We start from the raw sequence: 56708 nt of genomic DNA, 5'->3' as shown, positions 1-56708 counted from the left end.
CCCGCCGAGTTCTTTGACGAGCAGCCGGTGACCTTTAAGGCTTCCTGGAAGCAGCGCATGCGCTGGACCAAGGGGTTCTATCAGGTCTTCTTTACCTACGGTTTGGGGCTGTTCAAGTCGTTTACGCTCTTTCGACGCTTCGCCGCGTACGACTTCTTTGTAACGGTGGGGCCGGGGACCATCTTTACCATGCTCTCTACTGTGGCTAACCTTGCGTTTCTCGTTGTGGGAAGCCTGAGCCATGGGTTCCTTGCGACCGCAGCCGAGCTGGACAGCTGCCTTGTGTCGCTCATCACCATGCTTGCCACGAGCTACCTCACGTTCTTTATCGGCGGGCTCATCGTGGTCATCGTTGAGAGAAAGCATTTCCATTGCCCTGTGCGCTGGCGTTTTGTGGCGAACCTCTTTACCTATCCGCTGTTCATGCTTACGTACATCCCCATCAACGTGGTCGCGCTTTTCCGTAAGGTCGATTGGGTGCCCACCCCGCACAACGTCGCCGTCACGCTCGACGACGTCGTCAAGGAGCCCACGGCGTAGCGCGCTTAACATTCGAGTAGGGGGTCAGTATCAAAACTTCGCATCAAGGTAAGGATTGAATCGCACTCTCCTGAGTAGATGATGCAACGACCCTTGCAAAACTGCTGGTAGAGAGGTTGAGTAAAATCGGGCTACCTGAGAAACCCCGATTCCATCCTTACCTTGACGCGAAGTGTTTTTGTTAAGTGGTTCCCGAACGGTTTCCAGACCGTAGAGCAAGGTCATGAGCTCGAAAGAATTGCGGTGGGTTCGTGACGTTCGCGGCAATCAAGAGCGCGTGGATAACGCCTTGCGGATAACGCGCTGCGTCAAATGGGGGTTATAGGACAAAAAGTGTGTATGGGCTAGTCCCAGTCCATGCGGTATGGCTCGGAGCGATGCAGCTCTGACCACACTATGGCATCTCCCCACTGAGGAATGGTTCCTTGTAGCTTGTCCTGCTGATTGAGTCTCTCGTATATAGCTCTGATAGAGCCGTCCGTCGGCATGGCACGCAGGATCTCCGCTGCAGGCAGGGGGCTCGGGCCGTGCATATAGCACCACCAGAAGATCGCCTTGAGCCTGCGTTCGATAGAAAGTCCCCTATGGTCCCTGAGCATGGCTCTGAGCTGCGCGTTGGTGCCGCCTTCGATACGGTTGTTGGTGGCCGGGAGAGGGGCGAGGTGCTCTAGGCGGGGATCAAGGTAGGTGAACAGCGTCCCGGCGTTGATGAGCCGGGCGAGAGACCTCCGCGCCTTGACGAGGCGTTCATGCGCGAGGACGCACCTTCCCTCTTCCGTCTTCGTTCTCTCCGATAGGAAGTCGTCCCACCCCTCGGACCACGCAAGGAATGCCTCCGCCCACCCCTGCGCCTCTTTAAGGGTGGTGATGCCGAGCAGCGCTTTGGCAAGGCCGTACAGCTCTGCGCCCGTCTGCGTGCGGGGCTTCGAGGTGGTGTAGCGCTTGACCCGGGAGAATGCGTGGAAGATGCAGCGTTGATGGTGCGCACGGGGCCATGTCTTTCTGAGCGCCTTCGGAAAGCCGTCGCCCCCGTCCGAGACGACCACCTCGGGGGCGGCTATGCGCTGCATCAAGGCCGACCAGCCGCGGCTGTTCTCCGCACGGCAAAGGTGCCGTCCCAGTACGTGGCGCTCATCCGAGGCGATGAGCACGACGGCCTTTCTTCCGAGGTGTATGCCGTCAACGTAGATGACGCTTCGCGGCTCCTCTATCTTGGGCGGCATGGGCCATATATCCCAGAAGGGCGCGCACTTCCTTCTGAAGGTCCTGCCGGCCCCCGTCATATCTGATTGACGTTTGCGGGACAAAAGCCACGCCAGGAAGGTTCTAAGGTCCTTGGCAGAGGTGTCGCTCTTCCTCACCGAGCTCGAGCCGCAGCACCTACATCTGAAGCGAGTCCTGCCAGCTTTCGTTTTCCCGTTCTTAACCATATTGGAGCCGCAAACAGGGCAGCGGGGATTTCCCATGGCAACCTCGCAGATAGGCCAACTTCACTGTTAGAAACAACATGGTCTACTTGCGAGGATATGAAATTCTATACACACCTTTTGTCCAGGCAAAAAGTTGGGACGATGCAACTCGAAGAGGCAACTTATAGGTATCTACCTGCAGTGATACAGGAATCCCATACACACTTTTTGTCCTATAAGCCTCAAATGGTGCTCTTTAAGGAAAAAACCCGCCGGAGGCGGGTCAGGAAATCAATGGCTCCCCGGGTAGGACTCGAACCTACAACAGCGCGGTTAACAGCCGCGTGCTCTACCATTGAGCTACCGAGGAATTGGTGGCTGCTCGCAAGCAACAAGGATTAGTATACAGAACTCGTGGCGGATGGCAAGGGAATTTTTTAAAAAATTGGCGTGTGTTAGAATGCATCTCGCATATACGAACCCCAAGCAAGAGGAGCCGTCCGTGGCCAACACAAACGAGGGCACCTACTCCACGCATGCGCGCAGCGATTTTGAGAAGGACATCTTCGTCCTCAAGCAGCTCGTTACCAAGGATTTTAAGATCAAGTACCGCCGGAGTTTCCTCGGCGTTGCCTGGAGCGTGCTCAACCCGCTTCTCATGATGGTCGTCATGAGCGTGGTGTTCTCGACGCTCCTCGGCTCCAACATCGAGCATTTCCCGCTCTACCTCATTCTCGGCAACATCACCTACTCGCTCATGAGCGATTCCACGAGCAAGGCCGTCACCTCCATTCTCGAGGCGGCGCCGCTCCTCAAGAAGGTCAAGATCGACCGCTTTGTGTTCCCCGTGCAGAAGGTGCTCTTCGCGCTCGTCAACTTCGCCTTCTCGCTCATCGCTGTAGCCTTCGTCATGCTGTGGTTCCGCGTCGTGCCCACCTGGCACCTCATCTGGCTTCCCGTGTGCCTCGGCCTCCTCATGGTCTTCTGCATCGGCATCGGCCTCATACTCTCCGCCGCCACCGTGTTCTTCCGCGACGTCATCCATCTGTGGAGCGTCGTCCTCACCGCCTGGAACTACCTGACGCCGGTGTTCTGGGACTTCCAGATGCTCCTCGACCGCGGCGCGCCCGCGTGGACCATCGGTATCGTTAAGATGAACCCCATGTACGGGTTCGTCACCTTCATGCGCGATATCGTGCTCTGGCAGCAGAACCCCTCGCTCGAGATCCTGGCCCTCTGCGCTGTTTGGTCCGTCGTCATGCTCGCCATCGGCATCTTCGTGTTCCGCAAGACCGAGCACAAGTTCATCCTCTACATCTAAGGACGCATCATGGCTACCCCCACCGGTATCTACCGCCAGTACAACGAGCCTGCTTCGGCAGGGGAGTACGCTATCGAGGTCGACGACGTCACCATGATCTTCAACATGGCGTCCGAGCAGCTCAACAACCTCAAGGAGTACTTCATCAAGCTCATGCGCCACGAGCTGTTCTTCAGCGAGTTCCGCGCCCTCAAGAACATCTCGTTCAAGGTTCAGCGCGGCGATGTGGTGGGCTTGGTGGGCACCAACGGCTCCGGCAAGTCCACGATGCTCAAGATCATCGCGGGCGTGCTCGAGCCGAGTGAGGGCATCTGCACGGTGCGCGGCAACATCGCACCGCTCATCGAGCTCGGCGCCGGCTTCGATATGGAGCTCACCGCGCGTGAGAACATTTACCTCAACGGCTCGCTTCTGGGGTATCGCCGTGAGTTCATCGACGAGAAGTTCGACGAGATCGTCGACTTCGCCGAGCTGCGCGAGTTCGTCGACATGCCCCTCAAGAACTACTCCAGCGGTATGGTCGCGCGCATCGCCTTCGCCATCGCCACCATCACCGAACCGGATATCCTCATCGTGGACGAGACCCTCTCGGTGGGCGATGTGTTCTTCCAGCAGAAGTGCGAGGACCGCATCAAGCATTTCATCGAGTCCGGCGACGTGACCGTTCTGTTCGTGAGCCATTCCATCGAGCAGGTCGAGCGCATCTGCCGCCGTGCCGTATGGATCGAAAAGGGCGACCTGCGTATGGACGGACCGGTCGAAGAGGTCTGCCAGGCGTACCGCAACCAGTTCTCGTAGGGTGCCGCCGTGGACGTATCGGTCATCATTCCCGTCTACAACGTCGAGGAGTATCTCGACCAGTGCCTCCTGAGCGTCGAGGATAACGACGAGGTGGCGCTTGAGATCATCTGCGTGAACGACGGGTCGACCGACGGCTCGCTCGCCATCATGCGCGACCATGCGGCGCGCGACGGGCGGGTGCGCATCATCGACAAGGAGAACGAGGGGTACGGGGCCTCGGTCAACCGGGGCATCGCCGCGTCGAGGGGCACCTATGTGGCCATCATGGAGCCCGATGATTTCGCGAAACCCCACATGTACGACCGTCTCTTTGCCTTTGCGTCCTCCTTTGGCGAGCTTCCCGACGTGGTGAAGTCGGCGTACTGGCGCATCCAGGATCCGGATACGCCGGAGGAGCTCTTCTGCCGCAACACGTTCTACCGTCGCGTCAAACCGCCGCGGCAGCCCTTCACCCTGCGCGAGGCGCCCGTGCTCATCCAATACCATCCGAGTATCTGGACGGCGCTCTACCTCCGTTCCTTCTTGGACGAGTTCGGCATCCGCCTGCGCGAGGTGCCCGGCGCTGGATGGGTCGACAATCCCTTCATGATCGACACGCTCGCCCGCGCGCGCAGCATCGTGTATACCGACGACTGCTACTATTGCTATCGCGACCGCCGACCCGGCGCCTCCACCTGCGGAGACACCTCGCTTTTGGGTATCGAGCGCTGGAACGACATGCGCGACATCCTCGATAGCCTGGGGGAGACAGACCCCGGGATCGAGGCGGCGCTCGACCGTATGGGCATGCGGCATGTGGGTCTCGCTATCGGGTACGGGCATCTGGGGGAGCCCGGTGTGCGCGAGAAGGTCGTCGCCACCCTGCGCCGCATGGACCCCGATATCATCGCGGGTATGGACAACCTTTCCGCCGGGGCAAAGAAGCGCTACTTCGAGCTGACGGGCTATGAGGTGCGACCCTATAGCGGGCTTGCGTACTACGGGTACCTGTTGAGAGAGTTTCTCTACACCGCGCGCGTCATGGGCGTGCGCTACGCCCTCTCGCGCATGGGGGTTCTGAAGGGGCGCAAGGGCGCTGCGTAGCCCGAGCCCGGGCTTGTGGTCGCCTCGCTATGGAGACGGACATTCGCGGTTTGGCGGTTACAGAAACGTGTATAATCTAGCTTGCCTTTAAGCGTGTACGAGATACCGCAAGGAAACATAGCACCCCGTTTGCTCGGGGCGTATCTTGCCGATGTCTTGCCGCGCGTGGGCAGGACATTTTTTGTGCCCCGTTTTCGGGGCCGGCAGGAGAAAGGAGGGGCCCGTGGCTGAAACACCCAAGGCGATCATCATGGACGAGATCGCCATCAGCCGCGCCATGACCCGCATCGCCCACGAGATCCTCGAGAGAAACGAGGGGTGCGACAACCTCGCGCTCGTGGGCATCGTCACGCGCGGCGACCTTCTGGCCAAGGAGCTCTGCGACCGCATCGAGGAGATCGAGGGGGTTCGCTTGCCGCTCGGGAGCCTCGACATCAGCTTCTACCGCGACGATTTCGGGGTGAGCATCGCCCCCGAGGTCCACGCCTCGCGCATCCCCTTCGACGTCGACGGAAAGCGCATCGTGCTCGTGGACGACGTCCTGTACACGGGCCGCACCATCCGCGCCGCCCTCGACGCGCTCATGGACATGGGTCGTCCCAGCCGCATAGAACTCGCCGTGCTCGTGGACCGCGGGCATCGCGAGCTCCCCATCTGCCCCGACTTCGTGGGAAAGAACGTGCCGTCTTCGCACGAGGAGAACGTTCGCCTGTACCTGAAGGATGTGGACGGGCGCTCGAGCGTCGAGATCACCGACGTCTCACAGGGCTCCCGTGCCGGCTCCGCACCGCTCGGAGGTGATGCGCGATGAGCTTCAACCACAAGCACCTCATCGATATCACGGAATATTCCGATACCGATATCATGACGATCCTCGAGACCGCCAAGGCGTTCTCCGCGGTGAACGAGCGCGCCATCAAGAAGGTTCCCACGCTTAAGGGCAAGACCATCGTGAACATGTTCAACGAGCCCTCGACGCGCACGCGTTCCTCGTTTGAGCTGGCCGAGAAGCGCCTGTCGGCCGATAGCCTGAACTTCGGCGGGTCGTCGACCTCCACGGTTAAGGGCGAGAGCCTCATCGACACCGTCATGACGCTCAACTCCTACAAGATCGACCTCGTTGTCGTGCGCGACAAGCACGAGGGCGCGCCCTACATCGTGACCCAGCACACCCCCGCCTCCGTTATCGATGCGGGCGATGGCAAGCACGGTCACCCCACGCAGGCGCTGCTCGACCTCTATACGATCTGGGAGCGCTTCGGCCACCTTGCCGGCCTCAAGGTCGGTATCGTGGGCGATATCTCGCATTCGCGCGTATGCGGCTCGCTCATCCCCGCGCTCAAGATCGTCGGCGCCGAGGTGACGCTGGTCGCACCCGGAACGCTCATCCCCGCGAACCCCGAGGTGCTGGGCGCCGACCGCGTGTCCTTCGACCTGGACGACGTGCTCCCCGAGCTCGACGTCGTCTACATGCTCCGCATCCAGCGCGAGCGCCTCGAGGGGGCGCCGTTCCCGAGCCTGCGCGAGTACCATATGCTCTTCGGCCTCACCGAAGCGCGCGAGCGCCTCATGAAGCCGGAGGCGATCGTCTGCCACCCCGGCCCCATCAACCGCGGCGTGGAGCTCGATTCCTATATGGCCGACCATCCTGAGCGCTCCGTCATCTTGGACCAGGTCTACGCCGGCATCTGCGTGCGTATGGCCGCGCTCTATCTGTTGCTGGGAGGTGCCGATAATGGCCTTGCTTCTTAAGGGTGCCCACGTCGTCGACCCCGTCGCGGGCATCGACGGCGTTCTGGACGTTCTCATCGAGGGCGATCGCATCGCGCGCGTGGGGGAGGCACTTCAGGCTGACGCCGAGGTGCGCGACCTCACGGGCAAATACCTCGTTCCCGGCCTCGTGGACATGCATGTGCATCTCCGCGAGCCCGGATTCGAGCACAAGGGCACGATCGAGTCCGAGACCCGGGCGGCGGCCAAGGGCGGCATGACCGGCGTGTGCTCCATGCCCAACACCAACCCGGTCACCGACAACGGCACGGTTGTCGAATACGTGCGGGCCTGCGCCGAGCGCGCGGGGCACTGCCGCGTGTTCCCCTCCGGCGCCATGACGAAGGGCCTCAAGGGCGAGATCATCTCAGAGATGGGCGATATGGTCGCCCACGGCGCCGTCGCCTTCACCGACGACGGCCGCGGGGTGCAGAGCGCCGGGATGCTCCGCCGCTGCATGGACTACGGCAAGATGTTCGGCAAGGTCTTCATGAGCCACTGCCAGGACGAGGAGCTCGTCGGGGACGGCCAGATCAACGAGGGTCCCGTCTCCACGAGGCTCGGTCTTGCCGGCTGGCCCGCGGAGGGCGAGGAGCTTCAGGTCGTGCGCGACATCCAGATCGCGCGCCTCACGGGTGCCAAGCTCCATATCCAGCACATCTCCACCGCGCGCGGCATCGCGGCGGTCCGCGCCGCCAAGGCCGAGGGCCTGCCCGTCACGTGCGAGGCGGCGCCGCACCACCTGTTCCTCACCGACGAGGCCATCGACGGAACCTACGACACGCGGCTCAAGGTGAACCCGCCGCTGCGCACGGCCGAGGACGCCGCCGCAGTGCGTGCCGGCGTGGCCGACGGTACCGTCGACGCCATCGTGACCGACCATGCGCCCCATGCCGATTGGGAGAAGGCGCGCGAGTTCGAGTACGCGCCCTTCGGCATGACGGGCATCGAGTGCTCCCTCGCGCTCGTCATCACGAATCTCGTCAAGCCGGGTGTCATCGACTACGCGCGCATGGTGGAGCTCATGAGCGTCAACCCGCGCAGGATCCTCGGCGTCGACCCGGTGAGCATCGCGGCGGGTTCGCTTGCCGACATCACGGTCTTCGACCCCGATATCGCCTGGACCGTGGGCGAGGACGGCTATGCGTCGAAGGCGCGTAACTGCGGTTTCGACGGTGTCTCCGTCACCGGTCGCGCAACCGACGTCTACGTCGGCGGTGTCGCCACGCTCGTGGACGGCGCGGTTCAGTAACGCATGTGCGGGCCGGGCGCGCGGGTGCCCGGCCCGGTATCGAGAGAGGGGAGCGGTATGCCCACACCTTCACCCGCTCGCGTGCACGATGTCACCATCGTGTCAAACGAGCCCATCGCGCGGGACGTCTTCGCCCTGCGCATCCTTGCGCCGGCGCTCGCCGCCGCGCTCGTCCCCGGACAGTTTGTCAACATCGCGGTGCCCGGCAACGCCATGAGCCTTTTGCGCATCCCGCTGTCCTTCGCGGAGGTGGATGCGGAGGCCGGAACGATCGATATCTGGTATGCCGTTGTGGGGGAGGGTACCGAGCGCCTTTCTCGTATGGAGCCCGGCGCCACCACCACGGTGCTCGGCCCCGGCGGTCACGGCTGGACCATCCCCGAGGGCTGCCGCCGCGCCCTGCTCATCGCAGGCGGCATCGGCGTGCCCCCCATCCTCTGCCTTGCGCGCGAGCTCGCGCGTCGTAACATCCCCTATACGGTCTGCATCGGTGCCGCATCGGCCGACCGCCTTGTGGGCGAGGCCGAGTTCGAGGCGGCCGGGTCGCCGGTCATCTCCATCGCGACCGATGACGGGTCCGCCGGATACCACGGCTTTTGCACCGCCGCTGCCGAGCAGGTGCTTGAGACCGAGGGCGACGACTTCGATTACGTTGCCACCTGCGGTCCCGAGCCCATGATGGCAAAGGTCGCCGCCGCCGCAGAGCGCGCCGGCGTTGCGTGCGAGGCGTCCCTCGAGCGCATGATGAGCTGCGGCTTTGGTGCCTGCGCCACCTGCGCGGTCGAGACCAAAAGCGGTATGAAGGGCGCCTGCATGTGCGGTCCCGTCTTCGATGCTAAGGAGGTCGTCTGGTGAGCAGCGTGTCCATGGCCGTCGATTTCGCCGGCATAAAGCTTAAGAACCCCATCAACACCGCCTCCGGTACCTTTGGGTTTGGCTGGCAGTTCCAGAATTTCTTCGACGTCTCTCGCCTCGGTGCCATCACCACCAAAGGGTGCGCCGCCGAGCCGTGGCCGGGCAACCCTAAGCCCCGCATGACCGAGGTCCGTGGCGGCATGATGAACTCCGTCGGCCTCCAGAACCCCGGCGTGCGCGGTATGGTCGCCGAGTCTGGTGAGTTCCTCGCCGATCTCGCATCCAAGGGCACGGCCGTGATCTGCCAGGTGGCAGGTCATTCTACGGCCGAGTACGTCGCCGCCCTCGAGCTCTTTGAGGAGCTCTGCCCCTGGGCTGCGGCGTTCGAGCTTAACGTGAGCTGCCCCAACATCGACCAGGGCGGCGCTGCTGCCGGCTCCACCCCCGAGGGTGCGGCCGAGGTCATGCGTGCCTGCCGTCCCATCACCAAGCGTCCACTCCTCGTCAAGATGGCGCCCGTGCGCCTGCCCGAGATCGCGCGCGCCCTCGAGGCGGAGGGCGCCGACGGCCTCACGGTCATCAACTCCATCCCGGGTATGGCGATCGACGTGCACACCCGGCGCTCGAAGCTCTCCAAGCCCACCGGCGGGCTCTCCGGTCCGCTTCTGCATCCCATCGCGGTGCGCATGGTGTGGGAGGTCTGCCAGGCGGTCGATATCCCCGTGTGCGGCGTCGGTGGCGTCATGACGGGCGAGGATGCGGCCGAGTTCATCCTGGCGGGCGCCAGCGCGGTCTCGGTCGGCATGGCGAGCTTCCCCGAGCCCGATGCCGCCGTACGCATCCTGGCGGAGCTCGAGGCCTGGGCCGAGTCCCAGGGCGTGCGCGATATCAACGAGCTGATTGGAGCGTTCGAATGCTAGAGGCTCTTGCGCGCGACCGGATCATGGTCGCGCTTGACGTCGACCGTACGCGAGCGCTCGAGCTCGCCGACATCCTCGCCGGGCACGCGCGCTGGGTCAAGATCGGCATGACCCTGTATTATGCCGAGGGACCTTCCATCGTGCGTGCGTTCAAGGAGCGCGGTTTCAAGGTCTTCCTCGACCTCAAGTTTCATGACATACCCCACCAGGTCCGCGGTGCGGCGCGCTCCGCTGCAGCCACCGGCGCCGACCTTCTCACCGTGCACGGCCTGGGCGCGGGCCCGATGCTCGCCGCGGCCTGCGAGGGCGCGCGAGAGGCGGCCGAGGCGTGCGGCGGCGAGCGCGCCCGGGTCATCGCCATCACGGTTCTGACGAGCATGGATGCGCCCGCTCTCGCCTCCATCGGCGTTGCCGGGCCGCTTGCCGACGAGGCGGCGCGCCTCGCGGCGCTCGCGCGCGACAACGGCACCGACGGCGTCGTCTGCTCTCCCCAGGAGGCGCAAGCCATGCGTCAACTTCTGGGTGAGGATGCCTGGATCGTCACGCCGGGCGTGCGCCCGGCGGGGGCGGCGCTCGGCGACCAGAGCCGCGTGGCGACACCTGCCGCCGCCATCGCCGCCGGGGCGAGCCATCTTGTCGTCGGCAGGCCCATCACCGGGGCAGATGACCCGCTCGCGGCCTTTGAGGCGATCGTGGGCGAGCTGGTGCGCGACGCCTAGGCCAAAGGTATCTCTGTCGTTCGCCGGGGCCCGGGCGGAGCCTCGTTAAGCGTTTGTTCTATGGAGCAAGCCCAGCTACCGGCTAAAAATAGCCGGTAGCTGCTTGAACTTTACCCGGGTATCGTCTAAGGTATGTATCCGGTCATTGGCTGACGTGCGCAAATGCGGCGTTATGCCAGATAAAAGATATACGTAACCACGTCTATTTGGAGGTTCACATGGCGCTCCCTCAGCTTACCGACGAGCAGCGCAAGGCAGCTCTTGAGAAGGCAGCGGCGGCCCGTCACGCCCGCGCCGAGCTCCGCGACAAGATCAAGAAGGGTGAGATCTCTCTTGATTCCGTCCTCAACTCCGAGGACCCCATCGCCTCGCGCATGAAGGTCTCGACCCTCATCGAGTCCCTGCCGGGCTACGGCAAGGCTAAGGCCGCCAAGATCATGGACGAGCTCGGCATCTCCGCCACCCGTCGCGTCCAGGGCCTCGGCGTGCGCCAGCGCGAGCAGCTGCTCGAGGCGCTCACCAAGTAAGTGAGCTCGTTGACGCCTAGATTGTTCGTCATCTCGGGACCGTCAGGTGCCGGCAAGGGTACGCTCGTCGCGCGGGTGCGCGCCGAGCGCCCGGGCTTGGGCCTGACGGTTTCGGCTACCACGCGCGCTCCCCGCCCCGGCGAGGTCGACGGCGTGAACTACCATTTCCTCGATAAGGACACGTTCGCGCGCCTCGTAGACGAGGGCGCCTTTGTGGAGTGGGCGTACGTCCACGGCAACTGCTACGGCACGCTGGTGAGCGAAGTCGAGCGCAATCTCGATGCCGGCGCGTCCCTCATCTTGGAAATCGATGTTCAGGGTGCGCTCGCGGTCAAGGAGCGCTTCGCCGATGCGGTTCTCATCTTCATCAAGCCGCCCTCGGCCGCAGAGCTGCGCTCGCGCCTCATCGGCCGCGGTACCGAGACGCCCGAGACGATCGAACTTCGCCTTGCAAACGCCGAACGGGAGCTCGCGCTGGCCGATCAGTACGACGAGGTCGTGGTGAACGACGATCTCGACACGGCAACCGCCGAGCTTTCCGCCATCATCTCTAGGTATGAAGGGAACTGAGAGTCGTGTCTGTTGTCACTCCCCCTATTGACGATCTGCTCGATAAGACCGATAACAACCGCTTCCTGCTCGCCGCGCTCGCCTCAAAGCGCGCGTGCGACATCAACAGCATGCTGCGCGGCCAGCACAACCGCGTTCTCGCGGTGACCGATGTCGACGACATCACCGTGGCGCTTTCCGGCGAGGATGCCATCTCCATGGCGATGGACGAGATCGTCGACGGCGACATCTCGTATAACCACGAGCGCTACGAGGACGCCCTCGGCCATCGTCCCGCGGACGCCTAGCACATGGCCAGCCGCGTCTGCCTGGTCCACTACCATGAGGTGGGCCTGAAGGGTAAGAACCGCGCTCATTTCGAGCATGTCCTCATGGACTCGATCAAGGCGGCGTGTGCCGCCTTTTCGCTCTCGTGCGTCACGCGCATATCGGGGCACATCCTCGTTACGTTCTCAGACGCCGCCTCCGTCGAGCCGGCCTTTGAGGTCATCCGCCGCGTGCCAGGTGTGGCGCGCGTCTCCCTGGCGTATCACACGAACCGAGATCCGGAGGAATACGGCCGCGCCGCCGTGCGCGCCCTTGGCGAGGCGGAGCCCTTCCACACGTTCAAGGTGAGCGCTAAGCGCTCGAACACCGATTACCCCTTGACGTCCATGGACTTGAACCGACAGGTCGGCGAGGTGCTGTGCGAGGCGTTCCCCGACAAGAAGGTCCAGATGAGGGACCCCGATGCCGTCGTGAACGTGCTCGTGGTGCAGGGCAGCGTTTACGTGTATGCGCGCTCCGAGCGCGGTGTAGGGGGCTTGCCCGTCGGCAGTGCCGGCAAGGTCGTGACGCTGCTCTCATCGGGCATCGACTCGCCGGTCGCCACGTGGATGCTCGCACGGCGCGGAGCCGTGTGCGTGCCGGTGCACTTCTCCGGGCGGCCGCAGACGGCGGATACGAGCGAGTACCTCTGTCAGGACATCATCGAGAGGCTCGCCCCCGCCATTCAGATCGGCCGCCTGTACGTAGTCCCCTTCGGGGATGCCCAGCGCGAGATCTCTCTGGCGTGCCCGGGGGACCTCCGGGTCATCATGTACCGCCGCGTGATGTACGCCGTGGCGGAGCGCATCGCCCGCATCGAGGGCGCGAAGGCGATCGTCACGGGAGAGTCGCTCGGCCAGGTCGCCTCGCAGACGCTCGAGAACATCATGGCGGTGAACGAGGTCGTCGATATCCCCGTGTTCCGCCCGCTTATCGGATCGGACAAGCAGGAGATCATCGCGCGCGCCGAGGAGATCGGGACCTATGACATCTCCTGCGAGACGGCTCCCGACTGCTGCACGCTGTTCATGCCGCGGCGCCCCGAGACGCACGCCAAGCTCGAGGCGGTGCATGAGGCTTGGGAGTGCATCGACCATGAGGCGATGATCGAGCGCCTCGTCGGCGCTGTCGAGTACGTTGACTTCGAGAGCTCCTCGTATCGGCCCCCGCGTATGCTGCGTGCGCGCCACGATGCGCTCGCACCGAGAGATGCCTCCATGTAGTCTTCATTTTTTCACGCTCTGAGAACAACCCGGCGCGCTTTTGTCAAATGGCCTGCATGGCGCTGACAGATTCGCGCAGCGGTCAAATCGACATCAGGCTGCGGTCAGTCATCGCGCCTGTTTTGCGAACCAACGCCCCCAAAGGGGTCTCCTCATGAGAGGATGCCCCCGAGGGGGCGATTGCTATGGCGCAGCAAAGGGAGGGCAAAGCGGTGCGGGACCGTGTCCTGCGGCGTGTTGCAGGAGTCAGCGGCAGGTCTGTGAGCTCGGCGATTGTCGTCGTGGCGCTTGCCGCGGCTGTCTGTGCCGGTATCGCGCTCGGCTCGGGCATGGCTGCGGGGGACGGCGTCGTGATCGAGCGCGGAGAGTCGGCCACGGATGCGAGGTCGACGGAGGATGAGGGGCGCACCGATGCCGCATCAGAGGGCGATGGGACCGAAGGTTCTGTTGAAGATGCGGACGCAGGCGAGCTCGTCGTGGTGGACGTTGCCGGCGCTGTCGCGTCTCCTGCCGTCGTTGAGCTCGATGCTGGCTCCCGCGTTGCCGACGCCCTGGATGCTGCGGGCGGGCTTGCCGCCGATGCCGACATATCGTCGCTTAACCGCGCCATGAGGGTGACGGACGGGATGAAGATCTACGTCCCGCGGATAGGGGAGGGCGGCGCCTCGCCTTCCTCATCCGTATCGGAAGGCGGTGCGGGCGACCAGGCTGGCGCGCAGCCACTGGTGAGCATCAATACGGCCACCGCAGATGAGCTCGATACCCTACCCGGCGTGGGGCCCTCCACGGCAGAGGCCATCGTGGAGGACCGCGAGCAGAACGGCCCCTTCTCGGCACTTGAGGACCTGATGCGGGTGAGCGGCATCGGTGAGAAGAAGTTCGAGAACATGAAGGACCGCCTATGCCTGTAGCCACCCCCGCGGGCGATCTCCCACCCCGTCCCCTGATGCCGTACTCCATGGCGGGCGCCCTCGCGGAGCTCGCGGTCGCAGGCTGCCTGATGGAGCTGGGATGGCGGGGGTTCGCTAGCGGTGCGGGCACCGCGACGGCTGTCGCTGCGGCGGTGGCGCTCGGCTGCGTAGCGCTCGCGGGATTTGTCGCCTTGGGACGGTTCGGGCCGCACGCGCGCGCCTTGCTCCGATGGGCGGCGATGGGGGCGCTCGCGGGCTCCTTCGCCTCGGCGGGAGCGCTCATATCGCGTTCCGCCGGGTATGAGGCGCTCATGGGCGCAGCGGTCCGAACGGGCACGATGGTGACCGCAGGCGACCCGACAACGACCTCCTTCGGCTCCTCTATCGATGCGGGCTGGTACGGGCCGGAAGGAGGCTTTCCCGTGGGCGTGACGCTCGAAACCGATGTGCTGCTGGGGTCGGGTGAGCGCCTGCGGTGCGTCGGGCGCGTCGAGCGCCTGGCGGATGACGAGTGGGGGCGCCGGTCGTTCATGGAGGGCAAGGTTGCTGCGGTCCGGGCTGTGCACATCGAGCCCGAGAGGGGGTCGGCGCGAGCGCCGTGGGATGCGGTGCGCGAGCGCGTGCTCTCCGCGCTCGAACCCGATGGGGACCCCGCCCGCGCTCTGATCGCGGGTATCGTGTGCGGCCGGACGACAGAACTAGCCGCGGCGGATGCCGACGCATCCTTCTCGCGGACAGGGACCTCGCATCTCGTGGCCGTGTCCGGGAGCCATCTCGCTCTGGTCTCCGCGCTCGTCATGCTCGCGCTGAGGGTTATCGGGGCGGGACCCGCTGCGCGCGCCGCCGTGCTCGCCGTCGTCATGGGCTCCTACGTCCTTTTCACCGGGTGCGCCGCATCGGCCCTGCGGTCACTCGTCATGGTCACGGCTGCGCTGGCGGCGCAGGTCGGCGGGCGCCGCGCCCACGGCATCTCCGGCCTCGCCCTCGCCATCATGGTGCTCGCGGCCGCTCAGCCCGGGGTGGTGTACGATCTCGGCTTCCAGCTCTCCGCGGTGAGCGTCGCCGCCATCCATCTTCTCTTCGGCTATGCGGAGGCGCTGCTTCAGGGGTGCCGCATGCCGCGCGCGGTCGCGTCGCCGCTCGCCCTCACCTTGGTGGCGCAGCTCGCCACGCTGCCCCTCACCGTCCCGATCTTTGGAGAGGTCTCGCTGGTGGCGCCCATCGCCAACCTGCTGCTCGGGCCCTTGATGACCGCTCTGCTCGTCGCGGGCCTCATAGGGGCCGCCGTATCGGTGGCTCTGCCGGGCCTCCCTCTCGTCTGGGCTCCCGCCCTGTTGCTGAGCCGTCTCTCCCTCTTTGTTGCCGACGCGCTTGCGGCCCCGCCGTGGGCCGCGGTCACCGTGGACCCGTCAACCGTGGGAGCGCCCCTGCTCCTGGCACCCTACGGTCTTGCCGCCGCCGCGTATATCCGGTGGCGCCTGCCCAAGCCGCGCCTGCTTATCGCTGGCTCTCTTGCGGCGGTCGCCGCCCTCGCTGCGCCGACGGCTTGGATGGCATGCTTTGCGCCCGCGTCGATCACCGTGCTCGATGTCGGGCAGGCGGATGCCATACTCGTGCGCGAGGGCGGCTCAACGCTGCTCGTCGATGCCGGGGTGGACGAGCAGGTGCGCTACGCCCTGGCGCGCCAGCGCGTCACGCATCTGGATGCCGTCGTCATCACCCATTGGGACAGCGACCACTGGGGCGGTCTGCCGGATGTGCTCGATGCGTTTACCGTCGACCGCGTGCTGGTGGCTAAGGGCGCCGCCGCCGACGCGCCGCGCGAGGTGAAGGAGGGGCCATCTCCCCTTGAGGAGATAGCGCTCGAAAGCGTCATCCGGGTCGGCGGGTTCGAGGCGCGGGTCGTCTGGCCCCATGGCGAGGTGACGGGGGAGGAGAACGGCGAGTCGCTCGTGCTTGATGTCACCTATGAGGGGGCGGGGGGAGCCCTTCGCATGCTCTTGACCGGCGACACCGAGGCTGATGAGGCGAATGCGTACGCCGACGCCGTCGGCGACATCGATGTGCTCAAGGTGGGACATCACGGCTCTGCGGCCTCGGTTGATGAGGAGATGCTCGCCGCGCTGACGCCCGAGCTCGCCGTGGCGAGCGCCGGGGAGGGCAACGCTTACGGGCATCCGAGCCGGGAGGCGCGGCAGCTGCTCGCGCAAGCGGGCTGTCCCTTTATCTGCACCATCGAAGCGGGCGATGTCACGCTGTTCCCCGACGATGAGGGGGCGCGCGTCGCCACCGCGCGCCCGTGTCCCATCGATGCCCGGTCGGGGTACAATGTGTCAGCTACATCTACGTGAGGAGGTTTCGATGGCTGCATCAGCCCTGCTGCCGGTCTATCTCGCCGTCGGCCCCGACGAGGTCAAGCGCGAGGCTGCGGTCGACAGGTTGAAGAAGCGCCTCGAGGCGTCCGGCATGGCCGATTTCAACCTCGATGTGCGCGATATGACAAAGGATCCGGACATCGACGACATCATCGGCTCGCTTAACACCTACCCCATGGGCGCCGACTTCCGCCTCGTTATCCTCGAGGGGTGTGACAAGCTTGCCGAACCGGTCCGCGAGGGGCTCGTCGCCTATGTCAAGAACCCCGCTCCCACCACGGTCCTGCTCATACTCGCGGCGCAGATGGCCAAGAACACGCGGCTCTACAAGGCTGTCGCAGCCGTCGACAAGAAGGCCGTCATCGATTGCGCGGCAAAAAAGGGCAGGGAGCTCCCCCTGCTTGTGCAGGGCATGGCGCGCCGGCACGGCAAGGAGATCTCGCTCGATGCGGCGGAGGAGCTCATCGCGCGCGCCGGCGACGGGACGCGCATGCTCGGCAACGAGCTCAAGACGCTCGCGCAGATGGTCGATGCGCCGCGGATAGAGCGGGTCGACGTCGAGAGGCTGGTCGTGCGCACGGCCGAGGTGAAGCCCTGGGACTTCCTCAACGCCGTGGCAGCGCGCGACCTGCCGCGGGCGCTGGAGCTCTATCGGCTGCAGCCGCCCAAAAGCGAGGTGCGGCTCTTCTCCCTTCTCTGCACCCGGCTGCGCGAGCTCATGTGCGCCAAGGCGCTCGATCGGCGCGGGCAGGGGCGCGAGCTCGCGCACGTGCTTGGGCTGCAGGGCTGGCAGGTGCGCAACCATCTGGGATGGGCGCGCCGCTTCACCTCCGAGGAGCTCGAGGCCGCGCTCGCCGAGGCCGTGGACGTCGAGGCGGCGCTCAAAGGCTCGCGGGACGGGCAGGTCGCCTTCACGGTCTGGATCTCCCACATCGCGGGCAAGCGCACCGCGCCTCCCGCGCCCCGGCAGGCCCCCACATGGGCGCAGTAATTCCATAGCTTCTGCACTTCCGCAGGTCACGCACTTGTGCTAGACTAACCGCTTGTGTGACCTCACCGTGTCTCAGAGGCCCGGATAACGAACTGATCGATCAAGATCGAAAGGAACCAACGAAAGTGGCAAACATCAAGTCCCAGAAGAAGCGTATCCGTACCGCTGAGAAGGCGCGTGTCCGCAACCGCGCCGTCCGCTCCGAGCTCAAGACGCTCGTCAAGCATGTTCAGGCCGCCGTCGCCGAGGGCGACAAGGATGCCGCTCAGGCTGCCGCCTCCCGCGCCTACAAGCGTCTCGACCAGGCTGCCTCCAAGGGCATCATCCACAAGAACCAGGCTTCCAACCGCAAGTCCGGCGTGCAGGGCCTCGTGAACTCCATCAAGTAACCTGCACTTCGCATCGCGTTGCCGAGGGCCCGTTTTCCGACGGGCCCTTTTCGTATAGAATGGCGCTCATGAATACACAAGACACCGCACACATCAGGAACTTCTCCATCGTCGCGCACATCGACCATGGCAAGTCGACCATCTCGGACCGCATCCTCGAGCTCACGCATACCGTCGATGAGCGCGATATGGCCGCCCAGCTGCTCGATTCCATGGATATCGAGCGCGAGCGCGGCATCACCATCAAGTCGAATGCCGTCCGCGTGATGTACCGCGCCGATGACGGGGAGACCTATCAGTTCAACCTCATCGACACGCCGGGCCACGTCGACTTCACCTACGAGGTCTCGCGGTCGCTCGCCGCGTGCGAGGGCGCGGTGCTCGTGGTCGATGCGACGCAGGGTGTCGAGGCCCAGACGGTCTCCAACGCCAATCTCGCTATGAACGCCAACTTGGATATCGTGCCCGCCATCAACAAGATCGACCTGCCGTCTGCAGAGCCTGAGCGCGTGCGCGCCGAGATCGAGGACGAGCTCGCGATACCCGCCGAGGACGCCGTCTGCGTCTCGGGAAAGACCGGGGAGGGCATCCACGACCTTCTCGAGGCCATCGTGTTCTTGGTCTCTCCGCCCTCGGGCGACGCCGCCGCGCCCCTCAAGGCCCTCATCCTCGACTCCTACTTCGACGAGTACCGCGGCGTGGTCGCGACGGTGCGCGTCTTCGACGGCGCCATCAAGAAGGGCGATATGCTCACGATGATGCAGGCCGGCGAGAGCTTCCTCGTCGACGGTGTGGGCGTCAAGCGTCCCGCCGAGGTCCTCGTCGACGAGCTCTCGGTCGGCGAGGTGGGCTTCATCGTGACCGGGCTCAAGGACCCCGGTGCCGTGCACGTGGGCGACACCCTCACCTACCGTGACCGTCCGTGCGCGGAGGCGCTGCCCGGGTACCGCGAGGCAAAGCCGATGGTCTACACCGGTCTGTTCCCCATCGACAACAAGGACTACGAGAACCTGCGCGACGCCCTCGAGAAGCTCCGCGTGAACGATCCCTCGCTCGTCTGGTCTCCCGAGACGAGCGTGGCGCTCGGCTTCGGATTCCGCGTCGGTTTTCTCGGGTTGCTGCACATGGAGGTCGTAAAGGAGCGCCTGGAGCGCGAGTTCGACCTCGACCTCATCGCCACGAGTCCGTCGGTGGACTATCACGTCTACAAGACGGACGGCACCATGGTCGATGTCAGGAGCCCGCAGGACCTGCCCGATGTCACGCGCATCGACCACATCGAGGAGCCGTACCTCGCCGCGAAGGTCATCGTGCCGCCCGACTACACCGGCGCGGTCATGCAGCTCGCCATCGAGCACCGCGCGACGATGACGAACATGATCCATCTCTCGGATAAATCGGTCGAGATGCGCTTCGACATCCCGCTCGCCGAGCTCATCCTCGACTTCTTCGACCAGCTCAAGAGCCGCACGAAGGGCTACGCCTCCCTCGACTACGAGTTCGCCGACTACCGGCCCTCCGAGCTCGTCAAGCTCGATATCCTGCTTTCGGGCGATGAGGTCGACGCGCTGTCGTTCATCGTTCACAAGGACAAGGCCTATCCGCTCGCGCGCGGGCTGTGCGACAAGTTGAAGGAGATCATCCCCCGGCAGCAGTTCGAGGTCCCCATCCAGGGCGCCATCGGCAACAAGATCATCGCGCGCTCTACCGTCAAGGCCGTCCGCAAGGACGTCCTCGCCAAGTGCTACGGCGGCGATATCTCGCGCAAGCGCAAGCTGCTCGAGAAGCAGAAGGAGGGCAAGAAGCGGATGAAGGCCATCGGGTCCGTCGAGGTGCCGCAGGAGGCCTTCATGGCGATTCTGAAGGTGGACGAGTAGTGGCGGAGACCGACGGCGCGGCCCTGGTGCGCGCCCACCTTGCCGAGCAGCCCTTTCTGCTGGCGCCCATGGCGGGGGTCACCGATGCCGCCTACCGCATCATGTGCCGGCGGCGCGGCGCCCGCCTCGCCTATTCTGAGATGGTGAGCGTCGCCGGGCTCGCGTACGCGAGCAACAAGACCTGGCGGCTCGTGCTCCCCGAAGAGGAGGAGCCGCAGATCTGCGTGCAGCTCTTCGGGTCGAAGCCCGATCAGTTCGCCGGTGCCGTCGAGGCCGTGCAGGAGCGCGTCGGCGAGAGGCTCACCCTGATCGACGTCAACATGGCGTGCCCCGCCCGCAAGGTCATCACCAAAGGCGAGGGCTGCGCGCTCATGGAGACGCCGGAGCTCGCCGAGGAGATCGTGCGCGCATGCACCGCTCGCGCGCAGGTTCCCGTGACCGTCAAGATGAGGACGGCGTTTCGCACGGGCGAGCGCACGGCGCCTGAGCTCGCGCGCCGTCTCGAGCAGGCGGGCGCGTCCGCCATCGCCGTGCACGGGCGCTCCGCCAAACAGCTCTACACGGGCACGGCGGACTGGTCGGTCATCGATGAGGTGGCGCGTGCCGTGAGCGTCCCGGTCATCGGGTCGGGCGACGTATTCGATGCCGAGTGCGCGGCGCGCCGCCTAGCCGACACGGCAGCCTCCGGAGTCTTTATCGCGCGCGGGTCGTACGGAAACCCGTGGATCTTCCAGGATGCCCTCGCCTGCGTCCGTGACGGGGCCCCGGTGCCTGCGCACGATGCCCGCGAGCGCCTCGACGCCCTGCGCGAGCATCTGGGGCTCGTGCACCGATACCTTCCCCTTATGGCGCGGGCCCGAACCTTCGCGACCTGGTATCTCAAAGGTCTGCCGCATGCCGCCGCCTGGCGCGGGCGCGTGGTCACCTGCACGACCTACGAGGAGTTCATGGCCCTCGTAGATGAGATCGAGGCCGATTGCGCATGACGGTGCGCGCCCTCTACGTGCATGTCCCGTTCTGCCATGCCAAGTGCGCCTACTGCGATTTCGACTCCTGCGGGCTCACGGGCGAGAGGCTCGCCCGCGTCGCCGGGGCCTATCTGGCGCAGCTCGAATCGCGCATCGACGCGTTTGGCGCGTGCGGGGCCCTCGAGGACGTTGAGACCGTGTACATCGGCGGCGGCACGCCGTCGGTGCTCGGAGAGAGTCTCGCCACTCTCGTCGCGCATATCCGCCGATGGTGCGCCCCCTCCGAGCTCACCTGCGAGGCAAACCCCGAATCCTTTGGCGAGGCCCTCGCGCAGCGTCTGGCCGCGGCCGGTGCGACCCGCATCTCGCTGGGGGTGCAGAGCCTTGACGACGACGAACTCGGACGCATCGGACGGCTGCACTCCGCCCGCGGCGCCCTTGCGGCGCTCGAGCGCGCGCGACGGCACGGCTTCACCGTGTCGTGCGACCTCATGTGCGGTCTGCCCGGGCAGACGGGAGCGTCGTGGCGCGCTACGCTTGCGCGCACGGTCGAGGCCCGGCCCGACCATGTCTCGGTCTATCCGCTGACGTTGGAGGAGGGGACTCCGCTCGCTCGGCGCGCTGAGCGGGACCCGCGCCTCGTTCCGGACGAGGACTTTCAGGCGAGCTGCATGGAGACCGCCGCATCGGTGCTGGCGGGGGCGGGGTATGCGCGCTACGAGGTGGCGAGCTACGCCCTGCCGGGGCGGCGCTGCCGCCATAACTGCATGTACTGGACGGGCGCCGGCTATCTCGGTATCGGACGCTCGGCCGCGGGCATGCTCGACGGCGCCACGTACCTGAGGCTGCGCCGACTCTTTCCGGGAGGCGAGGGCGACGCGCCGACGCGATCGGTGGACCCGCGCGATCGCGTGCGCCTCGTGCAGCTCGATGACGCGGCCGCGCGCTTCGATATCGAGCTCCTGCATGAGCGGGAGGCGCTCGCCGAGGACCTCATGCTCGGCATGCGCATGACCGACGGGGTCGATCGGGCGCTAATCGCCCGCGCTGCGGCCTGCATGGGGGACGGGGCCGTCGACGGCGCCCTTCGCGATGTCTGCGCCGCCGGGCTTGCCGCGTGGACCGATGCGCCGGATGGCGCCGCGGCGTGGCGAGAGCACGCGCCCGGCGCCCGCCTGGTGCCTACGGAGCGCGGCTGGCTTCTGGGCAACGAGCTCTACGCGCGGTTCTGGGACCTGGCGACGGAGGTATCGTAGGCCCGTAAGGTTCAGGTAGGGTTGCCGTCAGTCATGTGTACGCGCGGTAGGGGCCGGCTATCTTGCGTTTGACGTTCCGGCCGCTCAGGTACAATAAGCCACATCTGTCTCAACCTAGGAGGTTCGTTCTCCCGTGGCGACTATGAACGAAAAGGATTACTACGCGATTCTCGGGGTCTCCAAAGATGCCGACAAGCGCGAGATTCAGAAGGCGTTTCAGCAGAAGGCCCGCAAGCTCCACCCGGATGTGAACAAGGCACCCGATGCAGAGGAGAAGTTCAAGGAGGTCTCCGAGGCGTACGCCGTCCTATCCGACGACCAGAAGCGGGCGCGCTACGATGCCATGCGCTCGGGAAACCCCTATGCGGCGGCATCCGCCGGTGCGAACCCCTACGCCTCCTATGGCGGCGGGTACGCGGGCTCTCCCTTCGGTGGCGGGTTCCCCTTCGGCGGGGGGTTCGGCGATTGGGGGCAGGCGCGGGGCAGGAGCGCCTCCGCGTACAACCCCGAGAACGGCGCCGACGTCGTCGTGGACGTCGAGCTCTCCGCCGACGAGGTGAAGCGCGGCGCCCGCAAGGGCATCCGGTACCGGCGCTACGAGCCGTGCGGCCATTGCCACGGGTCGGGTTCGGTCTCGAGCGAGCACGCGCACACCTGCCCCAGCTGCGGCGGCACGGGCTCCATCGGCGTCGACATGTCGTTTCTGTTCGGGGGCGGCACGTTCCAGATGGTCTGCCCCGAGTGCGGCGGCTCGGGCAAGGTCGTCGCCGATCCCTGCCCCGAGTGCGGCGGGACCGGGCGCACGCAGGTCATGAGCGAGGCGGTCATCGAGTTCCCCGCGGGCACCCACGACGGCGACCGCGTGCGCGTTGCCGGCATGGGGCACGCCGGCACCAACGGGGCGGCGGGCGGCGACCTCATCGGACGCGCGCGCGTTGCCGCCGAGCGCCTTGAGGGGCGCGCCCACCAGGGCTTCTACCTCATGGGCTTCGCGGCGCCCTTCGTGCTGCTCTTCGCCTTCATGCAGATCCTCTCGGTCATCGCCATCGTATGCGTCGCGGTATTCGGCTTCGGGGTGTTCCAGGTGCTCTCCGACGACGTTATGCACCGCACGCCCCTGTGGTGGAAGCGAGGCGGCAAGCGCTTCCTCGCGGGATTCGGCAACGCGCTTTTCTACGCGCTCATCATGCTGTGGTTCGTGAGCTGCTCGAGCGGTCTGTACTGGCGCCCGTACTACCTGTTGTGACGGGGGCGCCCGCCGCATCCGCCGCGGGTGATTACCGTTGGTTTTCAGCGGGTACAACGGACGATGCCGGACGTGGCGCGCGCAAGGGCGCCACGCCGGGGTGCCAACCGAAGTGGGGAGTGTAAAGGGTTTTGGCTGAGAAAAGGAATTATTACGAGGTGCTCGGCGTCGACCGCGACGCCGACCAGCGCACCATCAAGCGCGCGTTTCTGAAGAAGGCGCGCACGGTGCATCCGGATGTTTCCGACGACCCGGACGCCGAGGAGAAGTTCAAGGAGCTCAACGAGGCGTATTCCGTCCTCTCCGATGAGCAGAAGCGCGCCAACTACGATCGCTTCGGTACGGCGGACGGGCCCATGGGCTCGGGCTATGTCGACCTCAACGACATCTTCGGCGGCATGGGGATGGACGATATCTTCTCGTCGTTCTTCGGCGGGGGAGCGGCCGGCGGGCGCCGTCGCCAGACGCGGCGCCAGGGCCGCGACATGGCCATCTCCCTCAGCGTGACGCTCGAGGAGGCGGCGCTTGGCTGCACGAAGACCATCAGCTACGACCGCCTCGCCCCATGCGAGGACTGTCAGGGCACGGGCCTTTCCGAGGGCGCGCACGAGCAGCAGTGCCCGCGCTGCCATGGCACGGGCTTCGTGACGACGGTGCAGCGCTCCATATTCGGCCAGATGCAGTCCTCGTCCCCCTGCCCGGATTGCGGCGGCGAGGGTGTGGTCATCGACCACCCCTGCGAGATGTGCGACGGGCAGGGTCGCACGCCCAACCACGAGAAGATCGATGTCCAGATTCCGGCGGGCATCTCCTCCGGGCGGCAGCTGCGCGTGCGCGGCTACGGCGAGGCGGGCTACCGCGGTGCGGAGTCCGGCGACCTTATCGTGACGGTGGCCGTGGAGGAGCACGAGCGCTTCCACCGGATGGGCGATGACCTTGCCCTGGAGGTCGAGATCGGCATGGCCCAGGCCGCCCTGGGATGCACGGTAGAGGTCGCCGGCATCATGCCCGACGAGACCATCACCTTCGACATACCCGCCGGCACCCAGTTTGGCGACACCGTCACCGTGGACGAGAAGGGCATGCCCCGCATCGGGGGCGGCGGCTCCCGCGGCCGCGCCATCGCCCAGGTGCGGGTCACGGTGCCGCGCAGGCTCAGCGTGGAGGAGCGCGAGCTGTTGGAGCGCTTCGCCAAGAGCCGGGGCGAGGAGTTCGCGCCCGCCCCACGCCGCTCGGTGGGCGACCGCATCCGCGACGCCATCGATGACATCTTGGACTAGGTGAGCCGTGGCCGATTCTCTCGTCTCTGTGGTAAACCTCGGCTGTCGCGTCAACCGCGTCGAGTCGGACCGCATCTCCGCCGAGCTCGTCTCTGCCGGTTTCACGCTGGTCGACCCCGACGAGGCGTCGCTTGTCGTGATCAACACGTGCGCCGTGACCGGCGAGGCCGAGGCCAAGACGCGCAAGGCCGTGCGCCATGCGCTCGGGCGTGCGCGCCGCCCCTGGGTCATCGCGTGCGGGTGCGCTGCCAACCTGCATCCCGACATGCTGGAGACGCTCTCCGATCGCGTTGTGGTGGAGCCCTCCAAGGTGGACGTGGTCGCGCGCGCGTGCTCCCTGCTGGGGCTCGTGAACGACGGTGACAGCCTCGACGACGCCGTCGACCCTCATGACCTTGCCCGTGTCCTCGGCCGTTCGCGCTGGGGCGTCAAGGTGCAGGACGGCTGCAACAACCGCTGCACGTACTGCATCGTCTGGAAAGCGCGCGGGCCGGAGCGCTCCGTCCCGGTGCCCGCGGTGCTCGACCAGGTCCGCCTCGCCGAGAGGGCGGGCGTCCCCGAGGTCGTTCTCACGGGCGTCAACCTGGGGGCGTACGACGGGATCGGTGCCGGCGATGCGCATGTCGAGATCGACGAGCTAGTCGAGACCATCCTGCATAAGACGGCGATCCCGCAGCTTCGCCTCTCCTCGCTGGAGCCCATGGATGTCACCGATCGCCTGCTCGACGTCATGGCGGCGCACCCCGACCGCATCGCCCCGTTTTTACACCTCCCGCTCCAGTCCGGATGCTCGGCAACGCTCGCGCGCATGGGCAGGCCCTATACCGCCGAGGAGTTTCACGACCTCTGCCTGAGGGCCCGCCGCCGCATTCCCGCCATCGCGCTCTCCTGCGACGTCATCGTCGGATTTCCCGGCGAGACCGACGCCGAGTTCTCGGAATCCCTCGCGTTCTGCCGGAAGGTGGGGTTCGCGCGGATGCACGTGTTCCGCTACAGCCCCCGGCCCGGTACTGCGGCGGCAGCCATGGACGATCAGGTTCCCCCCGAGCTGAAAGAGGCGCGCGGGCGCGCCATGAGGGCGCTTGCCCGCGAGCTCGCGCTCGCAGACGCCCGTTCTCGCGTGGGTACCGTGGAGTTCGGCGTCGTCGAAGGCGCGAGCCAGGTCACGCTCGGCTCGTATCACCGGCTGCGGCTGCGCGGGGGCGCCGACGCTCTCCTGGCGACGCGCGTCCCGGTCGCCATCGAGGGCGTCGAGGATTCCGGCGAGCTCTGGGGGACGGTTGCGGCGTCGGAAGGCGCCGAGGCAAGCGAGGTGGCATGTGGATAACGCACAGGTGACCCTGACCATACCCGACGGGGTCGACGCACGGCTTGTGACGGGCGCATCTGACGCCAACCTGCGTCTCATCGAGAGACGGTCGCCCGCCTCCGTCATCGTGCGCGGCAACGTGATCGCGCTCTCCGGGCTCTCCGGTGAGGTCGAGCTCCTGACGCGTCTATTCTCGCAGCTCATTCGCGAGGCCGCGGAGGGAAGGGCGCTCGCTCCGGACGAAGTCGAGCGCCTCTACGACGCCCTGGGGGAGAGCGGTCTCGACGCGGCGAGCTTCCGCGACGACATCCTGCTCACGTACCGGGGCCGTGCGCTCAGGCCCAAGACCATCGGGCAGAAGCGCTACATCGACGCGATCCGGGAGAACACCGTCACGTTCTGCGTGGGCCCTGCGGGAACCGGCAAAACCTATCTCGCCATGGCGATGGCGGTGGGCGCCCTCAAGCGGCGCGAGGTCAGCCGCATCGTGCTCACCCGCCCGGTGGTCGAGGCGGGGGAGAGCCTCGGGTTTCTGCCCGGCACCCTGGAGGAGAAGATCGACCCGTACGTGCGTCCGCTCTTCGACGCGCTCTTCGATATGACCGATATGGAGCGCGCCGGCGAGCTCGTCGAGCGCGGCGTCATCGAGATCGCGCCGCTCGCCTATATGCGCGGGCGGACGCTGAACGACGCGTTTGTCGTGCTGGATGAAGCCCAGAACACCACGCCCGAGCAGATGAAGATGTTTCTCACGCGTCTGGGCTTCAACTCCAAGTTCGTCATCACGGGCGATATGACCCAGCGCGACCTCCCGATGCGTCGCGGGGGCCTCACCGATATCGAGGCGATACTCGGCGGGGTGCGCGATATCGCCTTCATCCATCTCGACCGCGCCGACGTCGTGCGCCATGCGCTCGTCGGCCGCATCGTCGAGGCGTACGATGCCTTCGAGGCGGAAGGCGAGCCGGGTCGCGCAGGCGACCGGCGCGAGCGAAAGGAGGCCGAGCATGGCCGTTCTCATAGCGTGCGATAGCGGGTGCGAGGCGCTGCTATCCGATGAGGAGATTGCTGGTATCTGCGCCTTCGTACTCGAAGCCGAGGGGGTCACAGTTCCTTGCGAGGTGTCGCTCTCCTGGGTCGACGACGAGCGCATGCGCGAGCTCAACGCCACGTGGCGCGGTATCGACAGGGTCACCGACGTCCTCTCGTTCGAGTGCGACGACCCGGCTTCCGGCGCCGACGGGGAGGAGGCGGTCGAGCTCGGCGACATCGTGCTCGCGCCCGCGCAGATAGCCCGGCAGGCGCCCGGGTTCGGCAACACGCCGGAGGACGAGTGCCGTCTCATGCTCGTGCACGGCATGCTCCACCTGCTGGGATACGACCATATCGAAGACGACGAGGCGGAAGTGATGGAGGCGCGCGAGGACGACCTCCTGCGCGCGCTCGCCGAGAGGCGCGGCGAGGACCCCGCCGCCCTCGACCTGGGCCCGCTCACGCGCCATAGCGCTGAGGAGGAGGGAGACGACGCATGATTCCCGGTTCTGAGCGCGACCACCCCACGTTCATCCGCTCCTTCCGCTACGCCCTCGAGGGCTTCATCACCGCCGTGACGACGGAGCGCAACATCAACGTGCAGCTCTGCGTGGGGGCCGCCGCTATCGTCGCGGGCCTCGTCATCGGCATCGACGCCATCTCCTGGGCGCTCATCGTTCTCTGCATCGGCATCGTGCTCTTCGCGGAGCTCGTCAACACGGCCCTCGAGGCGGTGGTCGACCTCGCGACGCAGGAGCTCCACCCGCTTGCCAAGCGCGCGAAGGACATCGCTGCCGCGAGCGTCTTCGTTTTGTCCCTCACCGCGGCCGTCGTCGGCATCCTCGTGTTTGCCCGGGCCCTCGGATTGTTGTAAGGAGTGCGTATGGCCCACGATACGGACCGTGTGATGACAGGCGACGCCGCCGGCGAGGAGGAGTTCGTCGAGGTCGACCCCTTCGCCGATTTGAGCGACGACGAGCTCGACGCCCTGCTCGACGCCGGCGAGTGCCCTCTTGGCGAGACGGCGGGCGACGCGGCGGCGGACGACTTTGGGGAGACCCCGTTCGGCATGCTCCCGGGCACGGACGTGCCCCCGGGGTTCCGGTCCGGCTTCGTCGCCCTCGTCGGGCGTCCCAATGCGGGAAAATCGACGCTTCTCAACGCCTGCCTCGGCGAGAAGGTCGCCATCACCTCGCCGGTCGCCCAGACAACGCGTCGTCGCATGCGCGGCGTGCTCAATCGCGACGACTGCCAGATCGTGTTCGTGGACACCCCCGGCCTGCACAAGCCTCAGGACTCGCTCGGCGGCGAGCTCAACCGCAGCGCGCTCGCCGAGCTCGGCGATGTGGATGTCGTCGCGTTCCTCATCGATGCCACGAAGCCCGTCGGCTCGGGTGACGCCTGGGTGGCCGAGCGCGTGCGCGGCGCGCGCGCCGTCAAGATCCTCGTCCTCACCAAGATCGACCAGGCGACGCCCGAGCAGGTCTCCGCGCAGCTCGACCGCGCGCACGAGCTCATGTCGTTCGACGACGAGATCGTCATCTCCTCGGTCGAGGGCTTCAACGTAGACGCATTTTGCGCGCTTGTCGCCGCACGCCTGCCCGAGGGTCCGCGCTGGTTCCCGCTCGATATGGCGACCGACGAGTCGGATGAGATGCTCGTCGCCGAGTTCATCCGCGAGAAGGTGCTACTCCTCACGCGCGAGGAGGTCCCCCATGCCGTCGGTGTCGTCACCGACGAGATGACGTTCAAGAAGCACGGCGACGTGCTCGCGGTGCATGCGACCATCTTGGTCGAGCGCGACGGGCAGAAGGGCATCATCATCGGCAAGCGGGGGGCAATGATCAAGCGCATCGGCACCGAGGCCCGCGCCGATCTCGAGAGACTCTTCAAATGTCGCGTCTACCTCGATCTCGAGGTGCGCGTCCAGCCCTCTTGGCGAAGCGACGTGCGCGAGATCAGGCGCATGGGGTACGCTGCCGACGAGTAAGCGCCCGTCGAACGATAGGAGGGCGCTGTGGCCGGCAGGGGTACGTACCGGTGCCTCGCATTGGTGCTGGACAAGACGAAGCTCGGTGAGAGCGATCTCATCCTGACCCTTCTCGCTCAGGATGGCCGTCAGATACGCGCCGTAGCCAAGGGCGCCCGCAAGCCGGGCAGCAGGCTCGCGGCGCGCTGCGAGCTCTGTTGCACCACCGATATGCTGCTCGCCCGCGGCAAGTCGCTCGATATCGTCTCGCAGGCCGAGCTCATGGCCGCCCCGCTGGGGAGTGCGCCGGACTATGGGCTTCTGACGGCTGCCAGCTCGGTGGCCGAAGTCGCGCGCCTCTGTTCGTTCGAGGATGCCACGGACGGATTCGTGTTCCCCATCACGGTGCGCGCGCTCGACGTCCTCGGCGGCGCCTCGGGCGCGCTCGACGGCGCGCACCTGGATCTCATCGTCGCCGCCTATGTCTTCAAGCTGCTGGCGCACATCGGATACCGCCCCGACCTCACCTCCTGCGTGAGCTGCGGGGACGAGGCAGTCAGCTATTTCTCCGCTGCGGCCGGCGGTCTTTTGTGCGCGTCCTGCGCCACCTCCATCGCCGGTGCCGAGGAGGTTGACGGCGCGGCGGTCGGTTGGCTGCGCGCGCTCATGGCGATGAGGTTCGACGAGCTCGCCGCGGCGCGGATCGATGCGGCGACTGCGGCGCTCCTGCTCGCCTTCGCGCACGTGTGGGCCGCCGTCCATCTCGATTCGCGCCTCCGCGCCCTCGAGTTCATGCTCGGTTGCTGAGCCGGCTCGGTAGTTCCTGTGGGCCTTGGGGGCGCGCGTGCGGACAGCGGGGCGCCGGGCGGTACAATAACAATACCTGTGCACATTACCTCATACGTTTCGCAGGCCTTTGCCTGCGTTTATCTATGTCTGCGACAGAAAGGACCCAACCGACATCATGGCAAAACAGAATCCGCCTCTCCGCATCATCCCGCTCGGCGGCCTTGACGGCATCGGCAAGAACATGACCGCGTTCGAGTGCGGGCCCGATATGGTGCTCGTCGATGCGGGACTCATGTTTCCCGACGACTCCCAGCCCGGCGTCGACCTCGTGCTGCCCGACTACACCTACGTGCTCGAGAACGAGGACAAGCTGCGCGGCATCGTGGTGACCCACGGCCACGAGGACCACACCGGCGCCCTGCCGTATCTTCTGCAGGACCTCAACAACAAGGTGCCGATCTTCTCCAGCAAGCTCACCCTCGGCTTCATCGAGGGCAAGCTGTCCGAGTTCCGCATCAAGGCGCCTAAGTTCCGCGAGGTCAAGGACGGTTCGCATATCTCGCTCGGCCAGATCACCATCGACTTCTTCTCGATGACGCATTCGATACCCGGCGCGCTCGGCGTCTACATCAAGACGCCCCAGGGCACGGTCATGCACACGGGCGACTTCAAGCTCGACCAGACGCCCATTGACGGCGTGCGCCCCAACTACGCCGCCATCAACCGTTTCGCCAAGCAGGGTATCGACCTTCTGCTCTCGGACTCCACCAACGCCACCGTACCCGGCTTCACCAAGTCCGAGGCCGAGGTCGGTCCCTCGCTTTACAGCGCGATCAAGAACGCCAGCGGCCGCGTGTTCGTCGCGAGCTTCTCGTCGCACATCCACCGCTTGCAGCAGATCTGCGACGCCGCGAAGCGCTGCGGCCGCAAGGTCGTGGTGACGGGCCGCTCGATGCTCACCAACACCCGGGTTGCGCGCGAGCTCGGTTATCTGAATATCGACGAGCAGGATCTCATCGATGCCTACGAGATCAACAACCTGCCCGAGGACAAGCTCGTCGTCATGTGCACCGGCTCTCAGGGCGAGCCGCTCTCGGCGCTGTCGCGCATGGCAAACGGCGAGCATAAAACGCTCTCCATCCACGCGGGTGACACCGTGATCATCTCGGCCACGCCCGTGCCCGGCAACGAGAAGGCCGTCCAGCAGGTCGTCAACAGCCTGGCGAAGATCGGCTGCGACGTCTTTGATAAGAGCCGCACGCTCGTGCACGTCTCCGGTCACGGCAGTCAGGAGGAGCTCAAGCTCATGCTCGCCATGACGAAGCCGACCTACTTCATGCCGGTTCACGGCGAGGCCGTGCATCTGCGCGCCCATGCCGCCCTCGGGCGCAAGATGGGCATCCCTGACGACCATATCTTCATTCTCGATAACGGCGACACGCTCGAGATGCGCGGCGGCGTCGTCAAGGTCGGCCAGGCGGTGGAGTCCGGCGTCGTGTACGTCGACGGCCTGCGCATCGGCGACACCGACCCCATCGTCTTGCGCGACCGTCAGAAGCTCGCCAACGACGGCATGGTCACCGCCGTCGCCATCGTTTCGCTGAAACGGAAGAAGATCGATGCGGTCGAGTTCTCGAGCCGTGGTGTCTCGTTCACCATCGACGACGCGTTCGCGCACGATGCGGAGGAGGCCATCATCAAGGTCATCGAGAAGGGCAAGTTTAATTTCACGGCGAGCGGTACCGACGCCCTGCGCAAAGCGGTGCGCGATTCCGTTTCCAACTTTATCTGGAACCGTACCAAGACCCGCCCGATGATCATCCCCGTGGTCATGGAGGTCTAGCGTGGCCGAGCGTAAGGGACAGGGCGCCAAGGCGAAGCAGCGCGCCGGCAAGGGCAAGGCGTCTCAACGCCACCTGCGAGCGAACGCATCCGCGGCCGCCGCGGCCCCCGCGGAGCCCCTGTGGGATCAGGGCGCGGGGCGCGATATCGCAGGCGTGGTGCTGGCCGTCATCGCGGTCGCCTCGCTCATCGCCGTCGTCACGCCGGCGACCGCGCCGGTGACGCAGGCCATAGCCGGCTTCTATCACCTGGGCTTCGGCCTGGGCGGATACGTGCTGCCCTTCGTCATCCTCGGCTGTGCCGCCCTCGTGTTCCTGCGCGGCGCCGTTCAGATGCCCGCCCGCACGGTCATCGGCTCGAGCCTGGTTTTCGTGGCGGTCCTCGGGCTCCTCGTGCTCGCCATGACGCCCGACACGATGGTGTGGGGCGTCACGGTTGGTGAGGCCGACCTCGCTCGAAGCGGCGGGTTCGTGGGTTTCGCGATCGCGTCGTTTCTGGCCGCCGGTCTCGGGAAGCCGATCGCGACCGTCGTGCTCGTCGGCGTGGGCGTCGCCGGCGCCGCACTCGTCGGGTTCTCTATCAGCTCCGTGATCGGCGCGGTGCGCGACAGCGCGGAGCGCCTGGCCGAGCGTCGCCGCGTGTCCGTCAACGAGACGCCTTGGGGCGAGGAGCCCCCGCAGGCGCCGCGGCGTGCGACGCGGGGGATCTTCTCGCATGGGAAGGAGGGCGCGCTCGCCCAGTCCGACCGCGCGCTCGATACGCAGAGGACCACGTTGATCGAGGATCTGGATGACGGGGACGACAACCCCTTCGTCGACCTGTCCGCCCAGCTTGCCGCCGAGCGCGCCGAGACGACGCTCATCCCCATCGAGGACACGTACTCCGAGGCCGATTCAGCGCCGACGACCCTCATCGACGCTTCTCGCGCGAAGGGCCGCGCCTCGCGCGGGCAGGCGGCTTCCGCAGCGAAGGAGGCGCCGGCAGCCGAGCGCGCCGCGGACGCCCCTTCCGATAAGAGCGCGGCAGAGCCCTCTGCCGCGGAGACCGCGCCGGCCATTCCCGATTTTCTGCTTCGTCCTACTGCGCGCGCTCAGGCGACGCCAGCCGCGGGCGACAGCGCGCCGGACGCCGCGCCCGCGGCAGACGTCGACGCCGCAGGGGAGCCCGAGGGGCGCGCGCTGCCCCCGGCGACCATCCTCAACCACAATCCGCAGTCTGCCAAGGCGGCGTCCTCGGACGCCGAGCTCGCCCAGACCGCCGAGTCGCTGCAGTCGACGCTCGAGGAGTTCGGCCTGCATTCGCGCGTGGTCGGTTGGATCTCCGGTCCCACGGTCACGACGTTCAAGGTGCAGCCGGGCGAGGGCGAGCGCGTGAGCCGCATCTCGAGCCTCGAGGACGACATCGCGCTCACCCTCGCGGCGCAGTCGGTCCGCATCTTCGCGCCCATCCCCGGCACCTCGCTCGTGGGTATCGAGATTCCCAACCGCAAGCGCCAAAACGTCAACCTCGGCGACGTGCTGCCCTATGTTCAGGGTGGTCCTCTGGAGCTCGCGATCGGCCGTGACGCGGAGGGCTCGCCCATCGTCGCCGACCTCGCCAAGATGCCGCACCTGCTCATCGCCGGCACCACCGGCTCGGGCAAGTCCGTTATGATTAACTCCATCGTCGTCACGCTGCTCATGCGCACGGTCCCGGAGGATGTCCGCTTGATTATGGTGGACCCCAAGCGCGTGGAACTCTCGGGCTACAACGGCCTGCCCCATCTGTACGTCCCGGTGGTCACGGAGCCCAAGCAGGCCGCGAGCGCCCTGCAGTGGGGCGTCTCCGAGATGGAGCGGCGCCTCAAGGTGTTCGAGCGCATCGGGGTGCGCAACATCGCCACCTTCAACGCCAAGCAGGCCGCCGGTGAGTTCGAGCAGTACGACAACCCTCCCGCCAAGATGCCCTATCTCGTCATCATCATCGACGAGCTCTCCGACCTCATGATGGTGGCCGGCAAGGACGTCGAGGCATCCATCGTGCGCATCGCCCAGCTCGGTCGCGCGGCCGGCATCCACCTCATCGTGGCGACGCAGCGTCCGAGCTCCAACGTCGTGACGGGCCTCATTAAGGCGAACATCACCAACCGCATCGCCTTCAACGTGGCCACCGGCATCGACAGTCGCGTCATCATCGACCAGATGGGCGCCGAGAAGCTCACGGGCTACGGCGACATGCTCTTCTCCAAGGTCGATTGGGGTAAACCCAAGCGCATCCAGGGCTGCTTCGTCTCCGACGAGGAAATCAACGGCGTCGTGGAGTTCGTCAAAAGCCAGGGCGAGGCGGAGTACCACGAGGAGATACTCTCCGCCGTTTCCCCGGCGACGCTTTCTGCGGGCACGGGCGGGCATGAGCCGGCTGACGACGACCCGCTTATGTGGGAGGCGGCCCATATCGTCGTCGAATCCCGCCTTGGTTCAACGTCCGGGTTGCAGCGGCGCCTGAAGGTCGGTTACGCGCGCGCCGGGCGTATTATGGATATGCTGGAAGAAAAGGGCATCGTGGGTCCGCCTGACGGGTCGAAGCCCCGCGAGGTGCTCCTCGACGAAGAGGGGCTCGCGGAGCTCGAGTCCCTCGAGGCCCGCATGGCGATCGAGGACGAGGAGTTGGGAGGGTTCTGATGGCACGGTTTGGGGACATGCTCTACCAGCGGCGACGTCAGATGGGCCTTACCATTCTGCAGGTTGCGAACACCATCAAGATCAGGCCGCAGATCATCGAGTTCTTCGAGAACGGTGACTTCACCGCCATGCCGCCGCGCGGCTATGCACAGGGCATGATCTCGAGCTACGCGCGGTACCTGGGGCTGAACCCCCGAGAGGTCGTCGAGGCGTACTTCGAGGACCTCCGCGCGTATGAGCAGGCGACCGACAACCACGGAGGGCGCTTTCAAGATGCGGCGGGCCTCGTGAGCACGCGCTCTGCGAGCGCCACCGGGCGCTTCATGATGGTGGACTCCGCGCCGCGCTCGCGCTATGCGCAGCGCCCCCCGCAGGCGGGGTACGTCTCAGAAACCGAGTCGGGCCACGAGCCACAGCTCAACCGGGGACCCTATCGGCAGCGTTCCTATGGGGCTGTCTCCGGTGCGGGGCCGCGCCGCGCCGACCAGACGATGCGCATGCCCGCCTACGGGAGCAGCGCGCAGGGGAATGCCGACCCGCGCGGTACGGCGCAGCGCCGTCAGCAGGGGCAGGCGCGCCCGGCGGGCGCCGGTCGCAGCGGCGCGCCGTACCGCAATGCCCCCGGCCGCGGGGGCAGGCCGCCCTATGGCGGGCGGCAGCAGGGGCGGGGGAGCGCGCCCGCGCCGGACAACCGCCTCCTCATAGCCCTTATTGCCGCCGGCCTCGTTATCATCGTCCTGCTTGCGCTCCTGCTCTTCCGCGGCTGCACGCCGGCGGACGCGACATCGGGCGCCGGCTCCGAGGCCGCTATCCCCGAGACGACGCAGGCGGCCTCGCCCGACACACCCGCCACCTCGGCCGACGATGCAACGGATGACACCCAGGATCCCGCCACCGACCCCGAGGCCGAAACCACCGAGGAGCCGCAGCAGCTCGTCGTGAGGGTCTCGGTTCCCGAGGGCGAGTCGTCTTGGCTCGAGATACGGCTCGACGGCTCCATCGTCTACGGCAACGAGGTCATCGGGCCCTTCGAGCAGGAGTACACCGTGACCGAGTCCATCCGGATCACCGCGAACACGCCCTCGAGCGTCACCGTGACGCAGAACGGCGAGACCGTTCGTTGGGACACCAGCACCTCGGGTGTGGCGCGCATCAACCTGACCGCTCCCGAGACGCCGGCGACCACGGGTGAGGCCGCGACGACCACCGATGGTGAGACCGGGGACGCGGCGGCAAGTGACCCGAGCGCCGCCGCGGCTCAATAACGAACGCTTAGGAGGAACTTCCATGGCAAAGGACGCTAGTTTCGACGTCGTGTCGCAGGTCGACGTCCAAGAGGTCGACAACGCCTTCCAGCAGGCGGTCCGCGAGGTCGCCCAGCGCTACGACCTCAAGGACTCGGGCGCCAAGCTTGAGTTCGCAAAGGCCGAGCGCACCATCACCATCTCGGCGCCTGCAGAGTTCGTCGCCCGGCAGGTCACCGACATCCTGTCCGCTAAGTTCGTCAAGCGCGGCGTCGACCTCAAGTCGGTCTCCTGGGACGCCCCGGCAGCGGCTTCCGGAGGTACCGTCCGCGTGGTCGGTCACATCGTGGAGGGCATCGACCAGCCCACCGCGAAGAAGATCAGCAAGGACGTCCGCGACCTCAAGCTCAAGGTCAAGGTTGCCATCGAGGCTGACAAGCTCCGTGTCACCTCGGCTTCTAAAGACGCCCTTCAAGAGGTCATTCAGTTTCTGCGCGGGCAGGACTACGGCAGGCCGCTCCAGTTCATCAATTACCGCTAACCACCTCCATCTCCCTTTACGGCGCCGGATTGCCGCAGAGCGCTAGCGACGTGCCGCGCGCCAAACGAAAGGATGCTCGATGCCCGCATCGTTCGGAAACCTACTCTTCATCACGCTGGGATGCGCGAAAAACGAGGTCGATACCGACCGCATGCGCTCCCTTCTTACGGCGGCAGGCTACGGCGAGGTCACCGATGTCGCGCAGGCGGACGCCGTTCTCATCAACACCTGCTCCTTCTTGGCCTCCGCCACCTCTGAGAGCATCGAGTGCACGCTCGGGCTCGCCGACGAGATCGCCCAAGGCGTGCGCGGCTGCCCCATCGTGATGTGCGGGTGCGTGCCCTCGCGCTATGGTTCCGACCTGCCGGAGACGCTGCCCGAGGTCCGCGCGTTCGTCCGCACCGACGAGGAGGACGGCATCGTGGCGGTGGTCGACGGGATCCTCGGCGTTACGCGTGCAGAACCCGCCTTCATCCCTCGGGTGAAGCGCACGGTCGAGGGGTCGGTCGCCTATCTCAAGATCTCTGACGGTTGCAACCGTTTCTGCAGCTTCTGCGCGATCCCCTATATCCGCGGTCGATATAGCTCCCGCGAGGCCTCCTCGATTCTCGCCGAGGCCGCCGAGCTCCTCGAGGGAGGCGTCCGCGAGCTCGTCCTCATCGGTCAGGATACCGGCATCTGGGGCAACGACTTCGACGCCGAGACCCCGGGGCCGCGCACGCTCGCTGAGCTCCTGCGCGCCGTTGCCGAGGTCGCCAGGCCCTTTGGCGCTTGGGTGCGCGTGCTGTACCTGCAGCCCGAGGGCATGACCGACGAGCTCATTGCGACGCTGCGCGACGTTCCCGAGGTTCTGCCGTATATCGACATCCCCATCCAGCACTGCGCCGCGCGCGTTCTCAAGGAGATGAACCGCACGGGATCTGCCGCCGAGTTCGAGGCGCTCTTCGACCGGCTGCGTCGCGAGATCCCGGGCATGGTCATCCGTTCAACGGCGCTCGTGGGCTTTCCCACCGAGACCGATGAGGAGTTCGAGGAGCTCATGGGGTTCCTCGACCGCGTCGGCTTCGACTATACGAGCGTATTTGCCTACTCGCAGGAGGACGGCACGCGCGCGGCCCGCATGGAGGGCCAGGTGGATGAAGAGACCAAGATCGAGCGCGCGCAGGCCGCGCAGGACCTTGCCGAGGCTCTCGGATTCGCCGCCACGGCATCGCACGTGGGGGAGCGCGCGCAGGTGATCATCGACGGCATCGACGAGACGGATGAGGGTCCGGAGCTCATCGGTCACGCCTGGTTCCAGGCGCCCGATTCCGACGGCGCGGTGCATCTTGACGCGACGGAGGCGTGCGTTGGTGATATCGTGGAGGTCGAGTTCACCGACAGCTTCTGCTATGAACTCATCGGTCATGTAGTCGGATAGGGAATTAAACGATGGCAGCTGCACCGCAAAAGGAATTGACGAGCATCTGGACGCCGGCGAATATCGTCACGTGCGTCCGCATCATCTTCATACCCGTGTTCATGGTCTTCGCCACCGAGGGTTTCGCCTCCCTCGGTCTCAGTGCCGGCGCCCAGGCGATCATAGCCTTCTGTCTCTACATCCTCTTGAGCGGAACAGATAAGGTCGACGGTGACCTTGCCCGCAAGCGAGGAGAGGTGACGGATTTCGGGAAGTTCCTCGATCCCATCGCCGACAAGCTGCTGGTGTTCTCGGCGCTCCTGCTCTTTCTCGTTTGGGATATCGTGAGCGTGTGGGCGGTTTTCATCATTCTCTTCCGCGAGTTTCTGGTAAGCGCGCTTCGCATGGTGGCGAGTGCGAGCGGGGAGGTCATCGCCGCCGACAAGCTGGGCAAGGCGAAGACCGCGGTGACCATGGTCGCCATCTGCGCCCTGCTGCTCGATCGCGCCATCCTCGTTCAGACGGGGCAGTCGGTCGAGATCATCTGGACCATCGGGCAGGCGCTCATGATCGCTGCCGTGGTGCTCACCGTGGTCTCGGGCGCCCAGTATTTCTGGAATGCCCGCAAGATCGTCTTCCGCGTGTAGCTGTCGGGAGGGGAGCGGCTCACCATGTGCTCGAGTGACATGTGCGACTTGGAGGCGCAGCGCCTCGTCGCCTTCGCCTCTGCCCACGGGCTTACGGTCGCCACGGCCGAGTCGTGCACGGCCGGCCGGGTCGCAGCCGTCGTGGGCGGTGTGCCCGGCGCCTCCGAGGTTCTGCGCGGCGGAGCGGTCACCTATGTGAATGAAATCAAGCACCGGGTGCTCGGCGTCTCCGAGAAAACACTCGCAACCGTCGGCGCCGTCTCAGAGAGGTGCGCCTGCGAGATGGCCGCGCGCGCGCGAGCGCTGTTCGGTAGCGACGCCGCTGTCAGCATCACAGGTTTTGCCGGGCCGGGGGGCGGTACGGCCGACAACCCCGTGGGGACCGTGTACCTCGGCATCGCCGATCAAGATGGCGCGAGGGCGGTTCGCCGCCATTTCAACGGTGACCGCGACGACGTGCGATGGCAGGCTACGATGGAGGCGCTGCGCCTTCTGAGGTCCTCATGTGAAGATATCGTGCTGTCTCGTGGATAGCTCGCTGCCGCATGAGGCTCGAGCACTCCGGGTCCAGCCATGCGAGGCCTTTGGTTTGCGCAGCTCAACGTCCCTGTCAGCGTGGACGGTCAGGAGTATGTCATATCGTGGTTGGCCGCACGTCCGAGCGGGGTGGATATCGGTAGGGATACGGTGAGAACCCCTCGGTAGAATCAAGGTGATTCCTTGACGGCGAACAACCGTTCGTCTATCATTGGATCAGTTCACGCGAGGAGGTATCCCATGGCAAAGAATTCCGGTCCCGCCAAGCAGGTGCACGAGCGCACCACGGGTGAGGCGCGCGATAAGATGATCGAGGCCACCAAGGCGGATATCATCAAGAAATTCGGTTCCGGCTCAATCATGCGCTATGGCGATGGCGGCCCCGAGCTCGAGGTGGAGGCGATCCCCACCGGTGCGCTCGCACTCGATGTCGCGCTCGGCATCGGCGGTGTGCCGCGCGGCCGCATCATCGAGATCTACGGTCCCGAGTCGTCGGGCAAGACGACGCTCTCTTTGGAGATTCTAGCCGAGGCCCAGGCCATGGGCGGTGTCGTCGCGTTCATCGACGCCGAGCACGCGCTCGACCCCTCCTATGCAGCGCGGATCGGCGTGGATATCGACGAGGTCCTCATCTCGCAGCCGGACACCGGTGAGCAGGCCCTGGAGATCTGCGATATGCTCGTGCGCTCCGGAGCCATCGACGCCATCGTCATCGACTCCGTTGCCGCCCTGGTTCCCCGTGCGGAGATCGAAGGGGAGATCGGTGAGACCACGGTGGGCCTGCAGGCGCGCTTGATGAGCCAGGCGCTCCGCAAGCTCGCGGGCTCGCTCGCCAAATCCAAGACGACCTGCATCTTCATCAACCAGCTACGCGAGAAGATCGGCGTGATGTTCGGTAACCCCGAGACCACGACGGGAGGCCGCGCGCTCAAGTTCTTCTCTTCGGTGCGCATCGATATTCGTCGCATCGACAGCATCAAGAACGGCAACGAGGTGGTTGGCAACCGGGTCCGCGCCAAGGTGGTCAAGAACAAGGTCGCTGCGCCCTTCAGGAGCGCCGAGTTCGACATCATGTACGGCACCGGCATCTCCAAGGAAGGTTCGATCCTCGACATGGCCGTCGAGAACAGCATCGTCTCCAAGTCGGGCGCGTGGTACACCTACGAGACCGAGCGACTGGGTCAGGGACGCGAGGCAGCCAAGGAGTTCCTGCGCACGAATCCCGACCTTTCGGATGAGATCGAGCGCAAGGTTCGCATTGCCTGCGGTCTCGAGCTGTCCGATGAGCCGGTGGGAGACGCCCTCGATCCTGTCGGCGTCGAGGGCTAAGCCCCCATGCCGCCGCAGGTAGAGGATATCGCCTTCATCTATCCCGATCGTACCGAGCGCGCCGCAGCGGCGTATCGGAAGAGCAGGCCCAAGGCGCGAGTGGTGTGCACTCTGTCCTCGGGAGATGAGCGGACGGTGTACGTTCCCGCGCGGGTTGCCCGTGCCGCCGCCAAGGAAACGCCCGATCTTCCGTGCGATATCGGGGGGCTTATCAATTGGATAGATGCCGTGGGGCGACGCGTTTGCTATGCGGCGCTCGTCGAGATGCTCGCTCAGCGCGACCACGGGGAGAGCGAGGCGCGCGACAAGCTCGCGCGCATCGGGTATCCGCCGGCGGCCATCGATGAGGCGGTCGAGCGCGCCCGCTCCTCGCGCTTTCTCGACGAGGAGCGCTATATCCGCTACTTCATCGCTGAGCGCCTTCGCCGCGGATGGGGGCGTCGAAAGATCGAGCAGGAGCTGCGCCGCAAGGGTGCCGACCCCACGCAGCTTGCCGATTACCCCGATGCCTTCTTTTCCGATGATGAGGACCGGTGCCGCGCTGCGGAGCTTCTGCGACGCAAACCCATACCTGACGTCCGTCCGTTCGAGAAGCTCGTCCGCTTTCTGATGGGCAGGGGCTTCTCATACGGCGTTGCCGCCGATGCGGTGAAAGCCCGACTCTCTGAGGACGGGGACGAGGCGTGAAGCCTTGGCGCACACCGCTCTTGACGGTCCGTTTACAATTGACAGCTGGACCAGCTCCACGTAGACTGAAATGGTCATTTGCCTTGTGATATATGCTCATCCCCGATGAGATTGACGTTATAGACATATCTTCAAAGCGGTTGCCTATATACCACGCAAATGTCTCGCCCTCTCTCGGGAGGGCCCGTTATGGATACCTTTTTCTTAAGGAGTTGGCATGGAGATTTTGATTGGTATCGTCTGCCTGGCACTTGGTGCCGGCGGCGCTACGGTCGCCATGCGCAGCGCAAAGCAGGGGAGCCTTCGTGAGGCGGACGCGGCCATCGAGTCTGCGCGCACCCAGGCAGACCAGATGATAGGCGATGCGCAGCGACAGGCGGAGACGCTCAAGAAGGAGGCCCTTCTTGAGGCGAAGGAGGAGATCCTCCAGAGCAAGCAGGCCGCCGAGGCGGAAGAGAAGCAGCGCAAGAAGGAACTCCGCACCATGGAGAACCGCATCATGCAGCGCGAGGAGTCTCTCGATCGCCGCAACGACGCCCTCGACAAGCGTGAGCACCAGCTCTCGAGCCAGGCAGGCCAGGTTGAAAAGCGCAGCCGTGAGCTCGAGGAGCTCGTCAGCAAGCAGACCGCCGAGCTCGAGCGCATATCCGAGCTCACGCGTGACGATGCCCATCAGGAGCTCCTCGACAAGGTCCGCGGCGAGGTGACGCACGAGGCGGCGGCCATCATCCGTGAATCCGAGCAGCGCGTGAAGGCCGAGTGCCACAAGACGGCGCAGGAGATCATCTCGCTTGCTATCCAGCGCTGCGCAGCCGACCACACCGCCGAGGTCACCGTTACCTCCGTGCATATTCCCTCAGACGACCTCAAAGGCCGCATCATCGGCCGCGAGGGCCGCAACATCCGCACGTTCGAGCAGGTTTCCGGCGTCAACCTCGTAATCGACGACACGCCCGAGACGGTTGTGCTCTCGAGCTTCGACCCCGTCCGTCGCGAGACGGCCCGCGTCGCCCTCGAGAACCTCATCGCCGACGGGCGCATCCATCCGGCGCGCATCGAGGAGATGTACCAGAAGGCCTCCAGCCTCGTGCAGCAGCGCGTCCGCGAGGCGGGCGAGCAGGCCGCCTTCGATACGGGCATCCACGACCTGCACCCTGAGCTGGTGAAGACGCTCGGTGCGCTGCGCTACCGCACCTCCTTCGGCCAGAACGTGTTGACACATTCCACCGAGGTAGCCGAGCTCTGCGGCATCATGGCTTCCGAGTTGGGCGTCGATGCGACCACGGCGCGGCGCGCCGGCCTTTTGCACGACCTCGGCAAGGCAATCGACCACGAGGTTGAGGGGCCGCATGCCGTCATCGGTGCAGATCTTGCCCGCCGTTACGGGGAGAAGCCTGTCATCGTCCATGCGATCGAGGCGCACCACGGCGACGTCGAGCCCGATTCCGTCATCGCCGTCCTCGTCATGGCCGCTGATGCCATCTCTGCTTCACGTCCCGGCGCGCGCCGTGAGTCTGCAGAGAACTACATCAAGCGCCTCGAGAAGCTCGAGGAGATCGCCAACTCTTACGAGGGGGTCGAGCGCACGTATGCCATGCAAGCTGGGCGCGAGGTCCACGTGATGGTTCAGCCCGATAAGATCTCCGACGCCGATTCGACCGTCCTGGCTCACGACATCGCCCATCAGATCGAGGAAGAGATGGAGTACCCCGGTCAGGTTCGCGTCGTCGTTATCCGTGAGAGTCGTGCCGTCGACATCGCAAAGTAGCGGGAAGATCCAGGGTTTTATATGGCGGACTCGCAGGAACTCATTTCGTTTATCGCTCAGATGACGGGCGAGTCCAACCTGCGCGTCGAGGAGAACCTCGGTGAGGGCTATGTCCGCCTGCGTGTCTCTGAGGCTGAGCGCCGGCAGGCTAAGCACGATATCCAGCATGTCGAGGATATGGTCATCGAGCTGTTGCGCAATGCGCGCGATGCCGGCGCTCAGCACATCTACGTTGCGACGTACCGTGACGACGACCTCCGTAAGGTCGTCGTCATCGATGATGGGTGCGGCGTCCCCGAGGATATACAGGACCGCATCTTTGAGGCGCGCGTCACCTCCAAGCTCGAGAGCATGCATATGGACCGTTGGGGCGTCCATGGTCGCGGTATGGCGCTGTTCTCAATCCGCCAGAACTGCGAAGAGGCACGTGTCATCACGTCTGGCGCCAATCTGGGAACCGCCCTGTACGCCTGCGCCGACACATCGGTGCTCCCGGAGCGTGCCGATCAATCTAGCTGGCCCGTCGTTGAGAAAGATGACGAGGGACGTCACGTCTGCGCACGCGGCCCGCATAACATCGTGCGCACCGTGGCAGAGTTCGCCTTGGAGGAGCTGCACGGCTGCGAGGTCTATCTCGGTTCCGCAACGGAGATCGCCGCGACGCTCTATCAGCACGCGCACCGTGCCCTCGATGCGTCCCAGCTCCTCTTTCTGGATTCCGAGGAGCAGCTCCCCGTCGTCGATCGCCTCGGATATGCCGCTGACGCCGAGGACTTCATGCGTATCGCCTGCAGCATCGGCCTCTCTTTGTCAGAGCGCACGGCGCACCGCATCCTCGCCGGCACGATCAAGCCCATGAGGAGCGTGGCAGCGCGCCTCCTGCGCGAGCGCACGGCTGCCCCGCAGGAGTCCGCCGTCGATCTTGCGCGCGATAGGCGCGGCCTGCGCATCACGCGTGATGATCTGCAGGCGTTTGCGAGGACGCTCGAGCGCGATTTCGCCGAGCTCGGAGACCGCTACTATCTCTCACTTGCCCAAGAACCCACCGTGCGCGTGCGCGGGGACCGTATCACCGTCACGTTCGACATCCATAAGGATGAGTAGGTTTCTTGCCCATATTCCGAGCTTACGGTAAGCTCAATGAGCTAGCGCACCCCCATCGAACCACATTTGCAGGAGCAACGTACATGGATTACCTGAAGGTCTCGAGCAAATCATCCCCCGCATCGGTCGCCGGTGCGATCGCCGGTATGGTGAAAGATGGGGTTCCCGTCAATATGCAGTGCGTGGGTGCCGGCGCCGTCAATCAGGCCATCAAGGCCATGGCGATCGCGCGCGGCTTCCTGATCCCCACGGGGTTCGACATCTCGTGCGCGCCCGTGTTTTCCGATATCTTGATTAACGGCGAATCGCGCACGGCAATACGGCTTTCGATATACGTGCACCAGCTCAGCCTTCAGAACAGCGAGCTCGTCGAACCCCATGATGTTCAAACGGTGGCGTGATATGTCTCAATCTGCTTTCTCGTATCCGGTGCTCTCTCAGAAGACCTACTTCATCCGCACGTTCGGATGCCAGATGAACCTGCATGATTCCGAGCGCGTCAGCGGCGTGCTCGATGCGTGCGGCTGCCTTGAAGCCGCCGAGCCCGCTGAGGCGGATATCGTCATATTCATGACGTGCTGCGTGCGCGAGGCCGCCGACCAGCGTCTATACGGGCAGTGCTCCTCGCTAAAAAGCCTTCCCGCAGCCCCATCGGGCAAGCGTGTCGTCGCCATCGGCGGCTGCATCGCCCAGCGCGATGGAGAGCGCCTTATCGACAAGCTAGATAACGTTCAGGTGGTCTTTGGCACCTCCGCCATCAATCATGTGGCGGAGCTGCTCGCGCATGCGTTTGAGTCCGACGAGCCCCAAGTGGTTACGGTCGAAGACCCCGCTTGCGACGCGACGTCGCTTCCCTGGCATCGCGAGACCCCGTATCACGCCTGGGTGCCCATCATGACGGGCTGCAATAATTTCTGCACGTACTGCATCGTCCCCTACGTCCGCGGTCGGGAGAAGAGCCGTCCTATCGAGAATATCATCGACGAGGTCACCGGTCTCGTGCGTACCGGCGTGCGCGAGGTGACCCTCCTCGGTCAGAACGTCAACTCGTACGGCCGTGACCGTTACGGCGCGCCGCGCTTCGCCGAGCTGTTGCGCGCCGTCGGGGAGACGGGCATTGAGCGCATTCGCTTCACCTCGTCCCATCCCAAAGACCTGCTACCGGAGACCATCGACGCTATAGCCGAGGTGCCCGCGGTCATGCCGCACCTCCATCTTGCGGTGCAATCCGGCTCCACGCGCATTTTGAAGCTCATGAACCGACGGTACACGCGCGAAGACTATCTCGATCTGGTACAGCGGGTGCGCGAGCGCGTCCCCCATATCGCCCTCACAACTGACATCATCGTCGGGTTCCCCGGTGAGACAGAGGAAGATTTCACCGAGACGCTCTCGCTGGCGCGCGTCGCCCGGTTTTCCCAAGCGTTCACGTTCATCTACTCGCGGCGCGCGGGGACGCCCGCCGCGGAGATGCCCGACGATACGCCCCGTGAGCGCATTCAGGATCGCTTTGACCGCCTGGTGCACGTTATCGAGGATACGGCCCATGCCTTCAACCAGTTGGATTTGGGACAGGTCGTTCCGGTCTTGGTCGAGGGCGTATCCAAGAAGGACTCCCATCGCCTGCAGGGCAAGAGCCCCAAGAACCAGACGGTTCACGCTCCCGTGCCCGAGGGCATCGATCCCGGCTCGCTTGTCGGCAAGATCGTCGATGTCGAGGTACAGACGGCCCGCACCTGGTACCTTGCAGGCGAGATGCGCGGCGAGCCTCGATGAGCCGCGTTATCGCCATCGTGGGGCCCACGGCTATCGGTAAGAGCGCTGTGGCAGACCTCTTGGCGCACCAGCTCGGGACATCGGTCGTCTCAGCCGACTCGATGCAGGTGTATCGGGACATGGATATCGGCACCGCTAAGATGGCTCCCGGGGAGTGCCTGGCGCCCCTGCTCATGGTTGACGTGGCCGATTTCTCGGTTCCGTATTCGGCCGCGCTGTACCAGCGTGCCGCGCGAAACCTTATCGACGAAATGCTCGAAGAGGGGAAAACCGCCATCCTGTGCGGCGGAACGGGGCTCTATGTACGCGCCGCCCTCGACGAGATGCGATTTCCCGCAGGAGAGGCCGGCAGCTCTGAGCGCGATGCCTACGAGGCCTATGCGCGCGAGCATGGTGAGGAGGCGCTCTATCGGCTGCTTCAAGACCGCGACCCCCGCAGCGCGGCGGTGATTCACCCGCATAACGTGCGGCGCGTGCTCAGGGCTCTCGAGATGTGCGACGAGGGGACGTCGTACGCAGACCAGAAGCAGGGGTTCTCGCAATTCCGGCCGCACTACGATGCCGCACAGTACGGTCTCACCGGTGACCGCCGGCGGCTCTACGATCGCATCGACCGCCGTGTCGACGAGATGATCGCCCGGGGGCTGATTGAGGAGGTGCGCCGCCTTGTCGATAAGGGGCTCGGAGATGCCCTGACATCCAGGCAGGCCATCGGCTACAAGGAGATCATCTCGTATCTGGACGGCGCCGTGTCGCTCGAGGAGGCCACTGACCTCATCAAGATGCGCACCAGGCGCTACGCGAAGCGTCAATTGTCCTGGTTCAGGCGCGACCCGCGCGTACAGTGGATCGATTGCGATGAGATGGAAACCGCGGAGATAGTCTCCCTTATCCGCGAGCGCGAGGGGGTCTGATCGCATGGGCCGCTTTCCGCTGGTGCCCACTCTTCCTGCCGCCGAGAGGGCCCTGCTCGTCGGGGTCGAGGGGCTGCAGGGTTCCTGGCCGGTCGACCGCTCCCTTGACGAGCTCTCGCGACTCGCTGCGACTGCGGGGGCCGAGGAGGTCGCGCGTCTCACGCAGCGGCTCGAACGTCCGTCTCCGCGCACGTACATCGGTTCCGGAAAGGTGGAGGAGCTCTGCAGGCTCGTCCATGCGCTCTCCGTCGACGTCGTCATCTTCGACGACGACCTGTCTCCGTCACAGCAGGCGAATCTCGAGCGCGCGGTCGGCGAACCGGTCAAGATCATCGACAGAACCGCCCTCATCCTCGATATTTTCGGTCTTCATGCCACCACGCGTGAGGGGCGGTTACAGGTTCAGCTTGCCCAACTCCAGTATCTCCTGCCGCGGTTGCGCGGCATGTGGAGCCATCTCGCTAAGGAGCAGACCAGAGGCGGTATCGGAAGCCGTTTCGGACAGGGAGAGACGCAGCTGGAGGTGGACCGTCGACTCATCCGTCGCCGAATCGCCACGCTCAAGCGCGAGCTCGAGCTGCTCGCTAGGCGCCGTGGCGTACAGGCAAAGGTCCGCAACGATTCGGCGATGTTCCGCATCGCGCTTGCAGGATACACCAACGCTGGCAAGTCGTCGCTTCTGAACGCCCTCACGGGCGCGGCTGTTCTCGCTCAGGATAAGCTGTTCGCGACCCTCGATCCGACGACCCGCGCCTTCCATCTGCCCGGAGGGCGCGATGTCACGATCACCGACACCGTCGGCTTCATTCAGAAACTGCCCCACGGGTTAGTCGAGGCGTTCAAATCGACGCTGGCAGAAGCCCGGGAGGCCGATCTCATCGCCGTCGTCGTCGATGCTTCCGACGATGATTGCGGCCGGCATATCGACGCTGTCATGCAGGTGCTTCGCGAGATAGGTGCCTCGTCTACCCCTACGCTCATGGTGTTCAACAAGATCGATCAGATAGACGCAGATGCCGTTCGGGCCCTATCGCATCGGTATCCCGATGCGATATTCTGCTCTGCGCTCACCGGTCTGGGCATCGAGGGGCTCGTCTCCCGCCTCAGCGAGGAGGCGGCGCGCCAAGATGACCTTCTGGAACTGGTGATGCTGTATAGCGAAGGCACCGCCATCTCACTTCTTCGCCGCATCAGCCGGGTAATTGCGGAGGAGTATGGAGAGCGCGGCGTGCGGCTCGTGGTCAAGATCCCGCACCGCTACTCCGCCCGATTTGCAAACTGGCGGACCGATCTTTAGGCATCGGTGGCGCATCTTCCCCTTCCGGCAGATTAGATGGGTCGACGCAGGTGGCATCAGTATCCTAGCACCATGCCGATTGCGATTAGCAAGGGCTGGTGCGCTAGGTAGATGGGAAGACTCAAGCGACCCACGAAGGTAAGGACCGGGCACCAATCGCGTTGCATCCAGATCGGATAGGCGCCTTCTCGAGCGCGCTCGAAGAGCGACGAGGCGGCCATGCCCGCGAGATACATAAAGAAATAGGGGATTAGCGGATAGTAATCTCCGGAGGTGAAGGTGGGGGAGGGAAACCCGAGCCACGCGAGGCCCTCTACGGGGTACCGCGAGAGGGGGAGCGTGTAGGTGAGGGCGAAGGCGATAACGGCACCTAGAAGCACGGCGGCGGGACGGGTGAGGACCCCCGACTTTCGCACGCTATGACCGAGAAGCGTGCTCGCAGCCATACAGAAGAGGATGCCGAATGAGATCGCCGTGTCGACACCGGCGAGCGAGGTCGCTAGGAACACGGCGAACGCAGCCGCGCCGTAGCGCGCGGCGCGACGGAGGTTGCTGCGTGAGAAGGCGGTCATCCATCCGGCGAGAAACAGGAACGTCCAACTGATGCTCGCCCGCCATACCGCTTGAAGAGGGGTACCCATGAACCACGGCATGGGGATTCCCCAAAGGTAGGCGGCGTCATAGCATGCGTGAAACAGAACCATCGAGAATATGGTGAAGCCGCGCAGGGTATCGAAAACGGCGATTCGCGGGCGTTGGGGTGTATGCGACATGCGCATGGGTTCCTATGGTTACAACCGGCGCATGAGCGCCACAACCTTACCGAGAATGACGGGGTTCTCGGCATAGATGGGCTGCATCGCGTCGTTCTCAGGCTGGAGCCGCACGCGGCCCTGCTCCTTGTAGAACGTCTTGACGGTCGCCTCGCCATCGATCATGGCGACGATGATCTCGCCGTTCATGGCGCTCTTCTGTTCGCGGACGACAAGGTAGTCCCCGTTGAAGATGCCGGCGTTGATCATGGAGTCGCCGTGGACCTCAAGAACGAAAGAGCACGAGTCGGTCGTGATCTCGGTGGGCAGCGTAAAGGTATCTTCCACGTTCTGCTCCGCAAGGATGGGCATGCCTGCCGCCACGCGGCCGACAAGGGGGAGCTCGACGGTGTTGCGGTTGGGCGCCTCCTTGACCTCGGCGAGCTTGACCGACGAGCCGTCCTCGTTGAAAAGCTCGAGCGCACGGGGCTTCGTGGCGTCGCGCTTGATGAGCCCGTGTGCCTCAAGCGCGGAGAGGTGGGCGTGGACGGTTGAGGGGGAGGAGAGGCCCACGGCAGCCGCCATTTCCCTCACGCTGGGCGGATAGCCCTTCTCCTGCTGGTATGCGCGAATGAAATCATAGATCTGCTGCTGGCGCTTCGTGATCTTGCGAGCCATCGATGCCTCCTTAATACAAACTGCTGTTCGATTTTCTATTGACAGGAACAGCTGTTCGTCGATAATAATACACGAACACTCGTTCTTTAGCCAGTTTTTTGTCCGCACGGTTCGATATAACCATATCGCAGCACAGTCGGAGAAAGGAACGAATCATGACCGCCGTTGAGCATCTGGTGATAGGTAATCTCGCGCTCGCCCCCGCTCGCGAGGAGGTTGCGCCACGGCCCCGCTTAACGGTGATCGAGGGCCGCGCCGGCGAGCGCTTCCAGGGCCATATGCCTGAGCTCGTTATCGATGCGCAGCGCCACGGCAATGTGCCTGCGGTTGTCGCGGCCTGCTTTGTCTGCCTGCTCCTCACGGTATCCTTTGCCATAGGCTGGTCGGTTATCACGGGGCGCGCCGCCATGGCTGACGAGGCGTTCTCGCATGTCGAGATGGAGGAGGTCGCGGTTGAGGCGGGTGACTCACTGTGGACCATCGCGGAGCGCCACGCGGTTGACGGCATGACTACGCGCGAGCTAGTCGATCGTTTGAAGGAGCTTAACGACACCGGTTCGCAGCCGCTTCAGCCCGGTGATGTCCTCATGGTCCCCATCGCCTCTTAAGGCCAATATACCTCTCCCCGGACCTGCCCCGGGGGCTTCGGCGTCATGAGGCGCGGCTCAGGCTCATGTTACGTGGTCCTACATATTCGGTTTTTTCGAAAGTCGCATCACAACTAGTGGTATGCTAGACAAGTTTTCAATGCATGAGGAGGCTTGATGCGCTGCCCAAAGTGTGGAGCTGACGATACCCGCGTCATTGATTCGCGCATGCAGGAAACCTCGAACGCCATTAAGCGCCGTCGTGAATGCCGCTCGTGCGGCTATCGCTTCACGACCTTCGAGCGCTGCGAGGATCCGATCGAGGTTATCAAGAGCGACGGTTCGACCCAGCCCTTCGATCGCAATAAGCTCCTTGTCGGGCTTATGCGCGCCACATCGAAGCGCGATATCGACCTCGCCGCCCTGAACCATCTTATCGATGACATCGAGCAGGACCTGCGAAGCAGGCCCTTCACCTCCATAACCTCGCACGATATCGGCGATATGGTTCTAAAGCGCTTGGAATCTCTCGACAAGGTCGCCTACATTCGCTTCGCTTCGGTCTATCGCGATTTCAAGGACATCGATGAGTTCGTAGACGAGCTCGCAAAATTGAGGTGATCAAATGAAGAGCATTACCGTTTCGCTGAAGCGTCTCGATCCTAGCGTTGAGCTTCCCTCGTATGCCTATGAGGGCGACGCCGGACTTGACCTGCGCTCTAACATCGACATCGATCTCGCGCCCTTTGAGCGCGCGTTGATTCCCACGGGGCTCGCGATTGCCATCCCCGATGGATTTGCCGGCTTCGTGCAGCCCCGCAGCGGTCTTGCCATCAAGCGCGGCTTCTCGATTGTGAACACCCCAGGTCTCATCGATGCGCATTATCGCGGTGAGCTCATGATCATCGGCATCAACCTCGATTCGCGCGAATCCATACACATCGACCGGGGCGAGCGTATCGCCCAGCTCGTGATTCAGGAAGTTCCCACCGTCAACCTCGTTGAGGTTGAGGAGCTTGACGAGACGGATCGGGGGAGCTGCGGTTTCGGCTCAAGCGGTGTCGCCTAGACGCGTCATCCGAGCATATAGCAGGAAGAACACATCGAAGGAAAAGGGGAGTAGATGGATACGTTCTTCAAATTTTCCGAGCGCGGCACGAGTTCCGCGACGGAGGTGCGCGCCGGCCTTACGACGTTTCTTGCCATGGCGTACATCATCGTGGTCAACCCGAGCATTCTGAGCGCTGCCGGCATCCCGAGTGCCGCGGCGGTCACCGCGACCTGCATCGGCGCGGCGGTTATGACCATCGCCATGGGCGTCTTTTCGAATCGTCCGCTTGCCTGCGCATCGGGCATGGGCATCAACTCCATCGTCGCCTTCACGCTCTGCGGTTCCATGGGCTACGGGTGGCAGACGGCCATGGCGGTGATCCTTATCGAGGGCGTCGCGATTCTCATCCTCGTCCTCTGCGGCCTGCGCGAGGCGATCATGGACGCCATCCCCGTCTCGCTGCGCCACGGCATCTCCATCGGCCTCGGTCTGTTCATCGCTATGATCGGCCTGAAGGACGCGGGCATCATCGTCGCTAACGAGTCCACCATGGTCGCCCTGGGTGATGTGCAGTCCGGTGCCTTTATCGTCGGCATCATCTCGATCGCGCTTTCGGTCATCCTGTACTCCATGAAGGTCAAGGGTGCGCTTCTGTGGGGCATCGTCGTCGCCGCAATCGTGGGCATCCCACTCGGCGTGACCCCTGTTCCGACCGCCATCGTCGCGCCGCTCGATTTCACCACGTTCGCGGCGCCTCTCCAGACCGCGCCCACCGGTGTTATGGGTCTTGTCGAGGCGTTCACCACGCCGGCGCTTCTGCTGTTCGCCTTCTCGCTCATGATGAGCGACTTCTTCGATACCATGGGCACGGCCATGGCCGTCGCCAAGCAGGGCGAGTTCCTCACCGAGGACGGTAAGGTCGAGGATATCCGTCCGATCCTTATCGTTGACTCCATCGCGGCCGCGGTCGGCGGATTCTTCGGCGCCTCGTCGATCACGACGTTCGTCGAGTCCTCTTCGGGCGCCGCTGACGGCGGGCGGACGGGTCTCACCTCCATCGTCGTCGGCGTGCTCTTCCTCATTGCCGCTTTCCTTTCGCCGCTCATCAGCTGCATTCCGTCTGCAGCCACCTGCGGCGCGCTCGTGTTCGTCGGCTTCCTCATGATGACCGATGTGGTCGACGTCGATTGGACCGACATTCTCGAGGGCTTCCCGACCTTCATGATCGTCGCCGGCATCCCGTTCACTTATTCCATCTCCAACGGTATCGGCCTCGGTTTCATCACCTATGTCATCGTCGCCATCGTGACCGGTAAGGTTAAGGAGATCAGGCCGCTCATGTGGGTCGCTGCGGCAGCGTTCCTGCTGTACTTCCTTCTCGTCTAGCGCACGCCTCTCACCAAGATGCCCAGGGGCCGTTCCGTCCGCGGAGCGGCCCCTTTTGTATGCGGTCGACGCAGTTGGGGTAGGAGCTATCGTAGCGAACGCGCATTACGATAAGGAGGGCCATATATGGCAGATACGTACGATGTCGTTATCCTCGGCGGCGGTGCCGCTGGGTACACCGCGGGTATCTACGCGGTTCGTTCCGGGCTCCACACCGTTGTGATCGAGCAGGGTATGCCCGGTGGACAGATCGCAACGACCGATATGGTGGACAACTACCCGGGCATCCCTCACATCTCTGGCGCCGAACTCGGTCAGCGCTTTGAGGAGCATGCCGCATCGCTTGGCGTTGAGACGGTCTATGCGATGGTGACCGCGGTAGGCCATAGCGAACAGGGCTTCATCTTAGAGACAGGCCCGAGCGGGCCCATAGAGGGACGCGCCCTCATCGTTGCCACCGGCGCCGTTCCTCGAGAAGTCGGCTTCGAGGGGGAGCGCGCGTTCCGCGGTCGCGGCGTTTCGTATTGCGCAACCTGCGACGGTATGTTCTACCGTGACAAGACGGTGTTTGTCGTCGGCGGCGGGAATGCGGCCTGCGAGGAGGCTATCTACCTCTCGCATATCGCGCGCGAGGTCATCATGGTGGTTCGGCGCGATGAGTTCCGCGCACCGAAGGGCATCGTCGATGAACTCAATGAGGTACCTAACATAAAGGTTCGCTTCAACACCTCGATTACCGAGATTCGCGGCGAGCGGTTCATCGCCGACATCACCTTCCGCGACAATGTCACCAACGAGGTCGTGGTAGAGCACTTCGATGAGGGAACGGTCGGTATATTCGTATTCGCCGGGACCTTACCGGTAACCGATCTTGTCTCCGGGTATGTAGAGCTCGGACCAGACGGCGGTATCTTGACCGACGAGAATATGGCAACCGGGTTCCCGGGCTTATTCGCCGCTGGCGATGTGCGCTCCAAGCGCCTGCGACAGGTTATCACCGCTGCAAGCGACGGTGCCATAGCGGCAACCTCTGCATACCATTATCTGCGTCAGTAAATACGATAATATATCTTATGTAAGGTTGGTATCTGATAGAAAATAAGGGGGCTCAATGCGAGCCCCCTTCCGCTATTCCTAAAGGCTATCTGTCAGTCCAGCCGTAACCAATGATGAGGCCCTTTTCCTCCGCGTAGTAGGAGCAGAGGCCGCCGCAGGGCATGATCTCGGTTTCGGCGGCGGGCCATTTGGCTGAGATGGCCCGGGCGAGCTCATCGGCCGTCTCTTGATTGTCTACATGGTCGATACATACCAGACCACCGGTAAAACCGTCGCTCTCCATACTCTGCAGCACCTTGGCCGTCATCTTCTTTTGACCTCGCGTAGGCGCAACAATCTTGATGGTTCCCTCATCGGATGCGGTTCCGAGCACGCGAATGTTCAGCCGATTAGCCAGCACGCCCGCCATCTTGGGCATACGGCCGGACTTCATGAGGTTCTCGTAAGAGCTCAGGGAGAAAAGGACGGTGCTTTTCTGTTCGAGTGCATCGACATAGTCGCAGGCGGCCTCGAACGTGGCCTCCGGGTTATCCTTTAGGTACCTATCTAATGCGATGGCAAGCATCTCGAGCTTCCCGCCGGCAGCGCGCGAGTTGACAAGATGAATCTGGTGGCCACCTTCACCGACTACCAGCTCCCTGGCCATGCAGGCCGCCTCATAGCTTCCGGAAAGATTGGCGGATATCGTGATAGCGATAACGTTGTCGGCGCGGCGGAACAGCTCGGCCCACTCCCCTACGCTAGGACAGGCGCTCGAGCTGGCCGTTTTCTCGCTGGCAACGACGCGGTTGAGCTCTGCGACGTCAAGGGCCTCGTCATCGATGAACTCGCGCCCGCCCACATTGATCTTCAGCGGCGCTATGGCAAACTGCGTATCCGGCGCCTGAGGCTGATAATTCCTGAGGTTGCAGCTCGAATCTGCTACGATCGCCCAACTCATCTACGATCCTCTCCCCTGATTCGCCTCAAGCGGCGTGAAACAGTACATCTACAGTATACCTAGTATTCGAAACCAGATGTGCTAGTATTCGTAATTGAATTCATTCAAGCGAGTGAATGAGGTGGCCTATGTCGCGCTCGCGTGTCATCCCCATGTCCGATCATTCCGCGGAGATCACCTCGGAAGACATCAGGCCCACCATTCTGCCCGATGACTTTCTCGAAACCGCGCTCGCACGGGAGGTCCGCGCGTTCCGTATGCCCCGGTTCAATCAGATTCCCGATGTGGAGCTCTACCGCGAGCAGGTCATATCGTTCGTCGATTCGGTGCTGGCGCCCCTCGCCCCTTGCGTCGAGGGACCGTGGCTCACGCCGTCGATGGTTAACAACTACGTTAAGGCCCATCTCATCGCCGCCCCGCAGAAGAAGCTGTATGGCCGTGATCAGATTGCGCGGCTGGTCGTGATCTGCATCTTCAAGCAGGCCCTGTCTATCTCCGCCATCTCCGAGCTCTTTGCCATTCAGAAGATGACCTATATCACCGATGTCGCGTACGACTATGTGGCGACCGAGCTCGAGCATGCGCTAGCGCAGTTCTTCACGACCGAGGCGAAGGCCCCCCGTGATTCCGCATCCAGGGTGACTCGTGAATCCCTTCTCGTGAGAAGCGCGGTGCTGGCTTTTGCCGCGAAGGCACACCTGGTTGGCTATCTCAGCTTCTTGGGATATCAGGAGAACGCCCAGCGCTGAGGCTAGACCATACGCACGCCGCATACAATCGCGACGGCGTCGAAGCATAAAAGAAGCGGGGCGCCGTCAGGGCTCCCCGCTTCCCATGTGCGTGGTATCGATTGAATGACGTCTACAGCTGGCCGCCGCCGAGGAAGGCGCCGTACCAGGAGATGTTGCCGTATCCTGCCACCTGACCGGGGCGGGTGGCGCCGAAGACCTGGCCGTTGCCCACGTAGAAGGCGACGTGTCCCGGGAAGAAGACGAGGTCTCCATACTGCAGCTCGCTCACATTCGTCGTGAAGCGGCCGCCATAGGAGCGGAAGTAGCTGAGCTGCCCCTCCGCCGTGCGGGGCAGGGTGATGCCTATCTGCTGATAGGCGTAATAGGTGAGGCCCGAGCAATCGAAACCGCCCTCGGCAAGGCTCTCCCCACCATAGACGTAGGGCTGCCCGGCCATCTGGAGGGCATATGCCACAGGGCTCGAGACCGTGGCGCTGCCGCCTCCCGTGCCGCCGCCGGGCTGGGGGTCGGGATCGGGCGTGACAGTCGAGTTGTTGCCCCCGTTGCCCGTCGAGCCGGAATCAGAGGGCGCGTTGCCGCCCCCACCGGAGCCGGAGGTACCGCCCTGCTGGCCGGAACCGCTCGATGCCGAGCCCGGGTTGTCGCCGGTGATGGGAACGTTCGAGGCGCCGTTCGAGGCGTCCTCGGCAGACTGGACGCCTGCAGCGAGATTCGCGTCCTCTGCGGCCTCCGTCTGGAGCTCTGCCTGCACCTCGGCGGAAAGCGAGCTGACGAGCGCCGCGGCGCGCTCCTGGTTGGCGGCCTGCTCGTCGACCTTCGCCTGAGTGTCCGCAAGCGCCTGCTCCTGCTCGCGCTGCTGCTGGGTGAGGGCGGCCTGGAGGTCCTTTACCTTTTCGATGGCATCCGCTTGGGCATCGTTGACCTTGGTGACGTACACGACGCGTGCGATCAGGTCGTTGAAATCGGCTGAGCTGAGCAGGATGTCGAAGAGATTGACGGAGCCGCTCTTGTAGTCGCTTGAGACGTTGCCGGCGAGAAGGGCCTGCGCGGAGGCAAGCTCCTGCTGCGTCGTCTCGATCTCATAGGCGGTGTTTTCGAGCGCGGCGCCCGCTTCCTGCAGCTCGCGCTGAAGCTGCTGGTACTCGGCACCGATGGCGGAGAGCTCCTCACGCGCGGCGGCGAGGTCGGTCGCGGTGTCTGCGTAGGCGGCGACGGGCAGGGCGGAGATGTAGGGTGCGACGCCGGAAAGGGAGAGCACGCCGGCAACGGAAAGGGCGGTGACGCAACGGATGGCGCGGCGGGCGCCTCGTTGGCATAACATGTATACGACCTCCGGAAGATGGTTGGGGAACGGTACGGAGTGTCTTCAGTATAGGAGCGGAGGACTCTTCGGGCAGACGTATCCCCCGGTATATGGAAAACCTTCAAAGCTGTGAAAGGTTTCCGTAAACGTAGAGAACGTTCGCATCAGCGCGATTGAACGAGCGAGTACAGCTCGTGATCGCCGAGCTGTGCTAGCGCCTGCTCCGGATGAAGGAAGCACAGCTCCAGGATGCAGCCGAAGCCAGCCACCTCTCCCCCGGCCTTCTCGACCAGGCGCGCGGCGGCCGAGATGGTGCCGCCGGTGGCGATCAGGTCGTCAACGAGCAGCACGCGGTCGCCGGGTTTAATGGCGTCGGCATGAATCTCGATGGTATCCGTGCCGTATTCGAGCTCATAGGTTTCAGAGATGGTTGCGCGCGGCAACTTGCCCGGCTTGCGGGCGGGTATAAAGCCCGCTCCGAGCTCGACGGCGACGGGGGCGCCCACGAGAAAACCGCGAGCCTCGGGACCCAGCACCTTGGTAACCCCCTGATCACGAAAGTGGTCTGCAAGGTCGCGGATAGCCGCAGCGAGGGCCTCTGGATCGGCGAAAAGCGGGGTTATGTCCCGGAAGATGACGCCGGGCTCGGGATAATCCGGAATAGAGGGGATGAAGGAGTCGAAATCAATGGAGCTCATAGCGTCGACCTTTCGTACGTTAAGCAGTTACCTGCGCGAGCGTGCCCGGATGGGAACCGCGGCGGGCTCGAG

General features: G+C 64.7%; 57 protein-coding genes and 1 tRNA gene (2 of these 58 cut by a window edge). 50 read left to right on the top strand and 8 right to left on the bottom strand.

The annotated features are described in order from the left end of the window. Positions 1-540, top strand: partial view of a glycosyltransferase family 2 protein gene (locus B5F70_RS01645; RefSeq protein ID WP_087203804.1) — the 3' portion only. The gene continues 765 nt to the left of window position 1, outside the view; the window shows 540 of its 1305 coding nt (coding positions 766-1305); its start codon lies beyond the left edge, outside the window; its stop codon occupies positions 538-540. Positions 541-884: 344 nt separating this feature from the next. Here the strand turns inward: B5F70_RS01645 and B5F70_RS01640 are convergent, their stop codons facing one another. Both B5F70_RS01640 and B5F70_RS01635 read right to left on the bottom strand, forming a co-directional pair. Beyond that, positions 885-2006, bottom strand: a complete 1122-nt coding sequence (locus B5F70_RS01640) for an IS1249 family transposase (protein WP_087203803.1) — start codon at positions 2004-2006, stop codon at positions 885-887. A 238-nt stretch (positions 2007-2244) separates the two neighbouring features. Next, positions 2245-2319, bottom strand: a tRNA-Asn gene (locus B5F70_RS01635). A gap of 132 nt (positions 2320-2451) precedes the next feature. On the opposite strand from B5F70_RS01635, the gene B5F70_RS01630 reads away from it, so the two are divergent. The 43 genes from B5F70_RS01630 (at position 2452) to hflX (ending at position 47433) form a co-directional block, all read left to right on the top strand. Then, positions 2452-3270 (top strand): ABC transporter permease, encoded by an 819-nt coding sequence (locus B5F70_RS01630; RefSeq protein ID WP_241145863.1) that lies wholly within the window; start codon positions 2452-2454, stop codon positions 3268-3270. Between the two features lie 9 nt (positions 3271-3279). Then, positions 3280-4068 (top strand): ABC transporter ATP-binding protein, encoded by a 789-nt coding sequence (locus B5F70_RS01625; protein ID WP_087203801.1) that lies wholly within the window; start codon positions 3280-3282, stop codon positions 4066-4068. Between the two features lie 9 nt (positions 4069-4077). After that, positions 4078-5154, top strand: a complete 1077-nt coding sequence (locus B5F70_RS01620) for a glycosyltransferase (protein WP_087203800.1) — start codon at positions 4078-4080, stop codon at positions 5152-5154. A gap of 223 nt (positions 5155-5377) precedes the next feature. Further along, on the top strand, positions 5378-5965 hold the full coding sequence (gene pyrR, locus B5F70_RS01615; RefSeq protein WP_087203799.1) for a bifunctional pyr operon transcriptional regulator/uracil phosphoribosyltransferase PyrR: 588 nt from the start codon (positions 5378-5380) through the stop codon (positions 5963-5965). Continuing rightward, a complete protein-coding gene (locus tag B5F70_RS01610) occupies positions 5962-6906 on the top strand; it encodes an aspartate carbamoyltransferase catalytic subunit (protein WP_087203798.1) in 945 nt (314 codons plus the stop codon). The genes pyrR and B5F70_RS01610 overlap by 4 nt, the downstream gene beginning before the upstream one ends. After that, entirely contained in the window at positions 6890-8176 is a 1287-nt protein-coding gene (locus B5F70_RS01605; protein WP_087203797.1) for a dihydroorotase, read from the top strand. Before B5F70_RS01610 ends, B5F70_RS01605 begins: the two co-directional genes overlap by 17 nt. Positions 8177-8233: 57 nt before the next feature. Further along, positions 8234-9031 (top strand): dihydroorotate dehydrogenase electron transfer subunit, encoded by a 798-nt coding sequence (locus tag B5F70_RS01600; RefSeq protein ID WP_204572999.1) that lies wholly within the window; start codon positions 8234-8236, stop codon positions 9029-9031. Continuing rightward, on the top strand, positions 9028-9951 hold the full coding sequence (locus tag B5F70_RS01595) for a dihydroorotate dehydrogenase (RefSeq protein WP_087203796.1): 924 nt from the start codon (positions 9028-9030) through the stop codon (positions 9949-9951). The genes B5F70_RS01600 and B5F70_RS01595 overlap by 4 nt, the downstream gene beginning before the upstream one ends. Continuing rightward, a complete protein-coding gene (pyrF, locus tag B5F70_RS01590) occupies positions 9945-10670 on the top strand; it encodes an orotidine-5'-phosphate decarboxylase (RefSeq protein WP_087203795.1) in 726 nt (241 codons plus the stop codon). Before B5F70_RS01595 ends, pyrF begins: the two co-directional genes overlap by 7 nt. A 218-nt stretch (positions 10671-10888) precedes the next feature. After that, positions 10889-11197: an integration host factor, actinobacterial type gene (mihF, locus tag B5F70_RS01585; protein ID WP_087203794.1), complete on the top strand. Its 309-nt coding sequence runs from the start codon at positions 10889-10891 to the stop codon at positions 11195-11197. Then, positions 11198-11767 (top strand): guanylate kinase, encoded by a 570-nt coding sequence (gmk, locus tag B5F70_RS01580; protein WP_087203793.1) that lies wholly within the window; start codon positions 11198-11200, stop codon positions 11765-11767. A gap of 5 nt (positions 11768-11772) precedes the next feature. Then, positions 11773-12054: a DNA-directed RNA polymerase subunit omega gene (locus B5F70_RS01575; RefSeq protein WP_087203792.1), complete on the top strand. Its 282-nt coding sequence runs from the start codon at positions 11773-11775 to the stop codon at positions 12052-12054. A gap of 3 nt (positions 12055-12057) precedes the next feature. Then, complete coding sequence (gene thiI, locus B5F70_RS01570) at positions 12058-13296, top strand: tRNA uracil 4-sulfurtransferase ThiI (RefSeq protein ID WP_087203791.1); 1239 nt, start codon at positions 12058-12060, stop codon at positions 13294-13296. 260 nt (positions 13297-13556) lie between these two features. After that, a complete protein-coding gene (locus B5F70_RS01565; protein ID WP_158094900.1) occupies positions 13557-14207 on the top strand; it encodes a helix-hairpin-helix domain-containing protein in 651 nt (216 codons plus the stop codon). Beyond that, positions 14198-16558 carry a DNA internalization-related competence protein ComEC/Rec2 gene (locus B5F70_RS01560; RefSeq protein ID WP_087203789.1) on the top strand — a complete coding sequence of 787 codons (2361 nt, stop codon included), beginning with the start codon at positions 14198-14200 and terminating at the stop codon, positions 16556-16558. Before B5F70_RS01565 ends, B5F70_RS01560 begins: the two co-directional genes overlap by 10 nt. 10 nt (positions 16559-16568) lie before the next feature. Next, positions 16569-17573 (top strand): DNA polymerase III subunit delta, encoded by a 1005-nt coding sequence (gene holA, locus B5F70_RS01555; RefSeq protein ID WP_087203788.1) that lies wholly within the window; start codon positions 16569-16571, stop codon positions 17571-17573. Positions 17574-17698: 125 nt separating this feature from the next. Beyond that, positions 17699-17962: a 30S ribosomal protein S20 gene (gene rpsT, locus B5F70_RS01550; protein WP_087203787.1), complete on the top strand. Its 264-nt coding sequence runs from the start codon at positions 17699-17701 to the stop codon at positions 17960-17962. A gap of 68 nt (positions 17963-18030) precedes the next feature. Further along, positions 18031-19839, top strand: coding sequence for a translation elongation factor 4 (gene lepA / locus B5F70_RS01545; protein ID WP_087203883.1), 1809 nt, complete (start codon positions 18031-18033; stop codon positions 19837-19839). A 68-nt stretch (positions 19840-19907) separates the two neighbouring features. Continuing rightward, positions 19908-20825 carry a tRNA-dihydrouridine synthase gene (locus B5F70_RS01540; protein WP_087203882.1) on the top strand — a complete coding sequence of 306 codons (918 nt, stop codon included), beginning with the start codon at positions 19908-19910 and terminating at the stop codon, positions 20823-20825. Beyond that, a complete protein-coding gene (gene hemW / locus B5F70_RS01535) occupies positions 20822-22063 on the top strand; it encodes a radical SAM family heme chaperone HemW (RefSeq protein ID WP_087203786.1) in 1242 nt (413 codons plus the stop codon). The genes B5F70_RS01540 and hemW overlap by 4 nt, the downstream gene beginning before the upstream one ends. Before the next feature lie 142 nt (positions 22064-22205). Then, entirely contained in the window at positions 22206-23309 is a 1104-nt protein-coding gene (locus tag B5F70_RS01530; protein ID WP_087203785.1) for a DnaJ domain-containing protein, read from the top strand. A gap of 131 nt (positions 23310-23440) precedes the next feature. Next, entirely contained in the window at positions 23441-24589 is a 1149-nt protein-coding gene (dnaJ, locus tag B5F70_RS01525; protein WP_087203784.1) for a molecular chaperone DnaJ, read from the top strand. Positions 24590-24596: 7 nt separating this feature from the next. Continuing rightward, a complete protein-coding gene (locus B5F70_RS01520) occupies positions 24597-25916 on the top strand; it encodes a MiaB/RimO family radical SAM methylthiotransferase (protein ID WP_087203783.1) in 1320 nt (439 codons plus the stop codon). Next, complete coding sequence (locus B5F70_RS01515) at positions 25909-26931, top strand: PhoH family protein (RefSeq protein WP_087203782.1); 1023 nt, start codon at positions 25909-25911, stop codon at positions 26929-26931. Before B5F70_RS01520 ends, B5F70_RS01515 begins: the two co-directional genes overlap by 8 nt. Then, a complete protein-coding gene (gene ybeY, locus B5F70_RS01510; RefSeq protein WP_087203781.1) occupies positions 26906-27430 on the top strand; it encodes an rRNA maturation RNase YbeY in 525 nt (174 codons plus the stop codon). The genes B5F70_RS01515 and ybeY overlap by 26 nt, the downstream gene beginning before the upstream one ends. Then, positions 27427-27804: a diacylglycerol kinase family protein gene (locus tag B5F70_RS01505; protein WP_087203780.1), complete on the top strand. Its 378-nt coding sequence runs from the start codon at positions 27427-27429 to the stop codon at positions 27802-27804. Before ybeY ends, B5F70_RS01505 begins: the two co-directional genes overlap by 4 nt. Before the next feature lie 9 nt (positions 27805-27813). Next, on the top strand, positions 27814-28920 hold the full coding sequence (era, locus tag B5F70_RS01500) for a GTPase Era (protein ID WP_087203779.1): 1107 nt from the start codon (positions 27814-27816) through the stop codon (positions 28918-28920). 27 nt (positions 28921-28947) lie between these two features. Further along, positions 28948-29706, top strand: coding sequence for a DNA repair protein RecO (gene recO, locus B5F70_RS01495; protein ID WP_087203778.1), 759 nt, complete (start codon positions 28948-28950; stop codon positions 29704-29706). 157 nt (positions 29707-29863) lie between these two features. Next, a complete protein-coding gene (locus tag B5F70_RS01490) occupies positions 29864-31531 on the top strand; it encodes a ribonuclease J (protein WP_087203777.1) in 1668 nt (555 codons plus the stop codon). A gap of 1 nt (position 31532) precedes the next feature. Further along, positions 31533-34190: a DNA translocase FtsK gene (locus B5F70_RS01485; RefSeq protein ID WP_241145862.1), complete on the top strand. Its 2658-nt coding sequence runs from the start codon at positions 31533-31535 to the stop codon at positions 34188-34190. Next, entirely contained in the window at positions 34190-35455 is a 1266-nt protein-coding gene (locus B5F70_RS01480; protein WP_087203776.1) for a helix-turn-helix transcriptional regulator, read from the top strand. Before B5F70_RS01485 ends, B5F70_RS01480 begins: the two co-directional genes overlap by 1 nt. Before the next feature lie 22 nt (positions 35456-35477). Continuing rightward, positions 35478-35975, top strand: a complete 498-nt coding sequence (locus tag B5F70_RS01475; protein WP_087203775.1) for a YajQ family cyclic di-GMP-binding protein — start codon at positions 35478-35480, stop codon at positions 35973-35975. 79 nt (positions 35976-36054) lie between these two features. Next, positions 36055-37395, top strand: a complete 1341-nt coding sequence (gene rimO / locus B5F70_RS01470) for a 30S ribosomal protein S12 methylthiotransferase RimO (protein ID WP_087203774.1) — start codon at positions 36055-36057, stop codon at positions 37393-37395. Positions 37396-37406: 11 nt separating this feature from the next. Then, positions 37407-38021: a CDP-diacylglycerol--glycerol-3-phosphate 3-phosphatidyltransferase gene (pgsA, locus tag B5F70_RS01465; protein WP_087203773.1), complete on the top strand. Its 615-nt coding sequence runs from the start codon at positions 37407-37409 to the stop codon at positions 38019-38021. A 24-nt stretch (positions 38022-38045) separates the two neighbouring features. Further along, the gene (locus B5F70_RS01460) at positions 38046-38555 is read left to right on the top strand and encodes a CinA family protein (protein WP_087203772.1); all 510 of its coding nucleotides are present in this window, start codon (positions 38046-38048) and stop codon (positions 38553-38555) included. 243 nt (positions 38556-38798) lie between these two features. After that, a complete protein-coding gene (gene recA, locus B5F70_RS01455; protein WP_087203771.1) occupies positions 38799-39887 on the top strand; it encodes a recombinase RecA in 1089 nt (362 codons plus the stop codon). Positions 39888-39893: 6 nt separating this feature from the next. Further along, positions 39894-40574 carry a regulatory protein RecX gene (locus B5F70_RS01450; RefSeq protein ID WP_087203770.1) on the top strand — a complete coding sequence of 227 codons (681 nt, stop codon included), beginning with the start codon at positions 39894-39896 and terminating at the stop codon, positions 40572-40574. Between the two features lie 217 nt (positions 40575-40791). Then, positions 40792-42342 carry a ribonuclease Y gene (gene rny, locus B5F70_RS01445; RefSeq protein ID WP_087203769.1) on the top strand — a complete coding sequence of 517 codons (1551 nt, stop codon included), beginning with the start codon at positions 40792-40794 and terminating at the stop codon, positions 42340-42342. A gap of 21 nt (positions 42343-42363) precedes the next feature. Then, positions 42364-43446 carry an ATP-binding protein gene (locus tag B5F70_RS01440; RefSeq protein WP_087203768.1) on the top strand — a complete coding sequence of 361 codons (1083 nt, stop codon included), beginning with the start codon at positions 42364-42366 and terminating at the stop codon, positions 43444-43446. A gap of 83 nt (positions 43447-43529) precedes the next feature. Then, positions 43530-43847, top strand: coding sequence for a stage V sporulation protein S (locus B5F70_RS01435; RefSeq protein WP_087203767.1), 318 nt, complete (start codon positions 43530-43532; stop codon positions 43845-43847). A gap of 1 nt (position 43848) precedes the next feature. Next, on the top strand, positions 43849-45222 hold the full coding sequence (gene miaB / locus B5F70_RS01430) for a tRNA (N6-isopentenyl adenosine(37)-C2)-methylthiotransferase MiaB (protein WP_087203766.1): 1374 nt from the start codon (positions 43849-43851) through the stop codon (positions 45220-45222). After that, on the top strand, positions 45219-46136 hold the full coding sequence (gene miaA / locus B5F70_RS01425) for a tRNA (adenosine(37)-N6)-dimethylallyltransferase MiaA (protein WP_087203765.1): 918 nt from the start codon (positions 45219-45221) through the stop codon (positions 46134-46136). The genes miaB and miaA overlap by 4 nt, the downstream gene beginning before the upstream one ends. 4 nt (positions 46137-46140) lie before the next feature. Beyond that, positions 46141-47433 (top strand): GTPase HflX, encoded by a 1293-nt coding sequence (gene hflX / locus B5F70_RS01420; RefSeq protein ID WP_087203764.1) that lies wholly within the window; start codon positions 46141-46143, stop codon positions 47431-47433. 56 nt (positions 47434-47489) lie between these two features. Here the strand turns inward: hflX and B5F70_RS01415 are convergent, their stop codons facing one another. Beyond that, positions 47490-48206 carry a heparan-alpha-glucosaminide N-acetyltransferase gene (locus B5F70_RS01415; RefSeq protein WP_256363439.1) on the bottom strand — a complete coding sequence of 239 codons (717 nt, stop codon included), beginning with the start codon at positions 48204-48206 and terminating at the stop codon, positions 47490-47492. Positions 48207-48224: 18 nt separating this feature from the next. Then, on the bottom strand, positions 48225-48863 hold the full coding sequence (gene lexA, locus B5F70_RS01410; RefSeq protein WP_087203763.1) for a transcriptional repressor LexA: 639 nt from the start codon (positions 48861-48863) through the stop codon (positions 48225-48227). A gap of 155 nt (positions 48864-49018) precedes the next feature. On the opposite strand from lexA, the gene B5F70_RS01405 reads away from it, so the two are divergent. The 5 genes from B5F70_RS01405 (at position 49019) to B5F70_RS01385 (ending at position 52943) form a co-directional block, all read left to right on the top strand. After that, entirely contained in the window at positions 49019-49471 is a 453-nt protein-coding gene (locus B5F70_RS01405) for a LysM domain-containing protein (RefSeq protein ID WP_087203762.1), read from the top strand. 156 nt (positions 49472-49627) lie between these two features. Further along, entirely contained in the window at positions 49628-50071 is a 444-nt protein-coding gene (gene nrdR, locus B5F70_RS01400) for a transcriptional regulator NrdR (RefSeq protein ID WP_087203761.1), read from the top strand. Positions 50072-50075: 4 nt separating this feature from the next. Further along, on the top strand, positions 50076-50519 hold the full coding sequence (gene dut / locus B5F70_RS01395; protein WP_087203760.1) for a dUTP diphosphatase: 444 nt from the start codon (positions 50076-50078) through the stop codon (positions 50517-50519). 54 nt (positions 50520-50573) lie between these two features. Beyond that, positions 50574-51887 (top strand): NCS2 family permease, encoded by a 1314-nt coding sequence (locus B5F70_RS01390; RefSeq protein ID WP_087203759.1) that lies wholly within the window; start codon positions 50574-50576, stop codon positions 51885-51887. Positions 51888-52013: 126 nt separating this feature from the next. Further along, on the top strand, positions 52014-52943 hold the full coding sequence (locus B5F70_RS01385; protein ID WP_087203758.1) for an FAD-dependent oxidoreductase: 930 nt from the start codon (positions 52014-52016) through the stop codon (positions 52941-52943). An 85-nt stretch (positions 52944-53028) separates the two neighbouring features. On the opposite strand, the gene B5F70_RS01380 is transcribed toward B5F70_RS01385, so the two are convergent. Further along, entirely contained in the window at positions 53029-53883 is an 855-nt protein-coding gene (locus tag B5F70_RS01380) for a DegV family protein (protein WP_087203757.1), read from the bottom strand. A 128-nt stretch (positions 53884-54011) separates the two neighbouring features. Between B5F70_RS01380 and B5F70_RS01375 the strand changes: the two genes are divergently transcribed. Then, positions 54012-54632 carry a DUF1836 domain-containing protein gene (locus B5F70_RS01375; protein WP_239462991.1) on the top strand — a complete coding sequence of 207 codons (621 nt, stop codon included), beginning with the start codon at positions 54012-54014 and terminating at the stop codon, positions 54630-54632. Positions 54633-54744: 112 nt separating this feature from the next. On the opposite strand, the gene B5F70_RS10965 is transcribed toward B5F70_RS01375, so the two are convergent. From B5F70_RS10965 to B5F70_RS01360, 3 genes are all read right to left on the bottom strand, one after another. Next, complete coding sequence (locus tag B5F70_RS10965; RefSeq protein ID WP_087203756.1) at positions 54745-55956, bottom strand: C40 family peptidase; 1212 nt, start codon at positions 55954-55956, stop codon at positions 54745-54747. A 146-nt stretch (positions 55957-56102) separates the two neighbouring features. Then, positions 56103-56636: an adenine phosphoribosyltransferase gene (locus B5F70_RS01365; RefSeq protein ID WP_087203755.1), complete on the bottom strand. Its 534-nt coding sequence runs from the start codon at positions 56634-56636 to the stop codon at positions 56103-56105. Positions 56637-56663: 27 nt separating this feature from the next. Next, on the bottom strand, positions 56664-56708 hold the 3' portion of the coding sequence (locus tag B5F70_RS01360; protein ID WP_239463020.1) for a MerR family transcriptional regulator. The gene runs 948 nt beyond the window's last position; only the last 45 of its 993 coding nucleotides appear in the window; its start codon lies off the right edge, out of view; it ends in the stop codon at positions 56664-56666.

Origin of the sequence: Collinsella sp. An268 (genome assembly GCF_002159765.1) — a bacterium.
Taxonomy (GTDB): domain Bacteria; phylum Actinomycetota; class Coriobacteriia; order Coriobacteriales; family Coriobacteriaceae; genus Coprousia.
Note: the sequence above shows the minus strand (reverse complement) of the source record. Positions and strands in the feature narration are given on the sequence as shown.

What these genes read in the sequence shown, in the direction of transcription:
- B5F70_RS01640 (WP_087203803.1), bottom strand. Translation starts at nt 2,006, where the DNA reads ATGGGAAATCCCCGCTGCCCTGTTTGCGGCTCCAATATGGTTAAGAAC.
- B5F70_RS01625 (WP_087203801.1), top strand. Translation starts at nt 3,280, where the DNA reads ATGGCTACCCCCACCGGTATCTACCGCCAGTACAACGAGCCTGCTTCG.
- B5F70_RS01610 (WP_087203798.1), top strand. Translation starts at nt 5,962, where the DNA reads ATGAGCTTCAACCACAAGCACCTCATCGATATCACGGAATATTCCGAT.
- B5F70_RS01605 (WP_087203797.1), top strand. Translation starts at nt 6,890, where the DNA reads ATGGCCTTGCTTCTTAAGGGTGCCCACGTCGTCGACCCCGTCGCGGGC.
- B5F70_RS01600 (WP_204572999.1), top strand. Translation starts at nt 8,234, where the DNA reads ATGCCCACACCTTCACCCGCTCGCGTGCACGATGTCACCATCGTGTCA.
- pyrF (WP_087203795.1), top strand. Translation starts at nt 9,945, where the DNA reads ATGCTAGAGGCTCTTGCGCGCGACCGGATCATGGTCGCGCTTGACGTC.
- mihF (WP_087203794.1), top strand. Translation starts at nt 10,889, where the DNA reads ATGGCGCTCCCTCAGCTTACCGACGAGCAGCGCAAGGCAGCTCTTGAG.
- thiI (WP_087203791.1), top strand. Translation starts at nt 12,058, where the DNA reads ATGGCCAGCCGCGTCTGCCTGGTCCACTACCATGAGGTGGGCCTGAAG.
- B5F70_RS01560 (WP_087203789.1), top strand. Translation starts at nt 14,198, where the DNA reads ATGCCTGTAGCCACCCCCGCGGGCGATCTCCCACCCCGTCCCCTGATG.
- holA (WP_087203788.1), top strand. Translation starts at nt 16,569, where the DNA reads ATGGCTGCATCAGCCCTGCTGCCGGTCTATCTCGCCGTCGGCCCCGAC.
- lepA (WP_087203883.1), top strand. Translation starts at nt 18,031, where the DNA reads ATGAATACACAAGACACCGCACACATCAGGAACTTCTCCATCGTCGCG.
- B5F70_RS01540 (WP_087203882.1), top strand. Translation starts at nt 19,908, where the DNA reads ATGGCGGGGGTCACCGATGCCGCCTACCGCATCATGTGCCGGCGGCGC.
- hemW (WP_087203786.1), top strand. Translation starts at nt 20,822, where the DNA reads ATGACGGTGCGCGCCCTCTACGTGCATGTCCCGTTCTGCCATGCCAAG.
- B5F70_RS01530 (WP_087203785.1), top strand. Translation starts at nt 22,206, where the DNA reads ATGAACGAAAAGGATTACTACGCGATTCTCGGGGTCTCCAAAGATGCC.
- ybeY (WP_087203781.1), top strand. Translation starts at nt 26,906, where the DNA reads ATGGCCGTTCTCATAGCGTGCGATAGCGGGTGCGAGGCGCTGCTATCC.
- B5F70_RS01505 (WP_087203780.1), top strand. Translation starts at nt 27,427, where the DNA reads ATGATTCCCGGTTCTGAGCGCGACCACCCCACGTTCATCCGCTCCTTC.
- era (WP_087203779.1), top strand. Translation starts at nt 27,814, where the DNA reads ATGGCCCACGATACGGACCGTGTGATGACAGGCGACGCCGCCGGCGAG.
- B5F70_RS01490 (WP_087203777.1), top strand. Translation starts at nt 29,864, where the DNA reads ATGGCAAAACAGAATCCGCCTCTCCGCATCATCCCGCTCGGCGGCCTT.
- B5F70_RS01480 (WP_087203776.1), top strand. Translation starts at nt 34,190, where the DNA reads ATGGCACGGTTTGGGGACATGCTCTACCAGCGGCGACGTCAGATGGGC.
- B5F70_RS01475 (WP_087203775.1), top strand. Translation starts at nt 35,478, where the DNA reads ATGGCAAAGGACGCTAGTTTCGACGTCGTGTCGCAGGTCGACGTCCAA.
- rimO (WP_087203774.1), top strand. Translation starts at nt 36,055, where the DNA reads ATGCCCGCATCGTTCGGAAACCTACTCTTCATCACGCTGGGATGCGCG.
- pgsA (WP_087203773.1), top strand. Translation starts at nt 37,407, where the DNA reads ATGGCAGCTGCACCGCAAAAGGAATTGACGAGCATCTGGACGCCGGCG.
- B5F70_RS01460 (WP_087203772.1), top strand. Translation starts at nt 38,046, where the DNA reads ATGTGCTCGAGTGACATGTGCGACTTGGAGGCGCAGCGCCTCGTCGCC.
- recA (WP_087203771.1), top strand. Translation starts at nt 38,799, where the DNA reads ATGGCAAAGAATTCCGGTCCCGCCAAGCAGGTGCACGAGCGCACCACG.
- B5F70_RS01450 (WP_087203770.1), top strand. Translation starts at nt 39,894, where the DNA reads ATGCCGCCGCAGGTAGAGGATATCGCCTTCATCTATCCCGATCGTACC.
- rny (WP_087203769.1), top strand. Translation starts at nt 40,792, where the DNA reads ATGGAGATTTTGATTGGTATCGTCTGCCTGGCACTTGGTGCCGGCGGC.
- B5F70_RS01440 (WP_087203768.1), top strand. Translation starts at nt 42,364, where the DNA reads ATGGCGGACTCGCAGGAACTCATTTCGTTTATCGCTCAGATGACGGGC.
- B5F70_RS01435 (WP_087203767.1), top strand. Translation starts at nt 43,530, where the DNA reads ATGGATTACCTGAAGGTCTCGAGCAAATCATCCCCCGCATCGGTCGCC.
- miaB (WP_087203766.1), top strand. Translation starts at nt 43,849, where the DNA reads ATGTCTCAATCTGCTTTCTCGTATCCGGTGCTCTCTCAGAAGACCTAC.
- miaA (WP_087203765.1), top strand. Translation starts at nt 45,219, where the DNA reads ATGAGCCGCGTTATCGCCATCGTGGGGCCCACGGCTATCGGTAAGAGC.
- hflX (WP_087203764.1), top strand. Translation starts at nt 46,141, where the DNA reads ATGGGCCGCTTTCCGCTGGTGCCCACTCTTCCTGCCGCCGAGAGGGCC.
- B5F70_RS01415 (WP_256363439.1), bottom strand. Translation starts at nt 48,206, where the DNA reads ATGTCGCATACACCCCAACGCCCGCGAATCGCCGTTTTCGATACCCTG.
- lexA (WP_087203763.1), bottom strand. Translation starts at nt 48,863, where the DNA reads ATGGCTCGCAAGATCACGAAGCGCCAGCAGCAGATCTATGATTTCATT.
- B5F70_RS01405 (WP_087203762.1), top strand. Translation starts at nt 49,019, where the DNA reads ATGACCGCCGTTGAGCATCTGGTGATAGGTAATCTCGCGCTCGCCCCC.
- nrdR (WP_087203761.1), top strand. Translation starts at nt 49,628, where the DNA reads ATGCGCTGCCCAAAGTGTGGAGCTGACGATACCCGCGTCATTGATTCG.
- dut (WP_087203760.1), top strand. Translation starts at nt 50,076, where the DNA reads ATGAAGAGCATTACCGTTTCGCTGAAGCGTCTCGATCCTAGCGTTGAG.
- B5F70_RS01390 (WP_087203759.1), top strand. Translation starts at nt 50,574, where the DNA reads ATGGATACGTTCTTCAAATTTTCCGAGCGCGGCACGAGTTCCGCGACG.
- B5F70_RS01385 (WP_087203758.1), top strand. Translation starts at nt 52,014, where the DNA reads ATGGCAGATACGTACGATGTCGTTATCCTCGGCGGCGGTGCCGCTGGG.
- B5F70_RS01380 (WP_087203757.1), bottom strand. Translation starts at nt 53,883, where the DNA reads ATGAGTTGGGCGATCGTAGCAGATTCGAGCTGCAACCTCAGGAATTAT.
- B5F70_RS01375 (WP_239462991.1), top strand. Translation starts at nt 54,012, where the DNA reads ATGTCGCGCTCGCGTGTCATCCCCATGTCCGATCATTCCGCGGAGATC.
- B5F70_RS10965 (WP_087203756.1), bottom strand. Translation starts at nt 55,956, where the DNA reads ATGTTATGCCAACGAGGCGCCCGCCGCGCCATCCGTTGCGTCACCGCC.
- B5F70_RS01365 (WP_087203755.1), bottom strand. Translation starts at nt 56,636, where the DNA reads ATGAGCTCCATTGATTTCGACTCCTTCATCCCCTCTATTCCGGATTAT.